The sequence below is a fragment of the Bacteroides caccae genome, assembly GCF_002222615.2.
Classification (GTDB): domain Bacteria; phylum Bacteroidota; class Bacteroidia; order Bacteroidales; family Bacteroidaceae; genus Bacteroides; species Bacteroides caccae.
This window is the reverse complement of sequence record NZ_CP022412.2, coordinates 2191519-2249189: the sequence shown is the minus strand read 5'-3', so window position 1 is coordinate 2249189 and position 57671 is coordinate 2191519. Positions and strand designations below refer to the sequence as shown.

Here is a 57671-nt window from a genome sequence, read left to right as displayed (position 1 = left end):
TTGACGTAAATCAAAAAACGAGGAAGCGCTTATCATAACGGAAAACCTACCGTTTCACCAGCCGCTTGGGCGACCCGTGCCACGAACATCCCAGACAGAACACCTCCGTCAGGTCGAAGCCTTCCATAGAATCCTCCGGGTATTTAGGCACGACTTCACCATTTTCGAGTACATATACCAACAGTCTTTCCCCTTGTTCATTCTTCACATACATAGCAGCAATTTTACATTGCGGACACAATAACTTTTTCATGCCGCAAAGATACACTATCTTTGTGAACCCGATCTACAAAACCGGATAAAATGAAGAAAAACCGTATTGCACTCGAAAAGGAAACAGTAGAGCTGATGATACGCCTCTACTGTCGGAAAAAAGAAAAGAATACCGTTCTTTGCCCCGACTGCGAAGAACTGCTGCGCTATGCACACGCCCGTCTCGACCGTTGCCCGTTCGGTGAGAAAAAGAGTTCGTGCAAGAAATGTACCGTACACTGCTACAAACCTGTCATGCGTGAACGGATGCGGCAAACCATGCGCTTCGCCGGACCGAGAATGATATTCTACTCCCCTTGGGCCGCCATACGTCATTTACTAAACCTATAAATACATCACCCATTCAGCCATATACCATTATGAAAAGAGCCATAATCATAGGAGCCACCTCCGGCATCGGACAAGAAGTAGCCAAAAATCTTTTGAGAGAAGGCTGGCAAATCGGAATAGCCGGCAGGCGTCAACCGGCACTCGAAGACTTCCAACGCATTGCACCGGAACAAATAAAGATCCAGTCACTGGACGTCACCCAGGCAGACGCTGCGGAAAAACTGAACACCCTTATCCGCAAACTAGGCGGCATGGACCTCTTCCTTCTCAGCTCCGGCATCGGTTTCCAGAACCCGGAACTGGATATCGACATAGAACTGAACACCGCACGTACCAACGTCGAAGGATTTACCCGCATGGTGGACACTGCCTTCGATTACTTCAAGCAGCATGGCGGCGGACACCTTGCCGTTATCAGTTCTATCGCAGGAACCAAAGGTTTGGGTATAGCTCCCGCCTACTCCGCCACGAAACGTTTCCAGAATACCTATATCGATGCTCTCGAACAACTCTCCCACCTGCAAAAACTAAATATCTGCTTCACCGATATCCGTCCCGGATTTGTTGCCACCGCCCTACTAGGTGACGGTAAACACTACCCGATGCTAATGAAAGCAGACAAAGTGGGGCAAGCCATTACCCGCGCCCTGAACCGCAAACGCCGGACGGTAATCATCGACGGACGTTACCGCGTGCTCGTTTTCTTCTGGCGACTGATCCCCCGCCGGTTATGGAAACGCCTGCCCGTAAAAAACAAAAGCTAAAAAGAGCAAGATAGGATAACACTATTTTCGGGAAAAAACTCTATATTTGTCCACAGAGACAAGAGATCTGTCTATCATTCCCTTAACCAACTAAAGAACTAAAAAATGGAACAGAAAATTTGCCAGTGTTGTGCCATGCCGATCGACGAATCTACATTCGGAACAGAAGCGGACGGTAGCAAAAACCAAGATTACTGCCTGTATTGCTACAAGAACGGGCATTTCACCAAAGACTGTACAATGGACGAAATGATCGAGCTTAACCTAAAGTATCTCGACGAGTTCAACAAAGATTCGGAAGTAAAGTACACGATCGATGAAGCACGCGCCACCATGAAAGAATTCTTTCCGCAATTGAAAAGGTGGAAGAAATAAGTAAAAACGAAAGCACACCGTTTCCAACAATCCGTTATCCACAATTAAACAACAAGAATTATTCAGATTTTCTTTTTTATCATACATTATTTCTTCTTATCGTTTTTTTATTATACATTTGTAAACGTATATTCTGTCATTAGGATTGTAAAACAATACAGCAAATCATAAAAATAACAGTTCAGTCCTGATTACGGATAAAAATAGGAAACAAATGAAACAAAGCAATTCACTTTCTTCTAAGGATGAGAATATGTCTTCAGAAAATGGAGCGGCCGGATTGACACAAGACCAACTGCTGTTTACAGAAAACATCTACGCCAGTCTGCCAATAAGTATCGAAGTTTATGATGCTAATGGTATCCTACGTAAAATCAACGATAAGGCATTGAAAATGTATGGAGTCAGTGACCGTACAACAGTCATAGGTAAAGTCAATCTTTTTAACAGTCCTTATATGGACAAGGAATTAAAATCCAAGATACAGAGAGGTGAGGATGTCACTTTAGAATTTGAGTATGACTTCGACCGTATCAACAGCGATGCCTATTTCTGCAGCCAAAATAAAAACTCTATAATTTATGAAGCCCAAGTAGTTCCGGTATTAGACGATAAAGGTACTATCATCGGCCATATATTGCTTTCTAATGACGTGACCAGTGCCAAGGAAATAGAATTTCGCACGGAAGAAAGCAAGAAGAATCTGGAAATGGCTATGGAAGCTGCCAACATGGCTTCATGGGTATATAATGTGCATAAAAAGACATTCAGCACATTGCACGGAAACGCGCTAGCAAAAGAAGAAATGTCTTTGGAGCAGATGCAAAGTATCCTGCATCCGCAAGACCGTATACAGTTAATGCAACTGTTCGCTCAACTGATAAACAAGGAAACGCAACAGGTGCACACCACCCTGCGTTTTTATAACAAGGAAGAAAGGCAATACCGCCACTACGAAAGCCGGATGCGCTTATCTTCCGAACACCGTGGAAAGTTATTGATTGTCGGTACACAACTGGATGTAACGGATAAAGTGCAAATGTTGAAAAAGACACAAGACCTGACAACAAAGCGCGAGCTGGCCATGCAGGTGAGCAATATCGTACATTGGGACTTCGACGTATCCACACAGAAGTTCGAATCCTACAATGATCCGATCAACGACTACGCCCCCAACAGGCTTGTTACTCTCAAAGAATTTGAAAGTGTCGTACACCCTGACGACCGCTCTACCTATTTCGATGCCATCCAATCTATGTTGTCGGGCGAAAACGAAACCGTCAACTTCACTTGCCGCATGCAAACAAAATACGATGAAACCTGGCAATATTGCAATGTCATCGGCGTTCCTTTCGAACAGGACGAGAATGGAAACACCATACGCTTCACCGGCTTCCGACAGAATATCTCCAAGCTCCACCGCCTGAACGAGGAGCTTAAAGAGAGAAATTATAAAATGGAGCTTACGTTCAAGACCGTCGGTATGTCTTACTGGGATTTCGATGTGACAGGCCGGAAGTTCACCGCATTCAATGATCCCGTCAACGACTATCACCCTGAAACTCCGATTGATGTCGACCAATATTTGAGCGCTGCCCACCCGGACGACCGGGAACTTGTACGCAAATATTTCGAGGGAATGATAGAAGGAAAAGAGCAAGAATTCAATTTCCAGTACCGTTCCAAAACGAAATGGAATAAGGAATGGCAGACCTTAATCATCACCGGCATTCAAGTGGAAAGAGACAAAAGAGGAAAAATAATCCGTTACACAGGCATCGGCTTCAACAATACGAAGTGGGAGAAAATGGCACAAGAGCTAAAGATATTGAAAGACAAAGCCGAACTTTCCGACCGCCTCAAATCAGCCTTCCTGGCCAATATGAGCCATGAGATACGTACCCCGTTGAATGCCATTGTCGGTTTTTCCGGCCTCATGGTAAATTGTGACGACCCCGAAGAAAAGGCGGAATACATGGAGATTATCGAATCGAACAACGACCTGCTGTTACGGTTGATTAATGATATTCTCGACCTTTCCAAAATCGAGTCGGGCATCCTCGAACGCAAGAGGGAAAAGTTCAATCTGGCAAAAGTATCCGGTGAGCTTTATACAATGATCCAACCGAAGATCACTAATCCGGAGGTAGAGTTCATCCTCGGCAATTCCGGTCCGGATTGCTGGATATTCCTGGACAGGAACCGCCTCAAACAGGTCTGGATGAATTTCCTCACCAATGCTGTGAAATGTACGCATAGCGGACATATCAAAATGGGATACAGTCTCGAAAACGGAGGAATCAAGGTCTATGTCGAAGATTCGGGTGTCGGCATTCCGTATGAGGTGCAGAACAGGGTGTTCGGACGATTCCAGAAACTCAATGAATTTGCACAGGGAACAGGACTCGGATTAGCCATTTCGCGGGCAATTATCGAAGGCGCAGGAGGAGAAATAGGATTTACTTCCACGCCCGGTGTCGGTTCCACTTTCTGGGCATGGATTCCATGTGATGTAAGTATGCAGGAAAACATCGTTCCGAAAGCAACGCCACAACCAGCACAGGCACAAGAGACAGTTTCTTTGAACCACTCCATATCTTTAAAAGGTATAAACGGAAAAGACCTGCAAATACTGATTGCCGAAGATAACGACAGCAATTACTCGTTAGTGAAACATATCCTCAAGGAATACCAGATCACCCGTGTAGTGAACGGAGTGGAAGCGGTGGAAAAAGTACGCGATGAAGAGTTCGACATCGTCCTTATGGATATGAAAATGCCGATTATGGGAGGTTTGGAAGCAACACGGAAAATCAGGGAGCTGAATCCTATCATCCCCATTATCGCACTTACCGCCAATGCCTTCGACGCTGACAGGGTAAGCGCCATGGAAGCAGGTTGCAATGCATTTCTGACAAAGCCTTTGAAAAAAGAAGAACTACTTGAACTGTTCTCATTCAAGTTGTAACAACATCACAACCAGTTCTCTATATAGTTGCCACTCGGAACGCACATCATATTCATATCCTTTTATCCTTTATCCAGTTCCGGGTGGCGCTCCAACCACCTTACCGCATACGAGCAGGTAGCTTTCGGCTTCATACCGTTGGCCAGTGCATAGTCATAGGCAGCTTTCACCAATGTGGCGGCTATTCCGCGCCCCTCTATGGGACGGGGTACAATCGTGTGGATAATATCGAGCGAATCACCTAAAAGGCGATATTGTACAAAGGCGGTGCGGCCGTCCACTTCTGTCTTGAACAAATTCTGTTCGGGCTGATGAATAATTTCGTACTCCATAATCTTGTTTTTGTAATCCATAATCCTGTTTTCCGGTTGCACGGCGTGTCGCAGTCAGGCTGGTAGCCTTTAGAATTGCTCAATCCATTGCAACCGGTTGGTATCGTATCCGCGGCGTTCGGCGGCGGTGACGAGTTTTTTCTTTATATCCTCCGGCAGTTGCGGAGTCCGGCTCAGTATCCAGAGATATTTGTCGGTGCTACTGCCTACGAGGGCGTAGTTGTAATTCTCCTCATCCAGTTCGAGCACGTAATAGTCCGAGTAGAAGTTGAGGAAGAAAGAGACTTTCAGTTTGCCCGGCTGCGCGGGGTCGGGAATCTTGGCGTGCCCGTTGGCGGTCTTGCAAATATCATAAGGGGAATTACGTTTGCATCCCCGGTTCTCTACACGAATCAGGCCGTCGGGACGGAGCGTGTAAGTGGCGGTCACATCGACAAGTCCATGCTCGAAACGGTTTTCGTAACGGGCAATCTCGTACCAAAGTCCCATGTATCGCTTCAGGTCAAGTGTCTTGACGGTGGTATGGTCGGTTCCTTTGAAAAGACGTTCCACGTTGGGGACGGAAAAGCGGAAACCGGCTTCCAGCAGACGTGTGGGACGGACTTTCTGACCGGCTGTGAGAAACGAAGCCGCCTCGCCATAGAAGATACGGAAAGCACGTTGCGGAGCAACAATCGTCGTCCATGCCTGATAGGCTTTACCCATTTCGTGAGTAAAATCGTAATGCGAGATCTGTTGCGGGGCAACCAGATTGAACACACCTTGCGTCTCCTCATGCCCGATAAAAAACTCCATGGCACGGCAAAGATCGTGCAGTGCTATCCACGGGAAGGACTGGGTGCCGGGACCGATAGCGGTAGCCACCTTCGTAGCCTGCAACGGGCGTAACATCTGCTGCATCGCTCCCCCGTCGGGAGAGAGCACGACACCAAAGCGGGTAATGACGAGCCGTGTAGGTTCGGGACAGCGTTTCGCCTCTTTCTCCCACGCATAGCAAAGGTCAGACAGGAAGCCTTCCCCACGGGTACGGGTGTATTCGTCCGCCTCCACTTCGGGAGGGTAATAACCTACGGCGGAAGCCGAAATCATCAGCTTCGGTTTCGTCTTGACGGCATTCAGCGCACGGACGATGCGGTGGGTGACGACGATACGGCTATTGAAAAGCTCCTGTTTATATTCCGGTGTCCAACGCTTGTTGATAGGTGCGCCTGCCAGATTAATGACTACATCGCAATGCGCCAGCGTTTGAATCAACAGTCCGGACATACCTTCGCGAAACATCGACCTTCCCAGAGGAATCACCCGATGTCCGCCCTTTTCAGTCAGATAGCTGGAAAGATGTTTACCTATATATCCGGTAGCTCCGGTCATTGCTATATTCATCTTGATTCTATTGTATGTTTTTAACTCTACTAGAAAAACGTATAAAATGCAGGAAAAGTTCTTTGAAAAAAACAAAATGAAGTTATCTTTGCAAGGAAGACGTAAACATTGAAAGGAAAAACGAGATGATAGAAGCCCCCGAAGCCCGCATTCTCTGCCGGCAACTGAACGAAACGGTTAGAGGAAAAAAGATAACGGACGTGTACACGCAGTTCAGTCCTCACAAGTTTGCCTGGTTCACAGGCAGTTCCGAGGAGTATGCTGAACAGCTGTCCGGCAAGACGATAGACCACGCACAGTCACAGGGCGGCATGGTGGAGATCACCATAGGAGACAAGGTTCTCATCTTGACGGACGGCGTGAACCTGCGCTATCTGGCTCCGGGTTCCAAGTTACCCGCCAAACATCAACTGCTCATCGCCTTCGAGGACGAAAGTTGCCTCGTTGCCTCCGTGAGAATGTACGGCGGACTGATGTGTTATGACAAGGACGCTGCCGACGGAGTGCTCTCCAATTATTACCTGACAGCGAGAAGCAAGCCACAGGTCATGTCCGACGGTTTCAGCCCGGAATATTTCCTCGGACTTATCAATGCCGACAGCGCACAGAAGAAATCCGCCAAAGCTTTCCTTGCCACCGAACAGACGATTCCCGGACTCGGCAACGGTGTTTTGCAGGATATCCTTTACCATACACATATCCACCCGAAGAAAAAAATAAGCGGACTGACAGACAAAGAGCGCGAAAATTTGTTCTATCAGATAAAAGAGACGATGAATGACATCTACCACCTAGGCGGGCGAAGCACGGAAAGCGACTTGTTCGGAGCGAACGGCAAATACGTTGCCTGTCTCTCAAAAGATACCGCAGGCATGGCTTGCCCCCGTTGCGGAGAAACCATTGTGAAAGAGAATTATCTGGGCGGCAGCATCTACTATTGCAGAGGCTGCCAACCACTGCCGCCGGCGTAGCGCCGGAATAAGGTTTCCTCCTTGCGGCGTGATCGCGTCAGGCTCAAGGTTTACTTATTAATTAAATGATGAATTGAAATGAAGAAACAGATTAAAATCAATTATATCCTTACACTTATCTTAGTGTTTTGTATTGGTGCCACCATTCCTACATTGATAGGCAGCAGCCAAGTCAACGAACAACATTCCGCCAAGTCGGAAGTGCCCTATTGCGTCACTTCGCCCACCGTACCCGCCCAGGTTACCTTTGACGGTGAAACGATTGACCTCCGCCGCTACGACCGCCGCGAACGAATGGACCGCGAGATATTGGCTTTCACTTATATGCACTCCACCACCATGCTTCTGATTAAGCGTGCCAACCGATACTTCCCTATCATCGAACCGATACTGAAAGCAAACGGTATCCCCGATGATTTCAAATATCTAATGGTGATCGAAAGTAACCTGAACAGTATCGCCCGCTCTCCGGCAGGTGCAGCCGGACTATGGCAGTTTATGCCCACCACGGGACGCGAGTTCGGACTGGAAGTGAACGAGAATGTGGACGAACGCTATCATATCGAGAAAGCTACCGTAGCTGCCTGCAAATATTTCAAACAGGCATATGCCAAATATGGCGACTGGATAGCAGTCTCCGCCGCTTACAACGCAGGACAGGCGCGCATCTCCTCCCAACTCGAAAAACAGTTGGCAAACCATGCCATGGACTTGTGGCTGGTAGAAGAAACTTCCCGCTACATGTTCCGGTTGCTGGCAGCTAAAGAGATTTTCAGCAATCCCCAACGTTACGGGTTCTTGCTGAAAAGAGAACATCTCTACCCGCCTATTCCTTATAAAGAGGTGACCGTATCTACACCTATCAACGACTTGAGCGAGTATGCCAAAAAACAAGGTATCACCTACGCGCAACTCCGGGATGCGAATCCCTGGCTGCGCGAAACGTCTCTAAAGAACAGAAGCGGAAAGAGCTATGTCCTCCATATCCCCACACAAGAGGGAATGCATTATGATCCCAAAAAGACTGTTGCTTACAATAAGCATTGGGTGATTGATTAATGATATAAATTAATATACGGAATGATAAAGAAACTAATTAAGGATATTATAAAAGGAGAAGGGGACTTCAACAAAGGAGAGGACATCTCCCCAAAAAGCGAAGGCATCCCCCAAAAGGCGAGAGTATCTCCAATTCCCCTCCTTCGGGGAAGGAGGGGTGGCTGAAAGCCGGGGTGGTAGGTGGATACACAATGCTGATAATAACTGACTTGCGCATTCACCTACCACCTCCCCCTACGGGGACTCCTCCTTCCCGAAGGAGGAGAATCAGGATAGCACCGACTTCTAGAAGTGAGTTCCTTAATTTATTATTTACCATTATACATATATGAAACTGAAAGAAAGAATCCGCGATTTCCTGCATGACGAGAAGTTGAAACGAAAACTATACGTCATCATCTTCGAATCGGACACCCCTGCGGGGAAGTTGTTCGACGTGGTTCTTATCGGTTGTATCCTGGTCAGTGTATTGCTCGTTATCATCGAAAGCCTGAAAAGCATCCCCTCCTACCTGACGACTCCGTTCGTCATTATGGAATATCTTTTCACCGCTTTCTTCACTTTCGAATACCTGACACGCATTTACTGTTCGCCCCGCCCACGGAAATACATATTCAGTTTCTTCGGCATTGTAGACCTGCTGGCTACCCTCCCGCTCTATATCGGCCTGCTTTTCCCCGGCGCACGTTACCTGCTCATCATCCGCGCTTTCCGTCTAATACGCGTATTCCGCGTATTCAAGCTGTTCAACTTCCTGAACGAAGGCGAACGGCTACTCACCGCCCTGCGCGAAAGCAGCAAGAAGATAGCCGTCTTTTTCCTGTTCGTCGTCATTCTGGTGACTTCGATCGGAACGTTGATGTACATGATAGAGGGCACGCAGCCCGATTCCCAGTTCAACAACATCCCGAACAGTATCTACTGGGCAATCGTCACCATGACCACCGTAGGCTATGGCGACATCACCCCGGTCACCGGATTCGGAAAGTTCCTTTCCGCCTGCGTGATGCTTATCGGCTATACGATCATCGCCGTACCGACAGGAATCGTTTCGGCCTCCATGATGAAAGACTATAAACGCAGAAGGGACAAGGAATGCCCCCACTGCCACCGCTCCGGACACGAGGACAATGCCGGGTTTTGCAAATACTGCGGCAGCAGTCTGAATCCGAAAGACGAAATGCAAGTAAAACCCGAAGACGAAGCCAAAGACAACACATAGCTCAAAACAGAAATGAAAAACAATCTTTACCCCCTATATTTATGAATAAACATCTTAAAATCGCAGCAGCTCTATTAGTAGCTCTACCGACATTAACCTTCGCGCAAGTGCGTACGGAACAGACCTTTGAAAAAGGCTGGAAGTTTACACGAGAAGACAGCAAGGACTTCAGTCAGCAGACGTACGACGACACCAAATGGCAATCCGTCACCGTCCCGCACGACTGGGCTATCTACGGTCCTTTCAGTATCGAAAATGACAAACAGAAAGTCGCTATCACCCAGGACGGGCAGAAGGAAGCACTGGAACACGCAGGACGCACGGGCGGACTTCCCTTTGTCGGTGTAGGCTGGTATCGCCTGAACTTTGAAGCCCCGGCATTTTCTTCCGGCAAGAAAGCAACCCTCATCTTCGACGGCGCCATGAGCCACGCCCGTGTCTACATCAACGGACAGGAAGCCGGCTTCTGGCCTTACGGCTACAATTCGTTCCACATCGACGCCACTCCTTATTTAAAAGCGGGCGAACAGAACACCTTGGCCGTCCGTCTGGAAAACGAAACCGAATCTTCACGCTGGTATCCGGGCGCAGGCCTATACCGCAACGTTCATCTGGTGATTAACGAAGACGCCCATATCCCGACATGGGGGACGCAGCTCACCACGCCTGTCGTAAAGAAGGATTTCGCCAGAGTCAACCTGAAAACACGTCTCGACATCCCTTCGGGCAAGGCGTTCACCGACTATCGCATCGTGACCGAACTGAAAGCTCCCGACGGCAAAGTGGTAGCTTCCGACGAACAACAGGGTACGAAATACGACGAAAAAATATTCAACCAACATTTCGTGGTAGACAACCCTGCACTCTGGTCGCCCGATTCTCCGGCGCTCTATTCTGCAGTGTCCAAAGTGTATGAAGGCAATACGCTGAAAGACGAATATACCACGCCTTTCGGTATCCGTTCTATCGAAATCATCCCGAACAAGGGATTCTATCTGAACGGTGAACGTACCACATTTAAAGGGGTGTGCAATCATCACGACCTCGGCCCGTTGGGCGGCATTGCCAACGAAGCAGGGATCCGCCGCCAGATACGCATCCTGAAAGATATGGGTTGTAACGCTATCCGCACTTCCCACAATATGCCGGCTCCCGAACTGATCCGTGCGTGCGACGAAATGGGTATGATGATTATGTCCGAATCGTTCGACGAATGGAAAGCAGCCAAATTGCAGAACGGTTATCATAAGATATTTGACGAATGGGCGGAAAAAGACTTGGTGAACCTGATTCACCAGTTCCGCAACAATCCCAGTGTCGTGATGTGGTGCATCGGCAACGAGGTTCCCGACCAGTGGAACGGTGACCGCGGACCGAAGTTGTCCCGCTTCCTGCAAGACATCTGTCACCGCGAAGATCCCACCCGCCCCGTCACTCAAGGCATGGATGCTCCGGACGCAGTGGTGAATAATAATATGGCTGCCGTAATGGATGTAGCCGGATTCAATTACCGTCCGCACAAGTACCGGACGAATTACAAGAAGCTCCCGCAACAGATTATCCTGGGGAGTGAGACAGCTTCCACAGTCAGTTCACGCGGCGTGTACAAGTTGCCTGTCGCCCGACGTTCGATGCAGAAGTATCCCGATCATCAGGCTTCGTCATACGACGTAGAGCATTGCGGTTGGTCTAACCTGCCCGAAGACGACTTTATCCAGCACGAAGACCTCCCCTACTGCATCGGGGAATTTGTATGGACCGGCTTCGATTATCTGGGTGAACCGACACCGTACTACACCGACTGGCCCAGCCACTCGTCCCTGTTCGGTATCATCGACCTTGCCGGACTGCCCAAAGACCGCTATTACCTCTACCGCAGTCACTGGAACAAGGACGTGGAAACTCTCCACATCCTCCCGCACTGGAACTGGGAAGGACACGAAGGCGAAGTAGTCCCGGTATTTGTCTACACGAACTACCCGTCTGCCGAGCTGTTTATCAACGGTAAGAGCCAGGGCAAACGTACCAAGGACCTCTCCGTAACGATTGACAACAGTGCCGACTCTGTTTCAACAGCAAATCTCAAACGTCAGCAACGTTACCGCCTGATGTGGATGAATACGAAATATGAACCGGGGACTGTCAAAGTGGTCGCTTACGACAAAGACGGCAAGCCCGTTGCCGAAAAGGAAATGCATACCGCAGGAAAACCGCATCATATCGAACTGATAGCGGACCGCTCGCAAATCAAAGCCGACGGAAAAGACTTGTCATTCGTCACCGTCAGAGTAGTAGACAAGGACGGTAATCTCTGTCCGCTGGCGGATAACACTATCAGCTTCAAAGTGAAAGGCGCAGGAACTTACCGCGCAGGAGCCAACGGAAACCCGGCTTCACTCGAATCGTTCCAGACCCCGAAGATGAAGGTATTCAGCGGAATGATGACCGCAATCGTTTCTTCTTCGGACAAGCCGGGAAAGATCACACTGGAAGCTACCGGAAAAGGATTGGCGAAGGGTGTGTTGAATATTGAAAGCAAGTAGAAAATAAAACAAATATAAGAGGCTGACTAACAAGTCGACAGTATCTAAAACTCTCCTCCTTCAGGAAGGAGGAGTACCCGTAGGGGGAGGTGGTAGGTGAATGCGTAAGTCCATTATTATCAGCATTGTGTATCCACCTACCACCCCGGCTTTCAGCCACCCCTCCTTCTCCGAAGGAGGGGAATGGAAGATACTACCGACTTGTTAAACAGTCTCTTATTTCTTTATAAAAGACCTGTTATTATAAACTCTTTTGACAAATACGCTCGAACAAGAAAATCAGAACGCAACCCACCGCATAGCAGGCAATGTCTTTCCAATCGAACGTAGATCCGAGAATAATTTTTGCCGCCCGGTTCGTAATCCCTAAAGTTTCCACCAACTGAAAGTATTGCATCACTTCTATAAAGCAGGCAAAAAGAAATACATAGAACGGCATTCTCGGAATCCCCGTTGGCAGAAATATACGGACAAAACTATACACAAGCACAACCACCAGTACATCTCCAATGTAAGGACGGACAAAATTATCACATACGTACAAAGCTATCAATACCTCTATACAAAATATTACCAGAAAGCTGATAATGTAAAATATCCTTTTCTTCATCCTTCTCTTACTCACAGGGTTAAAAATCCGTTTTGATCTGCAAAGGTACAACTTTTTGTTTCTCCGTCAAATACTTCCAGTACCGGACAGGCATATCCTGCTTGTGCTTTCTCGGATTCATACGTTCCTTGATGCAGATAGCCTTGAAGTACGTTTTCCAAAGTTGCTGGAAAAGTTTTTCATCCTTATCCATAAGGCTCTCGTCCAGCATTCCCGTTATCAGGTGAGCTTCGCGGCTGTCGTCATCGAAGGAAATCAGCGTCACCTCCTGCAAATCATAATAAAAACCGTAGCGGCGTTTCATATCATAAATAATCCACTTCTGATTGGCAAAGCGGTCTTTGAAATGCTGCACCGTAAGCGGCAGAGCATTATACTGCGGTTCGAAAGCCGCGAAAAACGTGCCGTCCGCCGCCTTCTGAAAACGGACAAACTGCATTATATGCACACGCTCACCGTCCACCTTCTTCCAAATCTGTGCAAGCCGGAGGACGTCCGGATCGGCAAAATTCGTTTCGATAGAGCGCGGCGCATCAATCGCCTTGCGGATATAACGGAAAATAAGAATACCGACCTCCGGAAGCTCCGACAGCCAACTCTGCGTGAGACAGCCAAGCGCGGAAGACGAAACCTTCTTCTGCAATCCCCGCCACACACGCGCCGCCTTCTCCTCGTCAGTGACTACGGTGTGCAGATCGTCACAGAATAACGGCAAAGCGTCTCCTTCCGACAGCAGCGCATCGGGAAAGGTCTTGCGGAAGTAAGCGTCGAAAACAGCCGTCAGCAGACCGTCGAAGGTTTTATCGTAGAGGTAGACATTCATTCGCAAAGTTCAATTCATTCGCCAAAATCAAGTAACAGTTGCCGTTCATCCACCTTCTTTTTCGGCTTCGGCAGCAACAGACTGCGTACCCGTTGCGGCGAAAGCTCGTTCACGGTCGCCATTTGGAGAGGCAGTTCCTTGCACGTAATGAAATACTGTGCCTTCTTCATCACCACTCCGATCTTCTTCAATTCATAAAATCCCAGTCGCGAGAAACGGCGGGAAGCGACAATCAGCTTCGCCGATTTCACACCGATGCCGGGCACACGGAGGAGCATTTCGTAATCCGCCTTGTTGATATCGACCGGGAACTGCTCCGGATGACGCAACGCCCACGAGAGTTTCGGATCTATTTCGAGGTCGAGATCGGGATACGCATCATCCACTATCTCATCTACTTTAAACTGATAGAAACGCAGCAGCCAGTCCGCCTGGTAGAGACGGTTTTCACGCACGAGAGGCGGCTGCTTCAATGCCGGAAGACGCTTGTCATACGTATTTACGGAGACGTATCCGGAATAGTAGACACGCTTCATCGTCGGGCGCCCGTAGAGTGCCGACGAGAGGAAAAGAATATCCTTATCCGATTCGGAGGTCGCTCCTACGATCATCTGCGTGCTCTGTCCCGCAGGCGCAAAGCGCGGAGCATGGCGGAACTTCTGCCGTTCCTCCTTACTTTCCAATACTCCCTGCTGGATGTATTTCATCGGGGCGAAAACGCTTTTATGATCCTTCTCCGGTGCAAGCAGTTTCAGGTTTTCTTCTTTGGGGATTTCTACGTTGACGCTGAGACGGTCGGCGTAAAGTCCGGCTTCGTTTACCAGTTCGCGACTGGCACCGGGAATGCTTTTCAGGTGGATATACCCGTTGAAGCGGTGCACCAGGCGCAAGTCTTTGGCGACACGCACGAGCCGTTCCATGGTATAGTCCGGATTGCGGACAACGCCGGAACTGAGGAACAGGCCTTCGATATAATTGCGACGATAAAACTCCATAGTCAGCTCTACCAGTTCCGAGACGGAAAACGTGGCGCGCGGGAGGTCGTTACTGCGGCGGTTCACGCAGTAGGCACAATCGTAGATACAATAATTGGTAAGCATGATTTTCAGCAATGAGATGCATCGCCCGTCCTCGGCAAAACTGTGGCATATCCCCCAGCCTCCCACCGTGTTGCCCAGCATTCCCGGTTTATTGGAACGCACTGTGCCACTGGAAGAACAGGAAACATCATACTTGGCAGACTCCGCCAGTATCTTCAATTTAGCTAAGACATTTTCGTTCATGACCCCCTTTTTTCGGTTCTTCTGATTACTTCTCCGATTCTTTCGCAAATATACAATTTAATTTGAGAAACCGGCAGAAAAAAAAATTTAGCAAATATATAAGTACAAAATAAGTCAAAAATTAAGAGGCGGGAAGCTATGCTTCAAAAAGAAAAATAATAAATACATAAATTATTACATTATATATTATACAAAGCAAAATATATTTATAATTTTATCACAACAATTATTTTTTAACTACCTTTGCAGGGATTCAAAGAGAATCACACCAACTAATTAAATATTAATTTTTACAAATATGAAAAAAGTCAAAGAGATTGACGATGAGGACGAATGGAGTATTAAAGGTTTCAAATCTTTCTCCATAGCAGCAGTAGAATACTTTCCGGAGTACACCAGCACTGACGCTGCAATCAAAAGAATGCGCCATGACATAGAGAACGACGCGCAATTGCTCGCGGACTTAAAGCCTACGCACTACACCCACAAGACCGCACGCCTCAGCCCCAAACAACAGTGCATACTTTTCACCACCTGGGGACCTCCCGAGATTAAGCTGCGCGGTCATGACGAAACACCGGAAAACCAGAAGTAGGCAAAACACGGAAAAAATGAGTTGAGCGAACTATATAATATAGAATAATATATATTTTTATTTATATATGCACGGTTCGTGGCACGCCCCGTTTTTCAGCACCCGTGCAAAACCCTCATATACAAACGGTTATCATCACAAAGAGGGCGGCACGGTTGGTGGCACGGTCACAGCCCCGAAAACAGAGCCTCTATTTTCCCAAAACAAAGGCTCTATTTCCCCTAAACAGAGCCTCTGTTTCACCGAAATGAAGGCTCTGTTTCACTGAAACGAAGGTTCTGCCTTAACCGGGCAGAGTCCTCGTTTTTCTCTCCTTCCCTATCAACACCGACAATTTATTACCGGCTCTTTCCGTCCAAATACTACACCGCCGTCCATATCCGCCAACAGCGTCCAACGCTATTTTGCCGACGGGAAATATCGCCTTATATTTACACCGCATTCAACAACGAGTGTAAAACAATAAACCATTTCAATTCATGAAACAATTAACTACATCATCTCTCAAACAAGGTTACATCACTATCCCCCGGGCATTACTAAACAGACAAGCAACCGACGGCGCTGCCGGAGAGACAGAAGCATTTCTCCAAATCCTGGCGCACACCAATTATTCCGACGTGCCATACGACATCAACGGGACAATCATTCTATGCAAACGCGGTGACTCCCTTATCAGCTATCACCACTGGAGCAATATTTTCGGCTGGACACGCCCCAAAACCACCCGTTTCTTTCAACGACTGGCCAAAGGAGGCATTATAGACCTCATCCCTCATCAGGAAAAGATACTCCATATCCGTATCACCAACTTTGATCTTTGGACCGGACGTATCCCTTCGGAAGCCAAAGACGCCCGAAAGGAAGAAATCTCCACAGACTTCGACCTTTTCTGGGACAAATACCACACCGTGATGCGAAAGCCGAAAGTCAACGTCGCCCGCGGCCGCCGCGAATGGAACAAGCTCACCCGCGAGGAACAACAACTGGCAATAGACCGCATCGAGGACGTCTACTACCACACCAACGACACCCGCTTCATCGCCCACGCTTCCACTTACCTGAAAGACAAGGCTTTTCTGAACGAATATATGGACTAAAAAGACAAAGAATATGCAACCACATGCACCCGAACTCGAAGAAGCCGTCATAGGCGCCTGCCTGATAGAGCAGGAAGCGTTGCCGCTCATAGCGGACAAGTTACGCCCGGAAATGTTCTACGACGACCACCACCAACTGATCTTCGCCGCCCTCATGGCGATGTATCATGCCGGCAAGAAGATCGACATACTGACCGTCAAGGAAGAACTCGCCCGTCGCGGAAATCTGGATGCGATAGGCGGACCGTATGCCATTGTGCAACTGAGCAGCAAAGTCGCCTCCTCCGCACATATCGAATATCACGCGCAAATCATTCACCAGAAATACCTGGCACGCGAAATGGTTGTCGGCTTCAACAAGCTGCTCATCTGTGCCATGGACGAGACGATCGACATCGACGACACTCTCATAGACGCCCACAACCTCCTCGACCGTCTCGAAGGTGAATCCGGCCACAACGCCCACATCCGCGACATGGAAACCCTTATGGCGGACACAATGGAAGAAGCCGAAAGGCGCATCGCCAAGAGCGTGAACGGTGTCACCGGCATTCCCACCGGTCTGACGGAACTGGACAAGAAAACAGGTGGCTTACAGGACAATGACCTCATCATTATCGCCGCCCGTCCCTCGGTAGGCAAAACGGCCTTCGCCCTCCACCTGGCACGCCATGCGGCTCTGGCGGGGAACGCAGTAGCCGTGTACAGTCTCGAAATGCAGGGCGAACGCCTTGGGGACCGTTGGCTAATGGCCGCCTGCAACATCAACCCGTACCGGTGGCGCAACGGGATTCCCAATCCCCAAGAGGTAGCGGAAGCACGCACCACCGCCTCGGGACTGGCACAACTGCCTATCTACGTGGACGACAGTTCTTCCGTCAGCATGGATCACATCCGTTCGAGCGCACGGCTGCTGAAAAGCCGCAAGCAGTGTGACATGATTATCATCGACTACCTGCAACTTTGCGACATGAGCACCAAGCAGGTCAACCGGAACCGGGAACAGGAGGTGGCACAAGCCACCCGCAAAGCGAAGTTGCTGGCAAAGGAGTTGCATATCCCCGTCGTACTGCTGAGCCAGTTGAACCGTGAATCGGAGAACCGTCCCGGAGGTCGTCCGGAACTGGCACACCTGCGCGAAAGCGGAGCAATCGAACAGGATGCGGACATCGTTATACTCCTTTACCGACCGGCTATGCTGCATATTCCGACCGACCGCGAAAGCGGTTACCCGACAGAGGGACTGGGTGTGGCTATCGTTGCCAAGCAACGTAACGGGGAGACGGGAAATGTGTATTTCGGACATAATCAGTCTATTACAAAATTTTATGACTATGTTCCTCCAATGGAATATTTGAATAAATACGCCAAATAGTTTTGGTTATTTATATAAATAATATAACAGTAAATAATAGTATTATCAACTATTATATCTGCCAAATTATTTTATAAATATAGAGAAAATAAACGGTTGATTACTTGACTTCGCCTCTTGGATTTTGTATATTTGTAGTATCAGAAAGAGATTATAGAATTATTTATCTAAACCTTAACTTTTTAATTTTATGGATGTATTAGTAGAACGCTATCAGCGTAGGAAGTATGTGAATCAGGAGGATGCTCCGATGTTGTATTACATTCGCCAGAAAGCCGGCAATGTAAGAGTCATGGATGTCGATACAATGGCTGCCGCCATTGAAAGCAAGTCGTCGCTTACGGCAGGGGATGTGAAGCATACCATTGAAGCATTTGTGGAGCAGTTGCGGTTGTCGCTTACTCAGGGCGATAAAGTGAAAATCGACGGGTTGGGAACGTTTCATATCACCTTGACCAGTGACGGTACGGAGGTGAAGAAGGATTGCACGGTACGTAGTATCCGCCGTGTCAATGTCCGTTTCGTTGCCGATAAGGCGCTGAAGTTAATCAATTCGAGCCACACGAGTACGCAGAGCGATAATAATGTGGTGTTCGCATTGGGTGGTAAAGGCGACGGCAGCGATCCGGACGAGGGTGGTTCGGGTAGCGGCTCCGGAGGTTCGGGTGAGGAGAAACCGGGCGGAGGCGGAGTGACACCGGACCCGTCAGTATAAAACCCGAAAAACAGTCCCGCATGGCTTCAGGAGCCGACTTCTACGGTTCCACGCCATGCGGTTTCTGTTTTCAATCTTCAACTTTCAATATTCAATTTTTAATTAAATAAGATGTTAGACAAAATCATTGATATTATCATGACCGTCCTTCCTTTTTTCGGAGGTCGCAAGAAGCGTCAACAGATGATGCAGGAAGTCAAAGAATTCAGCGAATTAGTGAAAGAGCAGTACAATTTCCTCATGCAGCAGCTTGAGAAGGTATTGAAGGATTATTTCAACCTGAGCGACCGTGTGAAGGAGATGCATTCCGAAATCTTTTCGCTGAAAGGTAAGTTGTCGGAAGCTATTGCCCTGCAATGCGTCAATAAAGAGTGTATCCAACGAAATAACGGCAACGCATGAGAGCTATCAGTCTGATCGTTGTCCACTGTTCCGCCACTCGTGAGGACAAGAGTTTCACCGAGCACGACCTGGACGTTTGCCACCGTCGTCGTGGTTTCAACGGTGTGGGGTATCATTTTTATATTCGCAAGAATGGGGACATCAAATCGACCCGTCCTCTCGAACGCATCGGTGCGCACGCCCGTGGCTTCAACAGTGAAAGTATCGGTATCTGCTATGAGGGCGGTCTGGACAGCGAGGGACATCCCAAAGACACCCGGACACCGTGGCAGAAACATTCTTTGCGTGTGCTTATCCTGACGTTATTGAGGGATTATCCCGGATGTCGTGTCTGCGGACATCGTGACCTGAGTCCCGACCTCAACGGCAACGGTGAGATTGAACCGGAGGAATGGATCAAGGCTTGTCCTTGCTTCGACGCCGAAAAGTGTTGGAGCGAAGAGTAAGTATTGAAAAGCCCGGACTTTCGCAAGCCCGGGCTTTCTATATCCTCAAGACATCTCCCTTTTCATAGGGGAAATTATGACCGGCATTACGGCCGGCACAATAAGGGAAATGCATTAAGAGTAAATAAAAGGGATGCCAGTGGGAAATTATTAGGAAGACATCCCTTTTCTTAAGAAACACAGCATGGAAGAATTGACTTTCACAAGCGAATGACTTCGTACTGGTGCTTCTCGGAGTTTTCTTCACCACGAGGGTGAAGAAGGGTTTATCTTGTTGATTCAAGTTTCGCAAGTATCCTGCATAGCTTCTCCTCCTTCGGGAAGGAGGAGTCCCCGTAGGGGGAGGTGGTAGGAAAAATAATGAGTTTACCTTTTTAAAAGAAATAAGGAATATACCTTATCTCTACCTACCACCCCGCCCTTTGGGCACCCCTCCTTCCCAAAAGGAGGGGAAGCCTGCGGTATAATTCCCTGCGGTATAATTCTCAGCGGAATATTTCTCAGCAGTATAATCCATGCAGTACAATCCATGCGGAATGCAGCACTTACGAAACTTGAATTATTAATTCAAAGATATCTCCCGCTCCGATAAGTCCATAATGGGAATAAGCGAATGACGAGAGATATCAATGAAGTTTGTCGATATCCTGGTTTCTAAATATTTAATTATTTAGTTGAACCTTCCGGATATGTAATAGTCAATTCTGTTTCAGCATTCTCCGGTGCTCCCCAAGCTGTAGTAGCTATCACTTTAATTTTCACTGTAATAGGATTAACGATTGCACCTTCTTGTGCTCTGATAACATCATTCAACTGAATAGTCTTATTAGCAGCAGCTATTTCACCTGTTTCAGCAGTGTAGCCGGTTGTATTGAAACAATTCACGAAAGTAGCACGGCTTTCCTCTGCAACGATATATTTCACTGAGCCGCTATAAATAGCCAATGCACCGTCTACAGTTGCAGGATCCGTTGTAGCACCACCGCTTGCAGCAGCAAATGTCGGCCATATTGTCACACCTCTAAATTCTTTCCAAGTGAAGTCTGTAGACAAGTCATACGTATCAGTCAATTTAGTTTTGGTAATTGTACGGGCTTCTTCTTCCGGAGCTGTAATTGTACCAGCAACCTTAACAGAAGGTTTCAAATTTACTGTCAGCAGATTAGCATTGAGTACAACCGGATCTTGATCCTTAGGAGTATAATACAGACTAAATGTATAAGATACTGCTTTATCAGTTGCAGCAGCAGCTTTCACAGTAAAGTCGTCGAAGTTAATAGTACCAGGGTACAAATTAGTTTCGCTTTCATCACCACCCTTAGTAATCTTCAACTGTACTGTCTTATCTGTTTGCACTGCCTTTTTGAGAGCTGCGATATCTGTAGCCAAAAGTACTTCAGACAATTTTCTGCTTACTGTCAGAGCAGTCATTGCCTGAGCATCAGCAGACGGCATCAAATCTACAACAGATTTACCATCCCAGTTTATTGTATTAGCACCCAGTTTCAAATCTGTAACAACCGGAGCCAAAACTTTCACATCAACGGTGATATTTACTATTGCAGAATTAGCATAAGTTAATGTCAATGCAGGTTTAAATGTATAATCTTTAGCCTCATCACCTACTGTTTTAGCAGGAATAGTTACTACTACATCATCACCAGATGCATCAATTGTTACTCCTCCGTCAGCAGCTGTTGATTTAGTAGCACCGCTTACAGCAGCACTAAAGCTTTCATAACTTGCTCCAGCAACTTCGTTAATCTTGGCAAGAATTTTACCAATTTCTTCGGATTTAAGGTTAGCTGTCTGAACAGCATCTTTCCAGTATAGGTCAGCCACAGCATATTCCAAATTAACACCTTCTGCAACAATCTTCGCATTAACAACAGTTCCTGTATAATCAACCTTAACAGGCTGGCCTTCGTTAGTTGCAGTTGTAGTTACTTTTATCTTCGGTGTAACTGTACAAGTCTTATTATATCTGCTAGAAGCAGGTAATTTGCTTTGATTAACTGTAAGAGCATAAGTAGTAGGATTCAGAACAAAGTAATCCGCATCCGCAGGAACCTCTGTCTTTTCAAATGTCACCTCAAAGAGATCGGGAGACAAACCAAGAGAAGCTAATGTAACAGCCTCGGCAGCAGGAGAACTTCCGTTCTCATTATCAGACAATTTCACCTTGATATATTCTGAATTCTTCTCGGCGTCATAGAAATTGATAGCGCTACCGGCTTTATCTACCAAAAGTTCCGGACTTCCGTATGTTTTTGCAGCATAATCAACAGCATTAATATACTTCTTTGATACAATAACTGCAAAATAATCCGAATTGATTTCAGTAAAGTTGGTAACATCCTTACCCTCCTCATTATTTCCTACTACAGAAAGAGAAAGAGCATAGCTCTTCACTGCCGTTGCAGCATTCAGAGTCACAGTAATCATACCTTCGATAGCTACATCTGCTTCATCTTTAGCTTGTTCTACGCTGGCTACAGTCAGGATACCGTCATTGGTTGCAGCACGGCTAGTAATGACGTGTTTGTCCGTAGTAATTGTATACTTAGGATGTTCGCCAATCAAATCAGCTACGGCAGATGCCGGAGACACACGGAAGTTTACTTTCACACTGGTCGGAGCAGAAATTACTACAGGTCCTTCCGCAGTTTGAGCAGTAGAAGTATAGATCGATGCAAACGATACACTTCTAACCAATTCGCCACTAGCATCATATTTCTGCGGTGCAAAAACAAGACTCTTAAGCATAGAGGTCAATCCGGATTGAAGAGCATTCAATTTTGTTTCCAAAGTTGCAACTTTAGAATCAAGGTCAGAAATGCTGTTACCTATATACTCACCAATCTTCGTATTCAAATCCGCAATCTGCACATAGTTTTTCTCTAATTTTGTAGTAGTGGTATACTTACCAAACTCTGTCGCCAGATCTGTAATATCGCCTAATGCTTCAAAACATGTATTAGCTTTGTCAATCGTATTATTCTTCGGATCTGTCAAGGAATTATAAAGTTCCTCCATTGTAGACAAATTATATCCTTCCAAAGTAGCAAGACGTTCTACAATAGCCTTATAATCTTCACCTTGCTCAGCTTTATATGTTGTCCATTCCTGACGGAGAGCCTCCATTTTGGTATCAGCAATTTCACCACACTTAGCCTCAACCTGAGTCATAATATCAGTGGTAAATACACCTTCAAGATATGCCCGAAGGGCGCTTTCCGGTTTGTCCAGATTTTGTTGCAATAAAGCTACAAACTCATCATCGATATACTTCTTCACATCCGCATCTGTCTGTATAAAAGACAATACATCGTCAGTGGTAAGATGCTTTATCTTTTCAAGAGTTTCAACCCTATCACTTAGAGCGTTCAAATCAACTTTAGTAGCATACAACTTCGCATATTCTGCGGCATTTGCATCCATTAAGTCCTGAAGCTCTGTTTTCAAATCAGCGATTTGAGTTGCAATACTGCCTTTTATCGCCTCGTCAGCTTCTTCCAATTTAGTTTCCAGTGCCGCAATTTGACCTTCCAACTGTGTTTTGGCTGCATCAATCTTAGGCTGAATGGATGAATCTACCGTTGCAATAGCTTCATTCAACTCCGCTTTCAACGACTCCAGTGTGCTAGCATCAGCTTTTCCATTTACAGCTTCTTGCAATTTTGTAACAACTGCCTGCAATGCATCTAACGCTGACTTGTCTGCCTTGCTTGCAATCTTATCCAGATCTGCCTGCACTTTAGCTATTGCACTACTAATAGCAGCATTCATTGCTTCTGTTGTCACATCAGCCCCCTTCTGGTTAATGTTGTCAATCTGCTCTTGCAGACCTTTCACATCATCATCGTAGTCTTTACAACCTACATAGGTGACAGTAGAAAGTGCCAACGCCCCGAAGAACATCACTTTTACAAATTTTCTTTTCATAACTACTTAAAAATTACATTAATAATATATTATTAAACACTAAGTTTCAATAATAGACAACCCGTTACTCCGTAGGTAACGGAGAAACCTTTGTTCCTACTCTTCTGGAGTAGTCAATACTGAAAAATGATACGATAAGTGATGAAAGTTCTTTACCCCTGCTTCTGACAAGCGGCAGAGGGGAGGGAAACCTTTTGCAATATTTAGAAGTTAACAAAGCCCTAATACAAAGAATCCACGTGTTTTATCTGTCCTAGTTCCGCTTTTGAGTAGTTTATTGGAAAAAATGTTTGATTTCGTTTGGTTGTTTTAAGAAATATGCTCATATTTGCACCGATATTCATCTCCGTTACCTACGGAGTAACAGTCTCTTTTCTAAGCATTTGCCCCTACCACAGAGCGCCTTACAAAATCAAGAACCTGTTTATTTGCTTCATCAATTTTCTTGCTTCGGAAAGGCTTGAGGTATGTCTCTGTTACCGTAATGGACGAATGCCCCATAGCTTCGGAGATAATACCCGGATGAATTTCGCAATAATAAGCCGTTGTAGCCCAAGTATGCCGGGCAGTGTATGAGCTTAATTTATCACCCAATCCTAATAACTCTCCCAACAACATTAGTTGTTGATTAAAGCTACGCAACGCCAACTGATATTCACGATACGCCTCTTTCGTTCCTTCTCGGCTTTCCAAAAATGGAAAGAGATAAGGAGAAGAAGAATCACGATTCATGTATTTCTTTACCAGAATCATTGCTTCCGGAGTCAACGTCACCGACAGGGGACGGCCTGTTTTACGCCGACGATACGTGATTACATTATCACGCAAATCACTCTTGCGCAGATAAGCAAGATCGACAAACGGCATACCGCGAAGCGAAAACATCAGCATAAAATATTCCTGTGCACGGCGCATATTCGAAGATGCACCCGAAGACTGCGACAATTTGCAAAACACTTTCTTCATATCGTCGTCGCATAGGGCACGTTTATGATCGGCACGAGTGCCCGTATACACCGAACGGAACAGATGCGGAACGTATGGTGCCCGATGAAGATCGACGGCACGATTGTAAACGGCACGAAAGGTACGAAGATAGGTAGAAACCGTATTCCAACTACACCCACGACCACGAAGATAGACTTCGAACCCTTTTAACCACTCTGAAGTTACCTCATTGAAGGCAAAATCATCTTTCCCACGATAAGCAATAATGGCATTGAGACTGCTGCGATAAACATGAGCAGTTCCAAAGTTTCCCTCCACTTGCAGCCCACGGGCCACTTGCTTCATAAATCCTAATACTTTTGACATCTCACGATTGTTTTTAATTAATTCGACAATAAAGATACAAGTATTCCCTGAATAAGAATACCTCATACGAACAAACAAAACAAAAAACGAAGATGTTTTGAAACAACAAAAGAACATCTACAGCGACAGACATAAAAAAGACGGCCTGCTCAAACAGACCGTCTTTACTAACAACAAGTTACATTTTGTCTCACTTTAGTTTTATTCGGATTCTACCAGCCACTTTTCAATATTCCGCGTTTCTGCACTAAAATTTACTCCTATCTTAAACAACTCACGCCCGTCACGTTCGAACGGCAAAGCATAATGTTTCTCATTAATCTGACGTAAGGCCTCCTCTGCCGTACCGTTCAACTTAAATTCCATTACATAAATGAATTTATCTGTCTGCAAGACAAGGTCCACACGTCCTTCACTCGTGTGGTATTCGGCTTTGACATAAAAGCCCACAAGTTTGAAAACAATGAAAAGAACATTCTGATAATGCAATTCCAAGTCACGAACCAATTCATAAGGAGTATCAGCAAAGAAACTTTGCAGGCGACGGAAGAAAGATTCATAGTCACCGGAACGTATTTCACGAACGAATTTCTGTATTTCAAAGGAAGCCTCCACGGTATTAACACTAGCGTAAAAAGGAAGTAGAAATTTAATAAAACCTTCTTCCACTTCATTATTCGGAAAACCCAAACGATAATTACCAAACTCTACATCATATCCTTTTATAGTAAGATAACCACTCTGATATATCACAGGAATAGGATTATCGGAAGTTGAGTCTATGCTATTTAAAACCTCGGCAGTGGTTTCTTCATGAGCCATGCGGTGGAGATCATAATGATGCTTCTTCAATAATTCGACCAAATAGGTAGGCGTACCCGTTTCAAACCAGTAACTGCCAAACTCCTGATACTTGAATGCATTAAGCAAACTAAACGGATTGTAAATGCCGATAGAGTTATATGTAAAATGATAACCGTCGTAATAGTCACGCAGTTTCTTGCATATTTCATCATACGTTACTCCCTGGGCATCCGCCAATTCATGCAATTCACTTTCAAGATTATCATGAAGCTCCTGTTCGCTGATACCGCAAAGGTCCACATATATCTGACGCATAGATATATCGTCAAGATTGTTCAAGTCACTGAATACACTAACTTTACCAAATTTCGTAACACCCGTCAACATAGCAAACTTAATATAACCGTCCATTGACTTCAACACACCATAGAAAGCCTTCAACGTATTCCAATACTCTTCTTGCAACTCATCTCTTCCAATAGCCTGCAACATGGGCTTATCATACTCGTCAACGAGAATCACAACACGCTGTCCCGTTTTCTCCGCCGCCAAACGAATAAGGGTAACCAAACGGTCGTCTATCGTCTCATCTTTAGAACATGAGCCATACTGAGACTCATATACCAGCAACTGACGGTCGACAAGACGAATAAGATCATCTACCGTATCGAATTTCTTTGCATTCAGATCCAGATGAATAACGGGATATTTTATCCAATCCTTCTCCAGCTTTTCCATTGCCAGCCCCTCAAAAAGTTCTTTTTTCCCAGAAAAATAAGCCTCAAGCGTGGATATTAACAAACTCTTGCCGAAACGACGCGGGCGGCTCAGGAAGTAATAGCCACCTGTCTTTACCATTTGATAGATTAACGCAGTCTTATCAACATAGAAATAACCGTCTACACGGATTTTTTCAAAGTTCTGTATACCGATAGGATAAATCCTATTACTCATATATTTATAATTTTTGAGGTTGCCACACACAAAGATACACCTTTCTACCTAAATAATAGTAACTATCCATGCAAAAACAATTAAAAGATTGGTTGCCAAAAATAGAAAAAGGGCATACCCGAATGGATATACCCTCTCCTTGCTTTCTAATATCTTAGCAGACTTCTAATATTATTTTTTAGAAGCTTCTAAAGATGCTTTACGGAATTCTTTCATTGCTTTTTCAATGTCCAGAGAAGCCTTACGAGCGCGAGTTCCTGCTGCCTTGTTACCGTTTTCAATCTGAGCGTTAGCATCTTTTGAGAAGTCAGCATAAAGAGCTGCTACCTTTTCTACCAATTCTTTCATAATCCTTTTATTTTTTCGTTAATAATGTGTCGCAAAAATACACTGTTTCCCGAAATAAACGCATAAAAACAATATTTTTTTTGAAATAATCTTTGAAAAATACCTAAAAAAAAGGCTTTTCATCATTTTTACCTACCTTTGTAGCCATGAAACTGCTTACAGATACCGATTATATACATGCATTGATTGCTGAAGGAGAGCATCAGCAACAGGATTTCAAATTTGAAATTTCCGACGCACGCAAAATAGCCAAAACATTATCGGCCTTTGCAAACACCGACGGAGGACGATTGCTTATCGGCGTGAAAGACAACGGAAAAATAGCAGGCGTACGCTCCGAAGAAGAGAAATATATGATTGAAGCTGCCGCACAACTTTACTGTATCCCCGAAGTGGAATATACCATGCAGACATATATAGTGGAAGGCCGGCAAGTATTAGTAGCTACCATTGAGGAAACACCCCACAAACCGGTATACGCCAAAGACGAAAACGGAAAGCCTCTCGCCTACCTCCGCATCAAAGATGAAAATATACTGGCAACTCCTATCCACCTCCGTGTATGGCAACAAAGCGACAGTCCACGGGGAGAACTGATCCGTTATACCGAACGGGAACAACTCTTGCTCGACCAACTGGAACAAGGTAACTTACTCTCACTCAACCGCTACTGCCGCCGAACGGGACTTTCCCGCCGGGCCGCCGAACATCTGTTGGCCAAATTTGTCCGTTATGATATTGTGGAACCTGTATTCGAAAATCATAAGTTTTACTTCCGAATTAAGAACGAATAACCACAAAAAATACCGGATATTTGGACGGTTCCGCCAACAGTGTACAACTCGCCCAACAAAAAAGAGATAATGCCGGACATCGAAAAGGACTTGGAATGTTGGTGAAACCCAACTGTTTTTGTACCTTTGCACACAAATTGCCATGTGGGAGTCAGGGGACACACCTTCCACTCATTCAAATAGTAATTTGTAAATAATATAATCATTAATATAACAATGGGCTTATTTGGTTTATTCAAGAAAAAATCCGATGAAACAAAAGTCGGCAATGTAGAAGATTTCATATCACTGACCCGGGTTTATTTCCAGTCAGTTATCGCCACAAACCTTGGTATCACCAATATCCGCTTTTTGCCGGACGTGGCTAACTTCAAACGTCTGTTTAAAGTGCCTACACAAAACGGTAAACTGGGACTGGGTGAGAAGTCCGCCTCACGCAAAATGCTGATGCAGGACTACGGACTGAACGATAATTTCTTCAAAGAAATCGATGCATCCGTAAAACGTAATTGCCGCACACAGAATGATATCCAATCTTACTTATTTATGTATCAGGGGTTCTCGAATGACCTGATGATGTTAATGGGTAACTTGATGCAGTGGAAATTCCGTATGCCGTCTATCTTCAAAAAGGCACTGTATGGAATGACGCAGAAAACGGTTCATGACGTATGTACCAAAACGGTATGGAAGGCTGACGACGTGCACAAGACGGCTATGGCTGTCCGTCAGTACAAAGAACGTCTCGGATACTCCGAACAATGGATGACGGATTATGTTTACAATATCGTTCTTCTCGCCAAGAAAGAACCGAAACGGAAGAACGACGACACGGAGACGAAAAAATAGTCTGTCCGAAATGTTAGAAAGAAAAAAAGATTCGTAAAGAATTGAACGATAGAAAAAGCGGAGGTTTTGTTCCTCCGCTTTTTTTGTTATCTTTATAGGCTCTATGAAAATTGACGCATCATCCTTATTTATGAACCTACAAAAAGAAATAGATCGCTTATGAAACAAAAGAAATTGCTTATACTTACTTTTTCACAGTTGAAACAAATCTTTAATCAAGAGCTACCGGAACTAGTGGAGATAGCGGAAAAAAGTACTACTGTTGAGGACTTTAAGGCTGAATTACTGACTTTTTCGGAAACTTGTGATATAAAGAGTGATACTGCGAAGGAGGCGAGGGAGCAAATTCGACTCTTACTCCATTATGATGGACAGCATGTCCATGAACTGTCTACGGGACAGGATATGTCAGTACAGACTATTCGACTGCTCTACAAGTTTCTGACGGAAACGCTGGAAAATATGGAAATGCCGACGGATTTGTTTATTGAATTGTTTCAGCTGTTCAAAAGGCTGAAAGAAGAAACGGTTCCTCTACCTTCACCTCAACGTATCAAGAGCAGAAATGACCGCTGGGAAACCGGACTGGACGAAGAGGTGAGAGAGATTCGCGATGAAAACAAGGAGAGAATGTTACATTTACTGATTCAGAAGATTGAAAACAGGAAGTCGAAACCTTCAGTTCGTTTTCATTTTGAGGAGGGAATGAGTTATGAGGAGAAATACCGGTTGGTGAGCGAATGGTGGAATGATTTTCGTTTTCACTTGGCAATGGCGGTAAAAAGTCCGGGAGAGCTGAACCGTTTTCTGGGAAACTCGCTTTCTTCGGAAACAATGTATCTACTCTACCGTGCCCGTAAAAAAGGGATGCCTTTTTTTGCCACTCCTTATTATTTATCGTTACTTAATGTGACGGGATACGGGTATAATGACGAGGCAATCCGAAGTTATATTCTTTATTCACCACGATTGGTAGAAACGTATGGAAATATTCGTGCATGGGAAAAGGAAGATATTGTAGAGGCGGGAAAACCGAATGCTGCGGGGTGGATTTTACCGGACGGACATAATATTCATCGACGCTATCCGGAGGTGGCAATTCTTATTCCCGATACAATGGGACGGGCTTGCGGCGGGCTTTGTGCTTCTTGCCAACGTATGTATGACTTCCAAAGCGAACGGCTAAATTTCGAATTTGAGACTTTACGCCCGAAGGAATCATGGGACCGCAAATTGCGCCGGTTGATGACTTACTTTGAAGAGGATACACAATTACGGGATATTCTCATAACGGGTGGTGATGCATTGATGAGCCAGAATAAGACACTACGACATATACTGGAAGCAGTGTATCGAATGGCAGTCCGCAAGCAGAGAGCAAATCTTGAAAGGCCCGAAGGAGAGAAGTATGCAGAACTGCAACGGGTACGGTTGGGATCACGGTTATTGGCTTATCTGCCAATGCGTATTAATGATGAACTGGTTGAAATTCTACGCGAATTTAAAGAAAAGGCTTCAGCAATTGGTGTCAAGCAGTTTATTATTCAGACCCATTTTCAAACACCGCTAGAGGTGACCCCCGAAGCGAAAGAGGCAATCCGGAAAATCCTTTCTGCGGGGTGGATCATTACGAACCAGTTAGTGTATACGGTGGCTGCTTCGCGCCGGGGACATACGACACGACTCCGACAGGTACTTAATTCATTGGGAGTTGTATGTTACTATACTTTCTCTGTAAAAGGATTCAATGAAAATTATGCAGTATTCGCACCGAACAGTCGTTCAATGCAAGAACAACAGGAAGAAAAGATATATGGTCAAATGACTCCGGAACAAGCGGAAGAACTGTACAGGATACTGGAAACGAAAGTAGGTGCGGATATTGAAACACAAGAGGATGTTGCCAAGCAACTAAGACGTTTCATGAGAAAACATCGCCTGCCCTTCCTTGCTACCGATCGCAGTGTGCTGAATCTGCCGGCTATCGGTAAAAGTATGACTTTTCAGTTAGTAGGACTTACGGAAGAAGGAAAACGTATCCTATGTTTCGAACACGACGGTACACGGCATCATAGTCCGATTATCAATCAAATGGGACAAATTTATATCGTAGAGAATAAGTCATTGGCTGCTTATCTACGCCAATTAGGAAAAATGGGGGAAGACCCGGAAGATTATGCTTCAATATGGAGCTATACGAAAGGGGAAACCGAACCTCGCTTCAGTCTTTACGAGTATCCTGCTTTCCCCTTCCGAACGACAGAAAAGATGAGTAATTTAAGTATTACGCCAAGTTAGTTCTCTTTTACGCGTATTACGACATTCGCAATAATTGCAGTAAGGCCTCCGGTGGTGATTCCTGAAGAAAATATGCTTCGTATCGCTTCCGGAGCCTGTTTCAAGACATCCGGCATTAATTCTACACCCAGTCCTAAGGAGAGGCTGACTGCCAATACCAATGTCTCTTTACGCCCTATTTCCTGGGACGAAATAATACGGATTCCTGCAGCTGCTACGGTACCGAACATCAGTAAGGTTGCACCACCCAATACGGGATCGGGCATTAAAGAGAATACGGCTCCTACAATGGGGAATAACCCCAACAAGACAAGCATTGCGGCAATGTAATAACCCACATAGCGGCTGGCCACTCCGGTCAGTTGGATAATACCATTATTTTGGGCAAAGATTGAGTTCGGAAAGGAATTGAAGACTCCGGCAAGAAAGGAATTGAACCCGTCTGCCATGACACCGCCGGAAACACGTTTTAGATATGAATCACCCTCGATCGGAAGACCGGAAATCATGGAGTTGGCAGTCACGTCGCCTGTTGCTTCAATGGCAGTTATCAAATAAACTAAACCAATGGCAATAAAAGACGAAACATTGAATTCAACACCATATTTAAAAGGTTGAGGGATATTAAAGCTCATCAGCATTTCAACATTCAGCGAACTCATATCTACTTTTCCCAAAGCAAAAGCCAATCCATAACCCAAACAAAGACCGAGCACGATAGAGCTCATGCGCAGGTATTTGTTTCTGCAACGATTGAAAAACAATACGCTCAATAATACCAATGCTGCGATAGACAGGTTTTCCCACGAACCGAAAGTACCGTTATCCATTGCCGAATATCCGCCGCTACAAGATACGATGCCGACCTTTATCAGGCTCAATCCGATAAGCAGTACGACAATGCCGGACACCAACGGAGTGATGATGTTGCGAAGATATTTGAATGTACGGCTGACAATCATTTCAATCGGAGCGGCAGCCATACAGGAACCGAAAATCAACGGTAATCCACCTACTAATCCCGTGGCTATGATAGGACCGATAAAGGAAAAACTTGTTCCCTGAATACAGAGCAGTCCCGCCCCCACCGGACCGAAACGACGGCATTGTACGAAAGTGGAAACTCCCGAAGCGAACAAGGACATGGAAACAAGAAAGCCCGTCTTTTCTACATCCAGTTTCAAGGCACTTGCTATGATAAGAGGAGGTGTTATTATGGCTACAAAAATGGCCAGTAAATGTTGCAAGGCTGCAAACAAGGCTTCCTTAAAAGGAGGACGGTCTTCTACACCGTAAATTAAATCTGTTTTCATCCAATAATTGATGTATTCAATAAATTAATTCAATGTCCATTTCAGGGCTAGAGTCGGAATTACATAGAATCCGTCACGACCACCGAAGTTATTACTTACTTCCACTTCGGAACCTACACTTAGATTAAAGTGTTTGTTTATTCCTTTGATGCGGTTCAGATTTACCCAAAATTGCGGTTCGGTAAGGAAGACCGTTTTTCCGTAATCGGTTTCCTCACGCCACCAGTCGGCAAATCCGGAGAAAGTAAGCAGATTATTGCAGAAGTTGACATACCATGTTCCGGTCAACTGGAAATTGTTAGGTGATTTATGCTTCTGGATATATTTGTACATGGCTGTCAAAGAGAAGCCTTTGGAAAAAGAAGCATTGTTATAGGTATAAGTAGCTCCTGCCAAGTAAGCGTTTTTGTAAGAGAATCCTTTTGCCAGTCCACCATTATATTCAAGATGTGCAGAGAAAGGTCCTTTCCAGAATTTTACTTCACGGGCTATCTCCCAATAGGCGGAGGCAACCCCCTCAGAGGTATAGTCCATATCGACAAAGAAATAAGTACTTCCCCACGTGTCGGGATGAAACTTCTCGACAGTAGACGTTAACAAAGGACGTTCTTTCAAATCTTTGTCATACAAAGAACGGCCAAAGTCGTAATGTAACTGTATGTTTTGTGCCCGCAGTTCCGGTATAAAAGAAAGCAATACACACAGAAAAATAGTAGAGATGATTGTTTTCATGACGAATGTGTTTAAATGAAGGTGCAAAATTAGTTAAATCGGCACACATATACACATTCTTACAACAGATTTTTAGTCCAAGCCATTACTTTCTACATCCCACCAAAGTCGTGTACCTCCGTCATCAGGATCTCCCAAGGTTTCTACAAGAGCAAGATACTGGTCGGGATCTTCCGTTTGCAATGTGCCGGGGAAGTTGAGACGGCGTACCATAATTTCCGTATCAATACATCCGTTTTGGCTATGGTTATAACGCACCGGGAACAAACGGGGATAGCCCGTACGACGCTGTTCTGCCCATGCTTCACAACCTTCGGGAAACATGGCAATCCACTTCTGCGTGATAATCCTTTCCAGTTTTATCTCTTTATCAGCTTCGGAATCCCACTTTGGTGATACTTTACAACGGGCTTCGATATTGTTGCCGTTATCATACGTATCTTCAAAATCGAAAGCTATTCGTTCGCTGTTCAGATAATCTTCCACCTGATAAATTCCATTTTGATGAAAGGAAGTTATTACTCCGTTTCGATAGCAGCTTTCTTCATCTTCGTCCGTCCACCCGCGCAAAGCAGCTTCGGCACGCAGGAACCAAATTTCCGATGAAGTCATCAAAGGAGCGTCCGTTGTTTGCGTTACGGTCAGTTTTGACAATCCGGCATAATGAGAATGCGAAAAGCACGTCCCCTGACGGATACCGCGATATGTGTTTTTAAACTGTTCGTCGGTACAAGGTGCGAAATAGACAGCAATACGCGGGTCGTCATATCCAGTCAGAATCGATTCCATGGAAGCACTCATATAAGTCTCGTTCCAAACAAGGTTGAGTTCTCCCAACGGGTTAGTATACCCGGACTTGGTGGAGACAGCCACCCGTTCCGTTTCGGCTTCAAAGACACCGTATTCATTGTTAAGCCCTTCCTGAAATTCAACACATGCCTTATCCGGCTCGACAGCAGAAATTCTCATCGCCAGCCGCATACGCAAGGAATTGGCAAACTTAATCCACGAAGAATATCTGCCGTCCAGCAGAATATCGAAACGGGAGAATCCATTAGATTCCGGATTTGCTTCCACATAACTGGTAAGAGCGACAACGGCAGAATCAAGTTCGTTAAAAAACTCATAATAAACTTCCTTCTGCGTATCAGGACGGTAATGCTTCCCTGCATCTGCAAAATTCTTGTAGATAATAGGTCCGTAATAATCCGTCACACGGTGCATCGCTTCCACTTTCAGAATTTTCGTAATACCGAATAAAGCAGGATGTGTATCACGGGTTGCATTCTCTGACTGGTAAATCTGAGGGAAAATATACGAATACATGTGTGTCCACATCGCACTGTTCCAACCGTCCTGCATATTATAATCGGAATTATGAGAACCTCCGTTCAATGGTTTGGCATCGTGCATATATCCGCTGAACATATCTGCGTTCAAGTTCTGTGTCAATTGGAAAGGCCAGTTCTTGCCTTTGCCATAATCATAGTTAAAGTAAATACCCTGCTGAATAATCCCTAAACGGATTCCGTAACCATTGTCGTCAATTATCAGATCTTCATCTGTAATGCCGGACTGGTCGGTATTAAACTCACGGAATTTTCCGGTACATGCAACCGAAAGCAACAGTAACCCCAATAAGTATATATGAATATAGTTCTTTTTCATCATCTCCTCCCGTATCTTTAGAATTCACATTTCACAGTAAAGCCCAGGCTTCGTGTTGTCGGCATACCAAACACTTCAATTCCCTGATTATCATTTCCGGTAGAAAGTACTAAATCCGGGTCAAAAGGAGCTTTCTTATACAGGAAACAAAGATTACGCGCAACGAAAGCAAGCTGCAAATCTTTCAGCACTTTCGTTTTCTGCATCCATTTTTTCGGAAAAGTATAGTTCAGTGAGACTTCCCGCAAACGAAGATTTGTAGCATCATACATATAATATTCCGTCACTCCGGCACGTCCGCCCACTATATTCTTATAAAAACCTTTCACATTGTCTATCTGCTGTCCTTCAAGAGTTACATATCCTCTGTCACGAGCCAGCGCTGTCACTTGGGACACCCCGTAGAGATCCATTTCCGCCTGTGTCTGCGAAAGTATCTTGCCGCCATAACGCCAATCCAACAAGAAGTAGAGACTGAAGCCTTTGTAAGAGAATGTATGGTTCCACCCCATTATAAAACGTGGATTGGCATTGCCCACCTTTATTGTATTCCCTTCACCTTCAACAGCCGGAAGGCCTTTATGGTCGCCCTCGGTCTGATAGACAATATTCCCTTCGGCATCACGCACGAAAGCCTTACCATAAATATCTCCGATAGAACCACCTTTCACCAACTTCATCGCATAACTGGATGAGAAACTGCTCGGTCCATAAACTAACTCTTTCAGTTCTTCATGCAGTTCTTTGATCTTATTTCTATTGGACGAGAAATTCAAAGATGTTTTCCATGTAAAATCCGGAGTAAGTACCGGAGTGGCATCTACGGTCAGTTCCCAACCACGGTTTTGTATATCTCCGGCATTTACATACCTGTATGCATACATATCTCCGGCAAGGGCGGGAAGTTTGAAAAACTGATTATGAGTATTGGTGCGGTAATAAGTCAGATTGAAGCCTAAGCGACTTTGGAAGAACCTCCATTCCGTACCCACCTCTACCGAATGGGTCATTTCCGGTTCCATTTCCTTAAAAGGAGCAGCGTCATTCGCCTGGAGCTCTCCCCCGGCAGTAATATGTGAAACGGAGTTTGTGATAAACTGAGGAATATCATTACCTACCTTACTGTATGTTCCCCGTAGTTTGGCAAAAGAAATCCATTCGGGAAGTTGTATCCATTTGTCTATAAGAAAAGAAAGACCGGCAGAAGGATAAAAGAATCCGGATTTCTCATGGCTTGTATATGCCAAAGTCGATGCCCAGTCATTACGGGCTGTTAAATCAAGGAATACCTTATCCTGATAGCCAACTTGTGCCGTACCAAATACGGACTGTAACTGGCGTCGGGAATCTATCTTCTGGTCAATGCTGGCGGAACCGTTCATTACGATATTAGCCAAATTAAACACATTGGCATACTTCAAAGAAGCATTCTTGGAATCGTAACGGGTGGAATTGACATTTTTATCATTGATACTCCCACCAATGGCCACATCCAACGTAAAATCCTCCCATTTCCTCTTCCCCATAGCCATGACATCACCGTAAATCAACGTTTCCTGATAATCCATTTCAATATAACGTCCGTTTGCCCCACATAAAGCGGGAGCAGTAGAAGCATAAAATTTCTGGCGCATCTTATCGGATATATAATCAACACTACCACGAGCCTGGACAGTCAGCCAACTATTTATCCTCAAATTCGCTGAGAGAGAGATGATGCTACGCATACGTGTCTCCTTACTTTGTATACGGTTCTGTATCCAATAAGGATTCTGCTCAAAATCTTCTGTAAAAGTATGCCAATTTTGTATCCCCAGTTTCCGTTCCGGATCGTATATTTCATAATTATCCTTATAATAAGACAAATCTTCCCCACGGGGAAAACGATAAAGGCCGACCAGAGGATTCATGTAAAAACCTCCCGATACAGGTTTGTTCTTTACAATCTGTCGCATCACGTTCACATTACCGTCCAATTTCAGACGTTGATTGAACATTACAGCTGTTTCCCGCAGGTTGATGTTATGCTTTGTCAGTTGGTTCTTGTCTACAATACCACGTCCGGTAGTATTGGCATAAGAGAAATAAGTCTGTATCTTTTCATTTCCATAATTGACGGATACGGAAGTAATGGAAGTTAATCCGGTACGAAAAAAATCATTCAATTCATTGGAGGTAGGCAGATACGCTTTTTCTCCCCAACTATCTACAACATCACTCACCCCATAGCAGTTCTGCATTTTAGGAAGACTGAATGCTTTGTCAAATGTCAATCCGGTGGAGAAATAAATATTCCTCTGTCCGGCAGTATTACCTTTCTTGGTAGTAATCAGAATAACCCCATTCGCAGCCTGACTTCCATACAAAGCTGCTGCCGGAGCACCTTTCAAGATACTGATACTTTCCACATCCTCCGGATTCAAATTGGAGATACCGTCACCTCCGTCCCGGTTTCCGGCATTTGCAGTACCACCGATTGCAGAATAAGCTTGTTCAGTACCGATATTCAACATCGGCACGCCGTCTATGACATAAAGAGGCTGATTATCACCGGATGCGGAACGAATCCCCCGAAGACTCACTTTCGCAGAACCTCCTATACCGGAGGAATTTTTATTTATCTGCACTCCCGCAGCCTTGCCGGCAAGAGCTGTTATCATATTAACCTCTTTCATACGGGTGAGTTCCTCCCCTTTCACTTTCTGAATGGAATATGCTAAAGAAGCCTCTTTTTTTTCAAGACCAAGAGCAGTTATAATCACATTGTCAAGCATCACTGTATTTTCACGAAGCTGTATCTCAAGTGTCTTTCTACCCCCTACACTGACTTCTATACTCTCGTACCCCACAAAAGAAACTTGCAAGACCGCACTATCCGGCACAGATAAGATGAAATTTCCTTCAATGTCTGTCACAGTTCCACGGGTTCCCCCTTTCTCTCGTATCGTTGCACCAATAAGGGGTTCACCACTGACATCAACAACACGTCCCCTTACTGTTGAATTATCAGCAGAGGCTTTTCTCACCGTTTCCCTAAACACCGGCCGCTTTGAAGCGTAACAGTTCTCTCCAAGAAAAAAGAATAATCCTATAAGACAATAACTTATAAAAATTCTTTTTTTCAATGATATTCTAATAAATCGTGTATTCATTATGCCACAAAAATAACTAAATATTTTAAATATAGTAATTTTTTATCTTGATTTTGAGGGAAATGAACAATATCATTATTTTTGTAGGAAATTAAAATGATACATAAAAATGGAAATCGAAAAACATCCGTTAGAACCGTTTCTTCCAGCGAAAGCAAAGCTGCTCATGCTCGGCAGTTTTCCACCACAAAAAAAACGTTGGTCAATGGAATTTTATTATCCGAACCTCAATAATGATATGTGGCGCATCTTCGGGATTTTATTCTTCGATGACAAGGATTATTTTCTGAATGAGACACGGAAAGCATTTTGCCGCGAACGAATTATTGATTTTCTGAATGAAAAGGGAATTGCTTTGTTCGATACCGCTTCATCCATTCGCCGATTACAAGATAATGCATCGGATAAATTTCTCGAAGTAGTGGAAGCTACTGACGTGACAGCACTGCTCCGGCAACTTCCCGAATGTAAAGCTATTGTCACTACGGGACAGAAAGCCACAGATACTCTCCGCCAACAATTCAACGTAGAGGAACCCAAAGTCGGCGATTACTCGGAATTTATTTTCGAAGGTCGCGCCATGCGACTCTACCGAATGCCTTCCTCATCACGGGCATACCCATTGGCATTAGACAAGAAAGCGACTGCTTACCGGATTATGTATCAGGATTTGCAAATTCTTTTTTAAATATATATGTAATAGTAATCATTAAACAATAAATTGCGTATGAAACCTCTGTTTTTACAATACCCGGCATGTAGTACTTGCCAAAAAGCCAAGAAGTGGTTAACAGAAAATAACATTGAATACACCAATCGACTTATCGTAGAAGAAAATCCTACAATAGAAGAATTAAGAGCATGGATTCCGCGTAGCGGTCTGCCTATCAAGAAATTCTTCAACACTAGCGGTTTGGTTTATAAAGAACTGAAACTGAGCGAAAAGCTCCCAAACATGAGCGAGGAGGAACAGATCGCATTGCTTGCTACAAACGGAAAATTAGTAAAACGACCACTAGTAGTAACAGACAGCTTTGTATTGGTCGGTTTCAAGCCCGATGAGTGGGAAAAATTAAAATAGTTCAAAACTTATTTACCCGAACGCTTGCAGATTCGGAAGTTTCTACTACCTTTGCAGCCGCAAACACGGGAGTAGCTCAGTTGGTAGAGCACCGGTCTCCAAAACCGGGTGTCGGGAGTTCGAGCCTCTCCTCCCGTGCAAAGAGATAAAACCGCAAATAGTTGATGAGACTGTTTGCGGTTTTATCTCTTATATTAAAGTACATCATCAGTGTCCCATTAAAATTGGGACGTTTTAAAAATTAAATAAATCTGTTCCAATAGATAGACCTTAATCAATCAGAGCTGTCCGAAGTACTTATTATAGCAGACAGTTCTTTCTTATTCTTCTCTGATTTCGTAATTTATCTCAATAAATAATTGTTTTTTTGGAATAGATTTGTACTTTTAGGACTTGAATAAGTGCAAGTTATTCCCTTATTTTACTTACGAAATCCAAATAAACACATATATCTTATGAAATATCTATTCCTAACGATTTTCTTTCTCGCATCATTTGCAGTTATCGCCTGTGGGCAAATTGTATTTCCTTCCCCCAATCAAATGGAAATGCAAAAAGGCTACCTGACTTTAAGAAAAAAGATTTCCATATACGCTGAAGATACCACAACTTTTTATTTAAGTCTTTTCCGTACAGAAGTACTTCATAACGCTTCTGTCAAATGGACGAAGAAAGCATCTAAAGCCGAAATCCGCTGGATGACCGATTCTTCGCTTCCTCCCGAAGGTTATCGGATAAATATCAGTCCGCGACAAATGGTGATAGCCGCCTCTGATAAAAGAGGATTCACTCATGCAGTACAAACCTTGCGGCAATGGGTTACTGGTTCAACAGGAATTCTCACCTTCGCCTGTGCTGATATTTCTGATTCTCCCCGTACGCCATGGCGTTGTTTTCTGCTAGATTCCGGACGGCAATACCAGAAAATATCCACTATCAAGAAATATATTGATATGGTTTCATTACTTAAAATGAATTATTTCCATTGGCATTTGACCGAAGGACTAGGTTGGCGAATCGAAATCAAACAATATCCGCGTCTTGCACAGATAGGAGGCTCGGTAGGAAAAGGAGAAGAACAACAAGGATTTTATACACAGAAAGAGATACAGGAAATTATCGAATATGCCAGCGAACGAAACATAACCGTCGTTCCTGAAATTGACATGCCGGGGCATGCCGAAGCAGCACTTTCCGCTTATCCGGAACTCGGTTGTTTCGGTCAACCTGTTGAAGTACCACAGCACGGATTTACTCAAAATATATTTTGTGCAGGAAAAGAAGAAGTCCTGCATTTCCTGAAAAATATATTGGATGAGGTATGTGCTATTTTCCCTTCACCCTATATACATTTGGGAGGAGACGAAGCTCCAAAAGGTAATTGGGACAAATGTCCGGATTGCCAAAAAAGAATTGCAGCAATGAATCTGAAAGATAGCCATGATCTGCAATTATGGTTTTCGGCACAAATGGCGGATTATCTGAAGTCGAAAGGACGAAAGGCCATATTCTGGGGGGATGTAGTTTATCATGACGGATATCCGTTACCGGACAACATAGTAATTCAATGGTGGAACTACCGTGGGCACAAAGAGCTAGCACTTCGGAATGCAATTAAACACCATTATCCAGTTATTTGCAGTTCCAATTATTATACGTATCTGAACTTCCCGGTCACTCCTTGGAGAGGATATACCAATACACGTACCTTCGACCTGAAAGACATATATCAGAACAATCCTTCCGACAAGGCGATCAACCAAAAGGACCCTTTAATTCTTGGCATGACTTGTGCTTTGTGGACTGACGACGGAGTTACAGAACGAATGATAGACCGGCGTCTGTTTCCCCGTATCTTGGCATTGGCAGAACAAATGTGGTATCAGGGAGAGAGACTTGACTTTACCCGGTTCCACCAAAACATCCTTCAACGAAAAGAATGGTTCGAACAAATGGGATTCGAATTCGGACCGGCCTTAAAAAGTGAAGTAAAGAAAGGGTATCAATGGGATTAAAAGAAATAGAAACACCCAATGCCATGATTAGTTACTTTGCCGAACAACTCGGTCCACTGATAGAGAAAAGCGAAATAAAACAACCCACCTATTTATATTGGGAATTGATGAGAAAGGCGGGAAGCGGAAATCTATAAAGAAAAGAGTTCGGCAAGATATCGCCAAAGTTATTTCGTTGGTGTATCCTCCCGAACTCTTACTAGCCAATAACAATATCAATGATTACCATTCAAACAGAGAACTTACTTATACTAACAGGATATATTTATTTCTCTTGCTGTATTCCCTTAGCAGCCTCAACCAAACGGACAAATTCTCTCCTGTATCCTTTATCATCATGATCCAATCCCTGTTTAGCCAGACTGATTACTTTGTCATAAGTAGCCTCACCCTTGAAATTAGAATCCCGGAGTAACTGCCCGAACATAGCTACGGCAGACGCAAAACGGAAATCGGAAGATACATTGTTACCTTTATTATCCACAAAAGGAAGTTCTATTTTCCTGCTGACATCTTTATCTGGAGCCTTATAGCGGAGTTTCACTGTCAGAAGTTCGTCAGAACCGGTAGGCTTCACACTCACTTTTTCTTTCTTCTGATATTTCAATTCATCCACCTTTCCTGCATACGTATTCTTTCCTCCTACCGGAATCACTTCATAGAAAGCCGTCACCGTGTGCCCTGCGCCCATATCTCCGGCGTCTTTTGCATCATTATTGAAATCTTCATCTTTCAGCAGACGACTTTCATAACCTACCAGACGATACGCTTGTACTTGTGCCGGATTAAATTCAACCTGTAACTTAACATCTTTCGCCACCGTATGAAGCGTAGCGCCAAACTCACCGACCAGCACACGGTTGGCTTCCTGCAAATTATCTATATAAGCATGGTTACCATTTCCCTTTTCGGCAAGTACCTGAATCTTTTTATCTTTGTAATTACCCATTCCATACCCCAGTACAGTCAGGAACACTCCACTTTTCCGTTCTCTCTCGATTAGCTGTTCCAGTCCTTCTGCCGAAGAAACACCTACATTGAAGTCACCGTCAGAACAAAGGATAATACGGTTATTACCATTAGAGATAAAATTCTTCTTCGCTATTTTATAAGCCAGCATAATACCTGCGCCACCGGCAGTTGAACCTCCCGCCGTCAGTTCATCTATCGCTTCACGAATCTTCTGCTTGTCACTGCCCGAAGTCGATTCAAGTTTTACACCGGCACTTCCTGAATAGGTAACAATGGCTACTTTATCCTTATCACGCAAGTTATTGACCAACAATTTAAGAGAAGACTTCACCAAATCCAACCGATTGGCTCCCCACATAGAACCGGACACGTCAATCAGAAATACCAGATTGGAGGCAGGCAAGTTATCCGTAGGAATCTCCTTTGCTTTCAGTCCGATACGGACAAGACGGTTAGCAGGATTCCAAGGACAGGCTCCGGCTTCCATTGTAATCTTCACAGGGTCGTTTCCGGTCGGTTTCGGATAGTCATAAGAAAAGTAATTGACCAGTTCTTCCGTACGGACAGCATCTACCGGAGGCAACTCACCTTTATTGACAAACCGACGCATATTACTGTAAGAAGCTGCATCTACATCAATGGAGAAAGTAGAAAGCGCTGCATCCGCCACCTCTTTGAAGCCATTTTCCTGAAAGGAACCATATTCTTCCGTATTCACACACATATCATACGCAGGTGTAGGACATATCGCCATATAAGCGCTTGTTATAGCCTTAGTCTTCCGGGTTCCGTAGCCAACCACCACGCATTCTTCCAACGCAACCTCATCAGCTTTCATCCTGATATCCAGTCTGGCAGATTTGACGACTCTGCTTTCTTGTTTGTATCCGATAAACTGAAACAACAACGTCTCCCCTTTCTTCGCTTGAATAGCATATTGTCCATTTACATTTGTCACCGTACCTTTGGTAGTACCTTTCAGCATTACAGAACAACCGACAATCGGAGTCCCGTCCGCAACATCCGTCACCGTACCCGTCACAGTCAGCGTCTGCGCGTTCACCACACCTAAAGAAACAACTGCCATGAGCAGTACGAGCATCATTGCTCTGAATTGATTTGCTTTCATAACTTTATCGTTTTAAAATGTTACTATTAATTCGCTTTTGATATAGAGATGCAGATTTCACACAGATTCCATAAACCGATTGAAGTTTTTTTTTATTTTTCTTCCGACAGTTGCTATATTTAGTCCCAATCCCTATCTTTGGCAACAAAAACAGTTTTGTTTTTCAAAAGAAACATATCAAAACTATCGGACGAGGAATTACTGACACATTATACAAAGTCCGGTGATACGGAATATTTCGGTGAGCTATACAACCGTTATATCCCGTTACTGTATGGACTTTGCCTGAAATATCTGCAAGATGAAGACCGTGCACAGGAAGCGGTGATGCAATTGTTTGAAGATTTATTGCCGAAAACGGGCAACTACGAGATAAAAGTCTTCAAGCCGTGGCTCTACCGGGTAGCCAAGAATCATTGTCTGCAACTTCTGCGAAAAGAAAACAAAGAAATTCCGTTAGATTATACGATCAACGTTATGGAATCCGACGAATTTCTGCATCTATTAAGTGAAGAGGAAAGTCCGGAGGAACAACTGAAGGCATTGCATCACTGTCTTGAAAAGTTGCCCGAAGAACAACGGACCAGCATTACACGTTTCTTTTTAGAAGAAATGTCGTATGCCGATATCGTCGAACAGACCGGATTTACTCTGAACAATGTGAAAAGCTATATCCAAAACGGAAAGCGAAACTTAAAAAATTGTATCAAGAAACAGGCCCTATGAAACTATTAGACTACATACGAGGACTCCGCAAAGGAAAAGAGGCACATCGACTGGAGAAAGAGTCGATGAAAGACCCTTTTCTGGCCGATGCTATGGACGGATATGGTCAAGTGGAGGGAAATCATGAACAACGAATCGGGCAACTGCGGATGCAGGTCTCGGCTCGTGCCACAAAGAAAAGGAATCTTTCAAAGAAACAGAATTCGTATGCTGTCACTTGGAGCATTGCTGCCTGCCTGGTAATCGGTATCGGTATCAGCTGTTATTTCCTGTTCCTTAAAAAGAGGATGACGGATGATGTATTCATCGCTAAAGAAGAGATTCCTTCAGCGGTATTTGAACCTATTAGTCCGAAAGAAGAAATTTCTTCTTTAGCAGAAATTAAGATAAAGCAGGATTCCACTCACGAAGTCACTGCGACGCCAACGGATAAGAAAGATATAGTAGCCAAGAGCAAATCTATTCCAAAGACTCAAAGTGCACCGGTAGCAATAACGCCGGTTATTGAGGAAACCGTCGGGCGGACAGATATACAAGAGGAAAGAATAGTAGCGGATACGGATACTTCACTTTCCGAAGTTCATCAATTGAAGGCAGCCAAAGCAGCCACCCCCAATCTGAACCTGATAAAAGGTAAAGTGACGGATGAAAAAGGAGAACCTATCATCGGAGCCAGTGTAGCATATACCGGTACGAATATTGGTACAGTAACAGACCTCAACGGTGAGTTCATATTGAAAAAAGAAAAAGGCAACAAGCAACTGACAGCACAGTTCATCGGTTACGAACCGGTGGAGATTCCCGTAGATACCAGCCGGACAATGCTGATAGCCATGAATGAAGACCAACAAGCACTTAGTGAAGTAGTGGTAGTGGGGTATGGCAAAAAGAAGAAGTCCAACGTCGCCGGTGCTACGGCAAAAATAAATTTAAAGGCAAAAGAAAAATACAAGACGCCGCAACCGGTGATAGGTAAGCGCAAATACAAGAAATATCTGGAAGAAAATCTGATTCGTCCGAATGACGAGTCATGTAAGGATGTGAAAGGAGAAGTAGTCCTCTCTTTCTTTGTAGATAAAGAAGGAAGGCCACAGAATATCACTGTCGTTCACGGGTTATGCGAATCTGCCGACAAAGAAGCAATCCGTCTTGTCAAAGAAGGTCCGAAGTGGACGTCCGGCGACCTTCCGACAAGAGTTACGGTAGAGTTTTGATTTCTCTTGCATTCATCTGATTTCTCTTATATTAATTCGTAGCTGGCCATTTGTATCGGCATATCCAGGTTATGGAGCACTTTCTCCAGCAGGATACCTTCCCGATTGTCATATTCATAGCCGAAAGTGGCACGGATTCCTTGCAGGATAAACTGTGTGGCACGGTCTAGAGCCATTGGAAGGCTGTCGCCCTGCATCAACGAACCGGTAATCACGCTGGTGAAAGTATCTCCCGTGCCGGGATAATGGGCGGGAAGATACGGACAGGTTACTTTCCAGTAACGATTTCCCTGACGGTTGTACGCATAAACCGAGGTTTTGTGAGGTTCATCGTGCACAGGAACACTTGTGATGATAACGACTTGCGGACCTTTGTCGGACAGGAGACGAAGATATTCTTTCAGTTCTTCGTCTGTATTGTCCGCTTTATAAGGTTTATCCAGCAAATAGAACAGCTCGGTCATATTGGGTGTAACCACATCCGCCTTCTTTATCAAGTGACGCATTTCCTTCACCATTTCCATATCAAAATTGGTATATAGTCTGCCGTTATCTCCCAGTACAGGGTCGGCTACGATCAGGCTGTCCTCATGGCGGAAGTCATTGATAAAATCGGAAACAATCTGAATCTGTTTCGGAGAACCTAGATAACCGGTGTAAATAGCGTCGAACTGCACATTCAGCTTTTTCCATTGGGCGATAATCTTGGGCATTTCATCCGTCAGGTCCAGAAAGGAGAAGTCGGGATATTGCGTATGATTGGACAATACCGCCGTCGGCAAGGGGCAAACTTGAAAACCCATAGACGACAGAATGGGGATAACGACTGTGAGAGAAACACGCCCCATACCGGAAAGGTCATGAACGGCAGCTATTTTCTTTACTTTATTTGCATACATATTTGTTACAATTAGACAATTATTATTCTTATCGATGCGAAAGAAGAGCGGAATCCTTGTTTTCACTCTCTCCAAACAGAGGCTCTATTTAGGGAAAACGAAGGCTCTGTTTCAGTGAAATGAAGGCTCTGTTTACACTAAATAGAGGCTCTGTTTTTAGAAAGAACAGAACCTCTGTTTTTTTTAATGGAAGTTCTGTTTGTCCTTGTCCTAACAAAATTACGCTTCTATGGTTCAATCTGGTTTAAAGTTCTGATTCCTCTCCTTTCGGAAAAGAGGGAGGGCTGAAAGCCGGGGTGGTAGGCAGGCAGTTACACAATGTTGATAATAAGCGGTTCATGTATTCACCTACCACCTCCCCCTACGGGTACTCCTCCTTCCCGAAGGAGGAGAATTGTAGATACTATCGACTTAAGGCGGGCTCATTGTTTTTAAATCAAATAGATTCTGGAACAAATAAACCGGAACTATGTCAAAATCACCAATACTTCCCGTGCCCCGTGTGCTCCCATAACCAACGCCTGTTCGATGTCCGCCGTCTTTGACGGACCGGAGATGAACGTACCGAATTTATAATCCTGCCCGTCCAGTTCACGATAAGCATCATACATTGTATTTACTATTTTATTACGGTCAATCAGAATCACCAACCGTTCGGAGATAAAATAGAGCGCTTTATATTTCACTTCCTGCGGAATCCAGATAGCACCGTTCTCCGCTACACCTATCTCTCCTTTAATCACTGCCACATCTGTTCCGTCCAACTCTTTCGGATCGTCCAGATTATCCGGATTAAACGTTGCACAAGAAATATCCGGCAAGACGGAGGCAATACGCATCGCATCCGGATAGTTCCTGCGGATCACTGCATTTACATCTTCTCCTTCTCCCAACACGACAGCCGTACCGCCCACCGCACGGCTAACGGCACAGAACTGTTCTATCTTATCGGGATAAGCCAACCGTTTCATAGCTGCAATGTCCGGCTTCTCGTAACGAGTTCCGGTATTCTGACGAATACGGGCTAATATTTCTTCCTTACTGCTCATTTTGTTTCCTCCTTTCCCTGTACTTTATTTTTCTTCCACATTTCGTTGAATGACTCTTTTGCAAATTCGGGCAGTTCACGTCCCTTTCCCCAATCATCGAGATCATTGTACTTCATAAAGCGGGGCAGACCGTTTATCACCGGAGCCGCCCACAAAGCCGCATTAAACAGTGCGGGACGTTCCATTAAGAACTTCATGCCACCGGACATGATTTTCTTTCCGGTGTTCGCCTTTCCCAGTCCGTCCAAATCCTGACGCCATTTATAAATCTGTTCCGCCAAATCTACTTTCACGGGACAGACATCAGAGCAGGATATGCACAAAGAGCAGGCGGAAAGATTATCGTAATACTTCTCCGGGTCATGTGCCATACCGAGATTGATTCCGATAGGCCCGGGAATAAAGTAGGTGTAAGAGTATCCCCCACTCCGGCGATATACCGGACAGGTATTCATGCATGCACCGCAACGGATGCAGTTCAATGTCTTGATGTGGTCCGGCTTGGAAAGTATGGTACTGCGGCCGTTATCCACGATGATAATATGGTATTCACCGCCTTCGCGGGGACGACGGTAATGAGAAGTATAGGTGGTCACCGGCTGTCCGGTAGCCGAACGGGCAAGCAGTCGGGTAAATACCCCCAAAGCGTCCAAATCCGGCACAATCTTTTCCATACCGAAGGCGGCGATATTCAGTTTCGGGAAAGAAGTCCCCATATCGGCATTTCCTTCATTGGTACAGACCACGATATCACCGGTAGAGGCCACGGCAAAGTTCGCGCCCGTCATGGCTGCTTCCGCATTCAGGAAAAGGTGGCGCAGGTTCTTGCGGGCAGCGTGCGTCAGGTAAGTCGGGTCGAAGTTTCCTTTCTCCGTACCCATTTCCTTTTCAAAAAGTTCGCCCACTTGCTCGCGTTTGATGTGAATGGCGGGCAGGACGATGTGGCTCGGTTCAAGATGCATCAGTTGAAGGATACGTTCGCCCAGATCGGATTCCACGACGTCAATGCCGCGCTCCATTAAAAAGGGGTTCAGTCCGCATTCTTCGGCAAGCATAGACTTGCTCTTGATAAAATGACGCACATTATGTTCGTTCAGAATCTCGTAGACAATGGCACAATATTCATCGGCATCTTTCGCCCAATGAACGATTGCTCCGTTGGCGGTGGCATTCTTCTCAAATTCCAGTAAAAGTTCTTCGAGGTGGCTGTTGGAATATAGTTTCAACTCACAAGCCTTGTTGCGCAGTTCCTCCCATTCGGGAACTTCCTTGCTCATCTTATCCCTTTTGGCACGGACCAGCCAAAGAGTTTCATTATGCCATGCTGCCATTTTGCTGTCCTGCAAGAATTTCTCGGCAGCCTTTGAATGTCTGGTACTCATGATTGCGACGCTAAGATTTCTACTATATGGATAATTCTAATCGGCAGATGTTCCCGTTCGATGACGCCTTGCATGTGCATCAGGCAGGAACTGTCCGCCCCGACAATGTATTCGGCTCCGGTAGCTATATGGTCTTTCACCTTGTCACGTCCCATGCAGACGGATACCGCCTGTTCTTCTACCGCAAACATTCCCCCGAAGCCGCAGCACTCGTCAATATGGCTCGGTTCAAAGACTTCGATACCTTCCACAAGATTTAGCAAATCACGCAACTTATTGTAATAAGGGATATTCAACTCGCTCGGAGCGGAATTAAACAATTCGCGCACGCCGTGACAACTGTTGTGTATGCTGACCTTATGCGGAAAGCGTGCAGGCAGTTTCGACGGTTTTATCACATCGTGAATAAAATCACAGAGGTCATAAATCTTTCCCGCACTTTGGCAAACGTGCCCTTCTTTCTTCAAAATACCGGGATGATTCTCTTTCACAAAAGCCACACAACTGGCCGAGGGACCGACGATATAATCGTACTCCCGGAACAGGTCGTCAAAACGGAGCGCCAACTTAGCCGATTCACCTTCAAAACCGGCATTTGCCATTGGCTGTCCGCAACAGGTCTGATCCAACGGATAATCGACGTCTACTCCCAAACTTTTCAATAGTCTATACGATGCCACCCCTACATTGGGATAAATAGCATTGATATAACAAGGAATAAACAAACCTACTTTCATAATATATTATGTAAAAATTATAAGCATCCTCTGCTACATCCGCCTATGTGTCTAGCGGATATCAATTAGTTTGTGCGTTTGCAGGCTGAGTCTCCATTTGGGATGTCGCATGACGCAATCCACCGTATCAGCAGTATTAATACAAGAACAAGGCTGGAGGAAAAAATGTTCGGCGGGAAGTAGTTCAAAAATACTGATATCTTGTCCTTCGTAGACTACTTTCACTTCATCGATCCGGTTGATCTTCAGCTCCACGCCTTGTTTGGGCGAGCAAGTCACCCAGTCGACAGATTCGGGCAAGGGGTTCGTACCGTTGGTTTCTACGGTCACGTATTTACCGGCTTCATGCAAGCGGTCGATCAAGGTGGCGTCTATCCAAAGGGAAGGTTCGCCTCCCGTAAGGACAACGGTTACGGCAGGATATTTCTTAACTTCGGCGATGATTTCATCATCGGTCATCATTGTTCCTTCTTCATGCTGTGTGTCGCAAAAGCTACATTTCAGGTTACATCCGGAGAAACGGATGAAAATAGCAGGAGTCCCGGTATAATATCCCTCCCCCTGCAAACTGTAAAAGATTTCATTAATCTTTCTCATCGTTCACTAATTTGTTTTGTCCGCTATGGTTTATTCTTCCTTATCTTCCGAATGGTCTTTTACATCATTCGAGGCATTGTCTTTTACAGTGTCCTTCTCGTAAATGACAATATTGCCTTCCGACTCCTGTACCTCTACTTTATAGCATTGCGGGATCTGTTTGCACACCCAGCGGGCAATATTCTCTGCGGTGGGATTGAACGGGAGTACTTCATTCAGGTTCTGGTGGTCGAGTTTTTCCATGACCACTTCTTTAATACGGGTGAAATCTACCACCATACCGTCTGCATTGAGTCGTGCCGAACGGCAGTAGACAGTGATAATCCAGTTGTGACCGTGTAGACTGGCGCATTTGCTGCGATACGGGAGCACCAGCTTATGAGAAGCCGATATCTCCAAACGTTTGATTACTGTAAACATTGTTATACGTCTTTTTTTAGGTTATATGCATCTAATGTCACCTCGATGCAATGACAAAGGTAATATAAAAAGAGTTTCCATTCAGCAAATCCGATGTTTTTTTCCTGTTTTTACACTATCTTTGCTGCATGAAAACTCTCTGTATCATTTTAGGAAGCATCTCCCTGGCACTCGGCATTCTCGGTATCTTTCTGCCGTTGTTGCCCACGACTCCTTTTCTGTTACTCACAGCCGCCCTTTATTTCAAGGGTTCGCCACGATTATATAACTGGTTACTGAATCACCGGCACTTCGGTCCTTATATCCGTAACTTCCGCGAGAATAAAGCAATTCCGCTCCGAGCCAAAGTTATCTCACTTGTGCTGATGTGGGGAACAATGCTATATTGTATCTTCTTCCTCATTCCTCTGCTATGGGTAAAAATTCTCTTGGGGTTGATTGCCGCAGGGGTCACTTATCATATTCTCTCTTTCAAGACATTAAGATAGTTGGAAAGTCCCTGACGGGCATCTGCCAGTTTATCTTCCCAATGTTTTACGGAGTTCTGCCCAATAATATCGGTTACATATTTTACGGAGATAAACGGAATTTCCTTGGCACGGCAGACAAATGCTTGTGCATAGGCTTCCATATCTACTACGTCTCCGCTGACGTGAGTCAGTTCTGTCAGGAAGCTATCCCCCGTATTACAAGTTCCATTCTCCGTCCAGTGCCTGCAATAACCTTTCGCTTCGAGCAAAGCTGCAGAATCGATTTCGCATTCGATTCCCAGACCTGCCAGCTTCTGCATATCACGGTCTACAAACTTCCGGCAGACAAAAATATCCCCAACCTGATGATTGACAGTCCCCGCACTTCCGATATTTAAAACCAAGTCGGGTTGCACCTGACGAATAGCCTCAGCCAGATGAAAGGCTGATTTTACTTTACCAATACCTGTGCGGATGTAATAAGGTTCTACATCAGGCCACTTTATTTCCACAAATTCGCCTTGGACGGCGTAGGTTACTAATATCTTCAACATAATACGTTTCCAAAAATAGATTACTATTACTGTTTCTTATGTCACTATTCTTACGTCACTAGAAACTTTGCAAAGATATAAATATTTTTTTCTTCTGATGTGTTGGTCACTTCAATATCACAATCATTCATCTCAAAACAGATTCCGCCAAAATGACCCATACCTATATTTATTAATAAAGAAGGAAAATGACAATTCAATACAGTACAAAATCTGCTCAAAATACCATTAACAATAGATACCGAATATACTATTTTGAACTAAAAAGAACATTTTATCCCGAAAAGTTTTTGTAATATCAGAGTTAATCGTATTTTTGTGTACAATTTTGGTGTAGTGATGACAGAAGAAGAAAAAAAGTTATTGAAAACCTTTGAAACGCAACTACGGCATTTGATATATATCCACGATGAATTAAAGCGTGAAAATGCCGAATTGAAGAAGCTTCTTGATATGGAAAAGCTAAAAAATGAGAAGGTACAGGCTCAATACGATGAATTGGAAGTCAGCTATACGAACCTAAAGACAGCTACGGCAATCACCCTTAACGGCAGCGACGTAAAAGAGACGAAGTTGCGATTGTCAAAATTAGTGCGTGAAGTCGATAAATGCATCGCTTTGTTGAATGAATAAAGAAGGAGATGTATGAACGATAAGATAAAAATAAACCTGCAAATAGCAGACTCAAACTACCCGTTAACCATCAACCGAGAGGAAGAACAAACGGTACGGGAAGCCGCCAAGCAGGTAAATATCAGGCTTAATAAGTACCGGGAAGTATACAAAAATCTGGAACCGGAAAAAATTATTGCCATGGTAGCCTATCAGTTCTCGTTAGAGAAACTGCAATTAATGCAACGTAACGATACCAGCCCCTATGTGGAGAAGGTAAAAGAACTAACTGAATTGCTGGAAGATTATTTTAAAGAGGAATAAGAACGACCGGCCATTCGCTGATAAGAGAGAAACAACCACGCACTGCACAATATCCAAGCAAAGCCCTGCTTGGATATTTGGCGGTGCGTTTTTATTTATATACTTAAATTAAATGTAGAATGATAGCAATAATAGCAACAGCAATTGCTTGCTTCATCGTAGGAGGATTACTTTCATACATACTATTCCGGTATGCACTGAAATCCAAATACGACAACGTCCTGAAAGAAGCGGAGACGGAAGCTGAAGTAATTAAGAAAAACAAGCTGCTGGAAGTGAAGGAGAAATTCCTGAACAAAAAGGCGGATTTGGAAAAGGAAGTGGCACTGCGTAATCAGAAGATCCAGCAGGCGGAAAACAAATTGAAACAGCGTGAAATGGTACTCAGCCAGCGTCAGGAGGAAATCCAGCGCAAGAAAATGGAAGCCGAGGCTGTAAAAGAAAACCTGGAAGCGCAGCTTGTTATTGTTGACAAGAAGAAAGAGGAACTGGACAAACTGCAACAGCAGGAAATCGAGAAACTGGAAACAATCTCCGGACTGTCTGCCGAAGAAGCAAAAGAACGTCTGGTAGAATCACTGAAAGAAGAAGCTAAAACGCAGGCTCAATCATTCATCAACGATATTATGGATGATGCCAAACTGACTGCCAGCAAAGAAGCAAAACGTATCGTTATCCAGTCTATCCAACGGGTAGCTACGGAAACTGCAATAGAAAACTCCGTAACGGTATTCCATATCGAATCGGATGAAATCAAAGGACGTATCATCGGACGTGAAGGACGTAATATCCGTGCTTTGGAAGCAGCCACCGGTGTGGAAATCGTTGTTGATGATACTCCGGAAGCAATCGTTCTTTCCGCATTCGACCCGGTTCGACGTGAAATTGCCCGTCTGGCACTGCATCAGCTTGTGACCGACGGACGTATCCACCCCGCACGCATCGAAGAAGTAGTGGCTAAAGTACGTAAACAAGTAGAAGAAGAAATCATAGAAACCGGTAAACGTACAACGATCGACCTTGGTATCCATGGTCTGCATCCTGAACTGATCCGTATTATCGGTAAAATGAAATATCGTTCTTCATATGGACAGAACCTGTTGCAACATGCACGTGAGACAGCCAATCTCTGCGCTGTAATGGCATCGGAACTGGGTCTGAACCCGAAGAAGGCGAAACGTGCCGGATTGTTGCATGATATAGGTAAAGTGCCTGATGAAGAACCGGAATTGCCACACGCATTGCTGGGTATGAAACTCGCAGAGAAATACAAAGAGAAACCGGACATCTGCAACGCTATCGGTGCTCACCACGATGAGACGGAAATGACGAGTCTGTTGGCTCCTATCGTACAGGTTTGTGATGCTATATCCGGTGCACGTCCGGGAGCACGCCGCGAAATCGTAGAGGCTTATATCAAGCGTCTGAATGATCTCGAACAATTGGCGATGTCTTATCCGGGTGTAACCAAGACTTATGCAATCCAGGCAGGACGCGAACTCCGCGTTATCGTTGGTGCGGATAAGATTGACGACAAGCAGACAGAAAGCCTGTCCGGCGAAATCGCTAAGAAAATCCAGGATGAGATGACTTATCCGGGACAAGTGAAGATTACCGTAATTCGTGAAACACGTGCGGTTAGCTTCGCTAAATAAAAATCAGAATACAAAAAAGGATTCAATAGATGAAGAGGGCGAAGCAATTCGCCCTCTTTTAATATACACTGTAATTAATACTTAGCAGATTATTCATTTTTACCCCGTAAACATCAATCTATGAATAAGTTTCAATTCGAAGTTTGTGCCAATTCAGTAGAAAGCTGTCTGGCAGCACAAAAAGGCGGAGCCAACCGGGTAGAACTATGCGCAGGCATTCCGGAAGGCGGAACAACTCCTTCTTATGGAGAAATCTCCGTAGCACGTGAGGTTCTCGATGCAACTCGTTTGCACGTCATTATCCGTCCCCGGGGCGGTGACTTCCTCTACTCTCCTATCGAAGTAAAGGCAATGCTGAAAGATATAGAAATGGCCAAACAGCTGAAAGCTGACGGGGTCGTATTTGGTTGTTTAACTGCCGAAGGAGAAATTGATCTTACTATCATGCAAGAGTTAATGAAGGCAGCACAAGGATTGTCCGTTACTTTCCACAGGGCTTTTGACGTTTGTCGTGATCCGAAGAAAGCACTGGAACAAATCATTGCACTTGGCTGCAATCGTATTCTCACTTCCGGTCAACAACCAACTGCCGAATCAGGCATCCCTTTGCTCAAAGAATTACAAGAGCAAGCGGCAGGAAGGATTATCCTACTTGCAGGATGCGGCGTCAATGAAAAGAATATTCATCGAATCGCCTCGGAAACAGGGATACGGGAATTTCATTTCTCTGCCCGTGAAAACATCAAAAGCGGAATGAATTATAAAAATGAATCAGTATCCATGGGCGGCACTGTACATATCGACGAATACGAACGAAACGTAACTACCGCCCGGAGAGTTATGGATACGATTCAAGCTACAAATAAGGAATGACCGTGATATAAATACCTGTGATAATAGCCGAAGTAATCACTCCGGAAATATTAGCGCCCAAAGCATCGCCCAGAACAAATGAGTCCGGATTATCCTTGCTCACGATCTTCTGGGCAACTTTAGCCGTAGTGGGAACACAGCTAACAGCTGCAATACCAATCACCGGATTATAATTGCCGCGTTTGATGAAATACATGATATAACCACCGATAATCCCTCCGATGCCGGAAAGCAACAGTGCTACAATACCCAGAACTAGTAACTTCAAGATTTTAGGATCAAGCAACAGGTGAGCGTCGCAAAGTACACCCAACAAAAGTCCTAACATAAAGGTAGAACCATAAAGTAACGGACCACTAACAAAATCATATATATGTTTCATGCCCGATTCGCGAACGGCAACCCCCAGAAACAAAGAGAAGAACAAAGGAGAAGCAACCGGAAACAAGAAACAGAGAACAGCACAAAGAACAGCCGAAAAAGCCAGTTTCACTTTAGCGTCATAATTCTTCGGAGCCTTTTTCGTTACCATTTTAATGGCACGGAACCGTTTTGGTACTAACAATTTCACCAGATAAGGATACCCCCCATACGTCAACCCCAAATACAGATAGGCAACTACGGTAATGGGAACAAATAAATGCTTTGCCAATGCCAGCGAAGTAAACAATACCATTGGACCGTCAGCACCTCCTACCATAGCAACAGAAGCACTTTCTTTTAAGGTCAGTCCGAGAGCAGCAGCGATAGGCACCGTCAGGAAGGTACCCAGTTCGGCACACAAAGCAAGGAATATACTAGCAAAGGGTTTCTGAAGCAGGAAGCCTACATCCAGCAGGGTTCCGATCCCCATAAAGACAAAACAGGCTATCAGTCCGTTACTGAATGTAAGAGTGTATACAGGTTGTAGAAAGTCTATCTGCATCGTATTCATTAGTGCATCCGTGTCCGAAAGCATCGGATCGAGAAAAAGGTTGCCTAATGTGCCGTCGGGCATAATCAGTGTCCCGCAGTTGATAGCTACCATTCCCAACCCCATTGGGATCATAACCATAGGTTCAAGCACTCCTTTCCAGCCTAGATAGATAAGCAGTAAACCGAGAAGTACCAGAAAGATTCTGGCAGAAGCGAGGAACCAACCGCTCGCCATCATTGTGCCAATGCCTTGAAATAAGGTCGCGAAATCTATATTTTCCATAAATAAGTGTCTTTTTATTGTTTGTTAGCAGTAGGTTTCTTTGAATTTTTCTTGTTGATATGTGCCCGTTCTTCTTCCTTGAGAAAGAATTCACGGGTATCCCGCGGATAATAATAGTCCAGCAGAGTTTCATCCGAAGCTCCGTGACTTACACCATGATAATAACCGGCGTAACCGGTAAAGTTACGGTTGATACCACGGCTGAAGTCTTCACGATAATCCCCCAATGCTTCTTCTGCTTCAAGCGGTATCTGTCTGACAAGTTTCTCCACTTTCTGACGATGCTGCCGCCAGCGATGAAGGCGGATTAGCTCCAGCTTGTGGGAACTATAAAAGTCAAACGAATCGGCAGCATAAGCAATCAGTTTGATAACTGCCGCGACAAAGAAGCCTATGAGAAAGGTTAACCCCATCATAGCCAATGTGGATAATAATAAATGAATCATAGTAATATAAAAACTAGTTGTACAATCATTTATGCACAAACAAGACACGTCCGGAAAATGAATATAATCCGAACCTGCTAAACATATTTGCACAAATTCTCAGGAATACTTATGGCAAAGAAGGGCTAAATCAAGATATGGGCTAAGGTATAGATATAATACCTATTGGAATACTTTAAATAGTCAGTATCTGAATATATAATTTTCCTTTTATCTTCGGATAGACGGAAAGTTCTAGAACTCAACAACTGTACAATCGTAGGTATATCATTAAATTTCAGTGTACGGACAGGAGATACGTTTCTTGGAAGAGAAAAAGCAGTCAATATGCCGAAATCATAATGTTCCGCAGGTGCCGAAGAAAATCCGGTAGGCGAGACGTCACAAAGAACCGGGACTTCGGTTTCTTCCCGAAATCCCTGCAAGTCTTCTTCATTGGAGAACAAACCTACTCCAACAAGTAAAAATGCAAGTGACAGTATGCACAATAGATACTTCATAATAACTCTCCTACAAACGTAACAATTAATTCGCATAAAAGTGCGCCCGATAGAGAGAATTAACGAATATTGCATTCTGTCACACTACATTACTACATTACTACCTTCCTATCCTACATTTTTCTACAGCCCGTGAATGGTTTTCATCAGTTGTTCTCCCAGTCCGATAGTATATCCTTGAGATACAAAGACCACCCGGTTGAACGTATCGGCAATAATAAACATAGGAAGAATATCCGAATTAGAAAGATTCATCGACTTAGCAATCTGATTTTGGATACGATTGTCTATATCTACCCCATAAGCAATAGTAGAAGGTAGTCCCTGAAACTCCGCAGGATGAAACTTCTTGTATTGTTCCTCGGAGGGGAAAAGAAGAACAATCTTTCTACCCCATTTCTCAAACTCACTGCCCAAAGCGGCAATGTCTCTCAAAGCATGGTTGGTAGGTTCCTGCCCTACTCCCAACACACCGACAACAAAATATCCCCTTCCACAAGTTTGTAGAATACTTTGTGATGTTGATTGTATTTCTTCATCTCCTAACGGACGATAGAGCGATTCCGAATCAAAATTTCCAATCACCTGTACCTGTTCTTTGCTTTCTCTCATCACCAATTCAATATCGGTAGTCGCTTCCGGTTTCACATTAAAGAAAGTGATATTGGAAAGCACTGCACCACTTGCCATACGGCTTCCGGTGACTAACATATAATACCCGGAATCCAGTTTTGCTCCATTCTTTAGAAGATTCGCCCACGTAGCACCTTTTCCCATATCTACATCCCCCTCATCATAATTCAACAGTTGGAATACCCCGTCTTTGAACTTGGAAAGCGTAAAATGAGAATAATACTTCGGATCGGGCAATGAGGCAATAGGTTTATAAGTAGCACGCAATATGCCGGTAGTGGCCTGTACAGGAGAACTTGTAGAGAAATTCACATCAAAAGTATGTCCCTCCTTATCAGTATACTGCACTTTCCCTGTCACCTTATCTATCCGGGCAGGTATACCTAAAGTACGTGCCATTGCCACAAAGAAGATATCACGCGACTTTTCATCTGCTACACGCGCT

General features: G+C 44.6%; 55 protein-coding genes and 1 tRNA gene (1 of these 56 running past the window's edge). 30 read left to right on the top strand and 26 right to left on the bottom strand.

What is annotated here, in order from left to right:
• Window positions 1-46: 46 nt before the first annotated feature.
• Window positions 47-253 (bottom strand): hypothetical protein, encoded by a 207-nt coding sequence (locus CGC64_RS08700; protein WP_005679731.1) that lies wholly within the window; start codon window positions 251-253, stop codon window positions 47-49.
• A 50-nt stretch (window positions 254-303) separates the two neighbouring features.
• Here CGC64_RS08700 and CGC64_RS08695 point away from each other — a divergent pair, with 50 nt between their 5' ends.
• From CGC64_RS08695 to CGC64_RS08680, 4 genes are all read left to right on the top strand, one after another.
• Window positions 304-603, top strand: coding sequence for a nitrous oxide-stimulated promoter family protein (locus CGC64_RS08695; RefSeq protein WP_005679730.1), 300 nt, complete (start codon window positions 304-306; stop codon window positions 601-603).
• Window positions 604-632: 29 nt separating this feature from the next.
• On the top strand, window positions 633-1367 hold the full coding sequence (locus tag CGC64_RS08690; protein ID WP_005679728.1) for an SDR family NAD(P)-dependent oxidoreductase: 735 nt from the start codon (window positions 633-635) through the stop codon (window positions 1365-1367).
• A gap of 105 nt (window positions 1368-1472) precedes the next feature.
• Window positions 1473-1742 (top strand): zinc ribbon domain-containing protein, encoded by a 270-nt coding sequence (locus CGC64_RS08685; RefSeq protein WP_005679727.1) that lies wholly within the window; start codon window positions 1473-1475, stop codon window positions 1740-1742.
• Window positions 1743-1956: 214 nt separating this feature from the next.
• Entirely contained in the window at window positions 1957-4710 is a 2754-nt protein-coding gene (locus tag CGC64_RS08680) for a PAS domain-containing hybrid sensor histidine kinase/response regulator (protein WP_005679723.1), read from the top strand.
• A 62-nt stretch (window positions 4711-4772) separates the two neighbouring features.
• Here CGC64_RS08680 and CGC64_RS08675 read toward each other — a convergent pair whose 3' ends face one another.
• Both CGC64_RS08675 and CGC64_RS08670 read right to left on the bottom strand, forming a co-directional pair.
• Window positions 4773-5042 (bottom strand): GNAT family N-acetyltransferase, encoded by a 270-nt coding sequence (locus CGC64_RS08675; RefSeq protein ID WP_022042459.1) that lies wholly within the window; start codon window positions 5040-5042, stop codon window positions 4773-4775.
• Between the two features lie 69 nt (window positions 5043-5111).
• Complete coding sequence (locus CGC64_RS08670; RefSeq protein ID WP_005679720.1) at window positions 5112-6425, bottom strand: TIGR01777 family oxidoreductase; 1314 nt, start codon at window positions 6423-6425, stop codon at window positions 5112-5114.
• 125 nt (window positions 6426-6550) lie between these two features.
• Between CGC64_RS08670 and CGC64_RS08665 the strand changes: the two genes are divergently transcribed.
• From CGC64_RS08665 to galB, 5 genes are all read left to right on the top strand, one after another.
• Window positions 6551-7396, top strand: a complete 846-nt coding sequence (locus CGC64_RS08665) for a DNA-formamidopyrimidine glycosylase family protein (RefSeq protein ID WP_005679718.1) — start codon at window positions 6551-6553, stop codon at window positions 7394-7396.
• Between the two features lie 78 nt (window positions 7397-7474).
• On the top strand, window positions 7475-8455 hold the full coding sequence (locus CGC64_RS08660; RefSeq protein WP_005679717.1) for a lytic transglycosylase domain-containing protein: 981 nt from the start codon (window positions 7475-7477) through the stop codon (window positions 8453-8455).
• A gap of 21 nt (window positions 8456-8476) precedes the next feature.
• Window positions 8477-8620, top strand: coding sequence for a hypothetical protein (locus CGC64_RS18945; protein WP_005679716.1), 144 nt, complete (start codon window positions 8477-8479; stop codon window positions 8618-8620).
• A gap of 163 nt (window positions 8621-8783) precedes the next feature.
• Entirely contained in the window at window positions 8784-9677 is an 894-nt protein-coding gene (locus CGC64_RS08655) for an ion transporter (protein WP_005679715.1), read from the top strand.
• Between the two features lie 41 nt (window positions 9678-9718).
• Window positions 9719-12220 carry a beta-galactosidase GalB gene (gene galB, locus CGC64_RS08650; RefSeq protein WP_005679713.1) on the top strand — a complete coding sequence of 834 codons (2502 nt, stop codon included), beginning with the start codon at window positions 9719-9721 and terminating at the stop codon, window positions 12218-12220.
• Window positions 12221-12461: 241 nt separating this feature from the next.
• Here galB and CGC64_RS08645 read toward each other — a convergent pair whose 3' ends face one another.
• The 3 genes from CGC64_RS08645 to CGC64_RS08635 are packed head-to-tail and all read right to left on the bottom strand — an operon-like array spanning window position 12462 to window position 14936.
• Window positions 12462-12830, bottom strand: a complete 369-nt coding sequence (locus CGC64_RS08645) for a ribosomal maturation YjgA family protein (RefSeq protein WP_005679735.1) — start codon at window positions 12828-12830, stop codon at window positions 12462-12464.
• Window positions 12831-12849: 19 nt separating this feature from the next.
• Window positions 12850-13653 (bottom strand): TIGR03915 family putative DNA repair protein, encoded by an 804-nt coding sequence (locus CGC64_RS08640; protein WP_005679737.1) that lies wholly within the window; start codon window positions 13651-13653, stop codon window positions 12850-12852.
• 14 nt (window positions 13654-13667) lie between these two features.
• Window positions 13668-14936, bottom strand: a complete 1269-nt coding sequence (locus CGC64_RS08635) for a putative DNA modification/repair radical SAM protein (protein WP_005680285.1) — start codon at window positions 14934-14936, stop codon at window positions 13668-13670.
• A gap of 298 nt (window positions 14937-15234) precedes the next feature.
• Here CGC64_RS08635 and CGC64_RS08630 point away from each other — a divergent pair, with 298 nt between their 5' ends.
• The 6 genes from CGC64_RS08630 to CGC64_RS08605 all read left to right on the top strand — a co-directional run bounded on the left by CGC64_RS08630 (window position 15235) and on the right by CGC64_RS08605 (window position 19569).
• Window positions 15235-15531 (top strand): DUF4248 domain-containing protein, encoded by a 297-nt coding sequence (locus tag CGC64_RS08630; RefSeq protein WP_005679740.1) that lies wholly within the window; start codon window positions 15235-15237, stop codon window positions 15529-15531.
• Between the two features lie 479 nt (window positions 15532-16010).
• The gene (locus CGC64_RS08625) at window positions 16011-16631 is read left to right on the top strand and encodes a hypothetical protein (protein ID WP_005679741.1); all 621 of its coding nucleotides are present in this window, start codon (window positions 16011-16013) and stop codon (window positions 16629-16631) included.
• 13 nt (window positions 16632-16644) lie between these two features.
• Window positions 16645-18006, top strand: coding sequence for a replicative DNA helicase (gene dnaB, locus CGC64_RS08620; RefSeq protein ID WP_005679742.1), 1362 nt, complete (start codon window positions 16645-16647; stop codon window positions 18004-18006).
• A 190-nt stretch (window positions 18007-18196) separates the two neighbouring features.
• On the top strand, window positions 18197-18721 hold the full coding sequence (locus CGC64_RS08615) for an HU family DNA-binding protein (protein ID WP_005679744.1): 525 nt from the start codon (window positions 18197-18199) through the stop codon (window positions 18719-18721).
• A gap of 111 nt (window positions 18722-18832) precedes the next feature.
• Entirely contained in the window at window positions 18833-19123 is a 291-nt protein-coding gene (locus tag CGC64_RS08610; protein WP_005679746.1) for a hypothetical protein, read from the top strand.
• The gene (locus CGC64_RS08605) at window positions 19120-19569 is read left to right on the top strand and encodes an N-acetylmuramoyl-L-alanine amidase (RefSeq protein ID WP_005679748.1); all 450 of its coding nucleotides are present in this window, start codon (window positions 19120-19122) and stop codon (window positions 19567-19569) included. Before CGC64_RS08610 ends, CGC64_RS08605 begins: the two co-directional genes overlap by 4 nt.
• Window positions 19570-20235: 666 nt before the next feature.
• Here the strand turns inward: CGC64_RS08605 and CGC64_RS08600 are convergent.
• The 4 genes from CGC64_RS08600 to CGC64_RS08580 form a co-directional block, all read right to left on the bottom strand.
• Window positions 20236-23514, bottom strand: a complete 3279-nt coding sequence (locus tag CGC64_RS08600; RefSeq protein WP_146109163.1) for a coiled-coil domain-containing protein — start codon at window positions 23512-23514, stop codon at window positions 20236-20238.
• A 375-nt stretch (window positions 23515-23889) separates the two neighbouring features.
• Window positions 23890-24828 (bottom strand): tyrosine-type recombinase/integrase, encoded by a 939-nt coding sequence (locus CGC64_RS08590; RefSeq protein WP_096037497.1) that lies wholly within the window; start codon window positions 24826-24828, stop codon window positions 23890-23892.
• Between the two features lie 201 nt (window positions 24829-25029).
• Window positions 25030-26586 (bottom strand): ATP-binding protein, encoded by a 1557-nt coding sequence (locus CGC64_RS08585; protein WP_005679457.1) that lies wholly within the window; start codon window positions 26584-26586, stop codon window positions 25030-25032.
• Between the two features lie 171 nt (window positions 26587-26757).
• Window positions 26758-26934 carry a histone H1 gene (locus CGC64_RS08580; protein ID WP_005679456.1) on the bottom strand — a complete coding sequence of 59 codons (177 nt, stop codon included), beginning with the start codon at window positions 26932-26934 and terminating at the stop codon, window positions 26758-26760.
• Between the two features lie 146 nt (window positions 26935-27080).
• On the opposite strand from CGC64_RS08580, the gene CGC64_RS08575 reads away from it, so the two are divergent.
• The 3 genes from CGC64_RS08575 (at window position 27081) to CGC64_RS08565 (ending at window position 30875) form a co-directional block, all read left to right on the top strand.
• The gene (locus tag CGC64_RS08575) at window positions 27081-27728 is read left to right on the top strand and encodes an AlbA family DNA-binding domain-containing protein (protein ID WP_005679455.1); all 648 of its coding nucleotides are present in this window, start codon (window positions 27081-27083) and stop codon (window positions 27726-27728) included.
• Window positions 27729-27944: 216 nt separating this feature from the next.
• Window positions 27945-28577: a hypothetical protein gene (locus CGC64_RS08570; protein ID WP_005679454.1), complete on the top strand. Its 633-nt coding sequence runs from the start codon at window positions 27945-27947 to the stop codon at window positions 28575-28577.
• A gap of 159 nt (window positions 28578-28736) precedes the next feature.
• The gene (locus tag CGC64_RS08565; RefSeq protein WP_005679453.1) at window positions 28737-30875 is read left to right on the top strand and encodes a KamA family radical SAM protein; all 2139 of its coding nucleotides are present in this window, start codon (window positions 28737-28739) and stop codon (window positions 30873-30875) included.
• Here the strand turns inward: CGC64_RS08565 and CGC64_RS08560 are convergent.
• The 4 genes from CGC64_RS08560 to CGC64_RS08545 form a co-directional block, all read right to left on the bottom strand.
• Window positions 30872-32188: a nucleobase:cation symporter-2 family protein gene (locus CGC64_RS08560; RefSeq protein WP_005679452.1), complete on the bottom strand. Its 1317-nt coding sequence runs from the start codon at window positions 32186-32188 to the stop codon at window positions 30872-30874. The genes CGC64_RS08565 and CGC64_RS08560 overlap by 4 nt on opposite strands.
• Before the next feature lie 24 nt (window positions 32189-32212).
• Window positions 32213-32920: a nucleoside-specific channel-forming Tsx family protein gene (locus tag CGC64_RS08555; RefSeq protein WP_005679451.1), complete on the bottom strand. Its 708-nt coding sequence runs from the start codon at window positions 32918-32920 to the stop codon at window positions 32213-32215.
• A 72-nt stretch (window positions 32921-32992) separates the two neighbouring features.
• The gene (locus CGC64_RS08550; RefSeq protein WP_032855535.1) at window positions 32993-34588 is read right to left on the bottom strand and encodes a SusD/RagB family nutrient-binding outer membrane lipoprotein; all 1596 of its coding nucleotides are present in this window, start codon (window positions 34586-34588) and stop codon (window positions 32993-32995) included.
• A 17-nt stretch (window positions 34589-34605) separates the two neighbouring features.
• A complete protein-coding gene (locus tag CGC64_RS08545; protein WP_005679449.1) occupies window positions 34606-37740 on the bottom strand; it encodes a SusC/RagA family TonB-linked outer membrane protein in 3135 nt (1044 codons plus the stop codon).
• A gap of 109 nt (window positions 37741-37849) precedes the next feature.
• Here CGC64_RS08545 and CGC64_RS08540 point away from each other — a divergent pair, with 109 nt between their 5' ends.
• The 5 genes from CGC64_RS08540 (at window position 37850) to CGC64_RS18940 (ending at window position 40973) form a co-directional block, all read left to right on the top strand.
• On the top strand, window positions 37850-38428 hold the full coding sequence (locus CGC64_RS08540; RefSeq protein ID WP_005679448.1) for a uracil-DNA glycosylase family protein: 579 nt from the start codon (window positions 37850-37852) through the stop codon (window positions 38426-38428).
• Window positions 38429-38467: 39 nt separating this feature from the next.
• Window positions 38468-38821 carry an arsenate reductase family protein gene (locus tag CGC64_RS08535; RefSeq protein ID WP_005679447.1) on the top strand — a complete coding sequence of 118 codons (354 nt, stop codon included), beginning with the start codon at window positions 38468-38470 and terminating at the stop codon, window positions 38819-38821.
• Window positions 38822-38886: 65 nt separating this feature from the next.
• Window positions 38887-38959, top strand: a tRNA-Trp gene (locus CGC64_RS08530).
• Window positions 38960-39276: 317 nt separating this feature from the next.
• On the top strand, window positions 39277-40836 hold the full coding sequence (locus tag CGC64_RS08525) for a beta-N-acetylhexosaminidase (protein ID WP_005679444.1): 1560 nt from the start codon (window positions 39277-39279) through the stop codon (window positions 40834-40836).
• Window positions 40827-40973: a hypothetical protein gene (locus CGC64_RS18940; protein ID WP_005679443.1), complete on the top strand. Its 147-nt coding sequence runs from the start codon at window positions 40827-40829 to the stop codon at window positions 40971-40973. Before CGC64_RS08525 ends, CGC64_RS18940 begins: the two co-directional genes overlap by 10 nt.
• Window positions 40974-41101: 128 nt before the next feature.
• On the opposite strand, the gene CGC64_RS08520 is transcribed toward CGC64_RS18940, so the two are convergent.
• Window positions 41102-42937 carry a vWA domain-containing protein gene (locus tag CGC64_RS08520; RefSeq protein ID WP_005679441.1) on the bottom strand — a complete coding sequence of 612 codons (1836 nt, stop codon included), beginning with the start codon at window positions 42935-42937 and terminating at the stop codon, window positions 41102-41104.
• Window positions 42938-43093: 156 nt separating this feature from the next.
• On the opposite strand from CGC64_RS08520, the gene CGC64_RS08515 reads away from it, so the two are divergent.
• Together CGC64_RS08515 and CGC64_RS08510 are read left to right on the top strand one after the other, a co-directional pair.
• Window positions 43094-43663: an RNA polymerase sigma factor gene (locus CGC64_RS08515; RefSeq protein WP_022042479.1), complete on the top strand. Its 570-nt coding sequence runs from the start codon at window positions 43094-43096 to the stop codon at window positions 43661-43663.
• Entirely contained in the window at window positions 43660-44877 is a 1218-nt protein-coding gene (locus CGC64_RS08510; RefSeq protein ID WP_005679439.1) for an energy transducer TonB, read from the top strand. Before CGC64_RS08515 ends, CGC64_RS08510 begins: the two co-directional genes overlap by 4 nt.
• A gap of 26 nt (window positions 44878-44903) precedes the next feature.
• On the opposite strand, the gene CGC64_RS08505 is transcribed toward CGC64_RS08510, so the two are convergent.
• From CGC64_RS08505 to CGC64_RS08480, 6 genes are all read right to left on the bottom strand, one after another.
• Window positions 44904-45776, bottom strand: coding sequence for a pyridoxamine kinase (locus tag CGC64_RS08505; protein ID WP_005680270.1), 873 nt, complete (start codon window positions 45774-45776; stop codon window positions 44904-44906).
• A 467-nt stretch (window positions 45777-46243) separates the two neighbouring features.
• Window positions 46244-46825: a LutC/YkgG family protein gene (locus CGC64_RS08500; protein WP_005679437.1), complete on the bottom strand. Its 582-nt coding sequence runs from the start codon at window positions 46823-46825 to the stop codon at window positions 46244-46246.
• Complete coding sequence (locus tag CGC64_RS08495) at window positions 46822-48207, bottom strand: lactate utilization protein B (protein ID WP_005679436.1); 1386 nt, start codon at window positions 48205-48207, stop codon at window positions 46822-46824. Before CGC64_RS08495 ends, CGC64_RS08500 begins: the two co-directional genes overlap by 4 nt.
• Window positions 48204-48944, bottom strand: coding sequence for a (Fe-S)-binding protein (locus tag CGC64_RS08490; protein ID WP_005679435.1), 741 nt, complete (start codon window positions 48942-48944; stop codon window positions 48204-48206). Before CGC64_RS08490 ends, CGC64_RS08495 begins: the two co-directional genes overlap by 4 nt.
• 51 nt (window positions 48945-48995) lie before the next feature.
• Window positions 48996-49541: a 7-carboxy-7-deazaguanine synthase QueE gene (locus CGC64_RS08485; protein WP_005679434.1), complete on the bottom strand. Its 546-nt coding sequence runs from the start codon at window positions 49539-49541 to the stop codon at window positions 48996-48998.
• 30 nt (window positions 49542-49571) lie between these two features.
• The gene (locus tag CGC64_RS08480) at window positions 49572-49961 is read right to left on the bottom strand and encodes a 6-pyruvoyl trahydropterin synthase family protein (protein ID WP_005679433.1); all 390 of its coding nucleotides are present in this window, start codon (window positions 49959-49961) and stop codon (window positions 49572-49574) included.
• 128 nt (window positions 49962-50089) lie between these two features.
• Between CGC64_RS08480 and CGC64_RS08475 the strand changes: the two genes are divergently transcribed.
• Entirely contained in the window at window positions 50090-50449 is a 360-nt protein-coding gene (locus CGC64_RS08475; RefSeq protein WP_005680267.1) for a YbaN family protein, read from the top strand.
• Here CGC64_RS08475 and CGC64_RS08470 read toward each other — a convergent pair.
• Window positions 50419-50985: a 5'-methylthioadenosine/S-adenosylhomocysteine nucleosidase family protein gene (locus CGC64_RS08470; protein ID WP_005679430.1), complete on the bottom strand. Its 567-nt coding sequence runs from the start codon at window positions 50983-50985 to the stop codon at window positions 50419-50421. The two genes, CGC64_RS08475 and CGC64_RS08470, sit on opposite strands and share 31 nt — an antisense overlap.
• A gap of 339 nt (window positions 50986-51324) precedes the next feature.
• Between CGC64_RS08470 and CGC64_RS08465 the strand changes: the two genes are divergently transcribed.
• From CGC64_RS08465 to CGC64_RS08450, 4 genes are all read left to right on the top strand, one after another.
• The gene (locus CGC64_RS08465) at window positions 51325-51618 is read left to right on the top strand and encodes a hypothetical protein (RefSeq protein ID WP_005679429.1); all 294 of its coding nucleotides are present in this window, start codon (window positions 51325-51327) and stop codon (window positions 51616-51618) included.
• Between the two features lie 12 nt (window positions 51619-51630).
• A complete protein-coding gene (locus CGC64_RS08460) occupies window positions 51631-51921 on the top strand; it encodes a cell division protein ZapA (RefSeq protein ID WP_005679428.1) in 291 nt (96 codons plus the stop codon).
• 119 nt (window positions 51922-52040) lie between these two features.
• On the top strand, window positions 52041-53576 hold the full coding sequence (gene rny, locus CGC64_RS08455) for a ribonuclease Y (protein WP_005679427.1): 1536 nt from the start codon (window positions 52041-52043) through the stop codon (window positions 53574-53576).
• 120 nt (window positions 53577-53696) lie between these two features.
• Complete coding sequence (locus CGC64_RS08450) at window positions 53697-54449, top strand: copper homeostasis protein CutC (protein WP_005679426.1); 753 nt, start codon at window positions 53697-53699, stop codon at window positions 54447-54449.
• Here the strand turns inward: CGC64_RS08450 and CGC64_RS08445 are convergent.
• From CGC64_RS08445 to CGC64_RS08430, 4 genes are all read right to left on the bottom strand, one after another.
• The gene (locus CGC64_RS08445) at window positions 54433-55647 is read right to left on the bottom strand and encodes a sodium ion-translocating decarboxylase subunit beta (protein WP_005679425.1); all 1215 of its coding nucleotides are present in this window, start codon (window positions 55645-55647) and stop codon (window positions 54433-54435) included. The genes CGC64_RS08450 and CGC64_RS08445 overlap by 17 nt on opposite strands.
• A gap of 14 nt (window positions 55648-55661) precedes the next feature.
• The gene (locus CGC64_RS08440; protein ID WP_005679424.1) at window positions 55662-56093 is read right to left on the bottom strand and encodes a hypothetical protein; all 432 of its coding nucleotides are present in this window, start codon (window positions 56091-56093) and stop codon (window positions 55662-55664) included.
• A 125-nt stretch (window positions 56094-56218) separates the two neighbouring features.
• Window positions 56219-56593, bottom strand: a complete 375-nt coding sequence (locus CGC64_RS08435) for a hypothetical protein (protein WP_005679423.1) — start codon at window positions 56591-56593, stop codon at window positions 56219-56221.
• A 123-nt stretch (window positions 56594-56716) separates the two neighbouring features.
• Window positions 56717-57671: the end of a transglutaminase domain-containing protein gene (locus CGC64_RS08430; RefSeq protein WP_005679422.1), read on the bottom strand. The gene runs 1745 nt beyond the window's last position; the window shows 955 of its 2700 coding nt (coding positions 1746-2700); its start codon lies beyond the right edge, outside the window; it ends in the stop codon at window positions 56717-56719.

Bases quoted from the DNA above. Each gene is read 5' to 3' on its own strand.
- CGC64_RS08700 (WP_005679731.1), bottom strand. From the start codon at position 253: ATGAAAAAGTTATTGTGTCCGCAATGTAAAATTGCTGCTATGTATGTG.
- CGC64_RS08695 (WP_005679730.1), top strand. From the start codon at position 304: ATGAAGAAAAACCGTATTGCACTCGAAAAGGAAACAGTAGAGCTGATG.
- CGC64_RS08690 (WP_005679728.1), top strand. From the start codon at position 633: ATGAAAAGAGCCATAATCATAGGAGCCACCTCCGGCATCGGACAAGAA.
- CGC64_RS08685 (WP_005679727.1), top strand. From the start codon at position 1,473: ATGGAACAGAAAATTTGCCAGTGTTGTGCCATGCCGATCGACGAATCT.
- CGC64_RS08680 (WP_005679723.1), top strand. From the start codon at position 1,957: ATGAAACAAAGCAATTCACTTTCTTCTAAGGATGAGAATATGTCTTCA.
- CGC64_RS08675 (WP_022042459.1), bottom strand. From the start codon at position 5,042: ATGGAGTACGAAATTATTCATCAGCCCGAACAGAATTTGTTCAAGACA.
- CGC64_RS08670 (WP_005679720.1), bottom strand. From the start codon at position 6,425: ATGAATATAGCAATGACCGGAGCTACCGGATATATAGGTAAACATCTT.
- CGC64_RS08665 (WP_005679718.1), top strand. From the start codon at position 6,551: ATGATAGAAGCCCCCGAAGCCCGCATTCTCTGCCGGCAACTGAACGAA.
- CGC64_RS08660 (WP_005679717.1), top strand. From the start codon at position 7,475: ATGAAGAAACAGATTAAAATCAATTATATCCTTACACTTATCTTAGTG.
- CGC64_RS18945 (WP_005679716.1), top strand. From the start codon at position 8,477: ATGATAAAGAAACTAATTAAGGATATTATAAAAGGAGAAGGGGACTTC.
- CGC64_RS08655 (WP_005679715.1), top strand. From the start codon at position 8,784: ATGAAACTGAAAGAAAGAATCCGCGATTTCCTGCATGACGAGAAGTTG.
- galB (WP_005679713.1), top strand. From the start codon at position 9,719: ATGAATAAACATCTTAAAATCGCAGCAGCTCTATTAGTAGCTCTACCG.
- CGC64_RS08645 (WP_005679735.1), bottom strand. From the start codon at position 12,830: ATGAAGAAAAGGATATTTTACATTATCAGCTTTCTGGTAATATTTTGT.
- CGC64_RS08640 (WP_005679737.1), bottom strand. From the start codon at position 13,653: ATGAATGTCTACCTCTACGATAAAACCTTCGACGGTCTGCTGACGGCT.
- CGC64_RS08635 (WP_005680285.1), bottom strand. From the start codon at position 14,936: ATGAACGAAAATGTCTTAGCTAAATTGAAGATACTGGCGGAGTCTGCC.
- CGC64_RS08630 (WP_005679740.1), top strand. From the start codon at position 15,235: ATGAAAAAAGTCAAAGAGATTGACGATGAGGACGAATGGAGTATTAAA.
- CGC64_RS08625 (WP_005679741.1), top strand. From the start codon at position 16,011: ATGAAACAATTAACTACATCATCTCTCAAACAAGGTTACATCACTATC.
- dnaB (WP_005679742.1), top strand. From the start codon at position 16,645: ATGCAACCACATGCACCCGAACTCGAAGAAGCCGTCATAGGCGCCTGC.
- CGC64_RS08615 (WP_005679744.1), top strand. From the start codon at position 18,197: ATGGATGTATTAGTAGAACGCTATCAGCGTAGGAAGTATGTGAATCAG.
- CGC64_RS08610 (WP_005679746.1), top strand. From the start codon at position 18,833: ATGTTAGACAAAATCATTGATATTATCATGACCGTCCTTCCTTTTTTC.
- CGC64_RS08605 (WP_005679748.1), top strand. From the start codon at position 19,120: ATGAGAGCTATCAGTCTGATCGTTGTCCACTGTTCCGCCACTCGTGAG.
- CGC64_RS08600 (WP_146109163.1), bottom strand. From the start codon at position 23,514: ATGAAAAGAAAATTTGTAAAAGTGATGTTCTTCGGGGCGTTGGCACTT.
- CGC64_RS08590 (WP_096037497.1), bottom strand. From the start codon at position 24,828: ATGTCAAAAGTATTAGGATTTATGAAGCAAGTGGCCCGTGGGCTGCAA.
- CGC64_RS08585 (WP_005679457.1), bottom strand. From the start codon at position 26,586: ATGAGTAATAGGATTTATCCTATCGGTATACAGAACTTTGAAAAAATC.
- CGC64_RS08580 (WP_005679456.1), bottom strand. From the start codon at position 26,934: ATGAAAGAATTGGTAGAAAAGGTAGCAGCTCTTTATGCTGACTTCTCA.
- CGC64_RS08575 (WP_005679455.1), top strand. From the start codon at position 27,081: ATGAAACTGCTTACAGATACCGATTATATACATGCATTGATTGCTGAA.
- CGC64_RS08570 (WP_005679454.1), top strand. From the start codon at position 27,945: ATGGGCTTATTTGGTTTATTCAAGAAAAAATCCGATGAAACAAAAGTC.
- CGC64_RS08565 (WP_005679453.1), top strand. From the start codon at position 28,737: ATGAAACAAAAGAAATTGCTTATACTTACTTTTTCACAGTTGAAACAA.
- CGC64_RS08560 (WP_005679452.1), bottom strand. From the start codon at position 32,188: ATGAAAACAGATTTAATTTACGGTGTAGAAGACCGTCCTCCTTTTAAG.
- CGC64_RS08555 (WP_005679451.1), bottom strand. From the start codon at position 32,920: ATGAAAACAATCATCTCTACTATTTTTCTGTGTGTATTGCTTTCTTTT.
- CGC64_RS08550 (WP_032855535.1), bottom strand. From the start codon at position 34,588: ATGAAAAAGAACTATATTCATATATACTTATTGGGGTTACTGTTGCTT.
- CGC64_RS08545 (WP_005679449.1), bottom strand. From the start codon at position 37,740: ATGAATACACGATTTATTAGAATATCATTGAAAAAAAGAATTTTTATA.
- CGC64_RS08540 (WP_005679448.1), top strand. From the start codon at position 37,850: ATGGAAATCGAAAAACATCCGTTAGAACCGTTTCTTCCAGCGAAAGCA.
- CGC64_RS08535 (WP_005679447.1), top strand. From the start codon at position 38,468: ATGAAACCTCTGTTTTTACAATACCCGGCATGTAGTACTTGCCAAAAA.
- CGC64_RS08525 (WP_005679444.1), top strand. From the start codon at position 39,277: ATGAAATATCTATTCCTAACGATTTTCTTTCTCGCATCATTTGCAGTT.
- CGC64_RS18940 (WP_005679443.1), top strand. From the start codon at position 40,827: ATGGGATTAAAAGAAATAGAAACACCCAATGCCATGATTAGTTACTTT.
- CGC64_RS08520 (WP_005679441.1), bottom strand. From the start codon at position 42,937: ATGAAAGCAAATCAATTCAGAGCAATGATGCTCGTACTGCTCATGGCA.
- CGC64_RS08510 (WP_005679439.1), top strand. From the start codon at position 43,660: ATGAAACTATTAGACTACATACGAGGACTCCGCAAAGGAAAAGAGGCA.
- CGC64_RS08505 (WP_005680270.1), bottom strand. From the start codon at position 45,776: ATGTATGCAAATAAAGTAAAGAAAATAGCTGCCGTTCATGACCTTTCC.
- CGC64_RS08500 (WP_005679437.1), bottom strand. From the start codon at position 46,825: ATGAGCAGTAAGGAAGAAATATTAGCCCGTATTCGTCAGAATACCGGA.
- CGC64_RS08495 (WP_005679436.1), bottom strand. From the start codon at position 48,207: ATGAGTACCAGACATTCAAAGGCTGCCGAGAAATTCTTGCAGGACAGC.
- CGC64_RS08490 (WP_005679435.1), bottom strand. From the start codon at position 48,944: ATGAAAGTAGGTTTGTTTATTCCTTGTTATATCAATGCTATTTATCCC.
- CGC64_RS08485 (WP_005679434.1), bottom strand. From the start codon at position 49,541: ATGAGAAAGATTAATGAAATCTTTTACAGTTTGCAGGGGGAGGGATAT.
- CGC64_RS08480 (WP_005679433.1), bottom strand. From the start codon at position 49,961: ATGTTTACAGTAATCAAACGTTTGGAGATATCGGCTTCTCATAAGCTG.
- CGC64_RS08475 (WP_005680267.1), top strand. From the start codon at position 50,090: ATGAAAACTCTCTGTATCATTTTAGGAAGCATCTCCCTGGCACTCGGC.
- CGC64_RS08470 (WP_005679430.1), bottom strand. From the start codon at position 50,985: ATGTTGAAGATATTAGTAACCTACGCCGTCCAAGGCGAATTTGTGGAA.
- CGC64_RS08465 (WP_005679429.1), top strand. From the start codon at position 51,325: ATGACAGAAGAAGAAAAAAAGTTATTGAAAACCTTTGAAACGCAACTA.
- CGC64_RS08460 (WP_005679428.1), top strand. From the start codon at position 51,631: ATGAACGATAAGATAAAAATAAACCTGCAAATAGCAGACTCAAACTAC.
- rny (WP_005679427.1), top strand. From the start codon at position 52,041: ATGATAGCAATAATAGCAACAGCAATTGCTTGCTTCATCGTAGGAGGA.
- CGC64_RS08450 (WP_005679426.1), top strand. From the start codon at position 53,697: ATGAATAAGTTTCAATTCGAAGTTTGTGCCAATTCAGTAGAAAGCTGT.
- CGC64_RS08445 (WP_005679425.1), bottom strand. From the start codon at position 55,647: ATGGAAAATATAGATTTCGCGACCTTATTTCAAGGCATTGGCACAATG.
- CGC64_RS08440 (WP_005679424.1), bottom strand. From the start codon at position 56,093: ATGATTCATTTATTATTATCCACATTGGCTATGATGGGGTTAACCTTT.
- CGC64_RS08435 (WP_005679423.1), bottom strand. From the start codon at position 56,593: ATGAAGTATCTATTGTGCATACTGTCACTTGCATTTTTACTTGTTGGA.